General features: G+C 63.0%; 58 protein-coding genes, 1 tRNA gene and 1 pseudogene (2 of these 60 running past the window's edge). 33 read left to right on the top strand and 27 right to left on the bottom strand.

Going from position 1 to position 54,470, the window contains the following annotated elements; translation table 11 throughout:
* Window positions 1-184: the 3' end of an SRPBCC family protein gene (locus OOJ09_RS24790; protein ID WP_269907714.1), read on the top strand. It extends 281 nt beyond the left edge of the window; only the last 184 of its 465 coding nucleotides appear in the window; the start codon falls outside the window, past its left edge; the stop codon is at window positions 182-184.
* Between the two features lie 129 nt (window positions 185-313).
* On the opposite strand, the gene OOJ09_RS24785 is transcribed toward OOJ09_RS24790, so the two are convergent.
* From OOJ09_RS24785 to OOJ09_RS24775, 3 genes and pseudogenes are all read right to left on the bottom strand, one after another.
* Window positions 314-577 (bottom strand): ArsR/SmtB family transcription factor, encoded by a 264-nt coding sequence (locus OOJ09_RS24785; RefSeq protein WP_256752652.1) that lies wholly within the window; start codon window positions 575-577, stop codon window positions 314-316.
* A gap of 31 nt (window positions 578-608) precedes the next feature.
* Window positions 609-1,877, bottom strand: a pseudogene (locus OOJ09_RS24780) (MFS transporter); the annotation flags it as partial.
* Between the two features lie 68 nt (window positions 1,878-1,945).
* Complete coding sequence (locus OOJ09_RS24775) at window positions 1,946-2,140, bottom strand: DUF1192 domain-containing protein (RefSeq protein ID WP_269907712.1); 195 nt, start codon at window positions 2,138-2,140, stop codon at window positions 1,946-1,948.
* Between the two features lie 123 nt (window positions 2,141-2,263).
* On the opposite strand from OOJ09_RS24775, the gene OOJ09_RS24770 reads away from it, so the two are divergent.
* The 3 genes from OOJ09_RS24770 to OOJ09_RS24760 all read left to right on the top strand — a co-directional run bounded on the left by OOJ09_RS24770 (window position 2,264) and on the right by OOJ09_RS24760 (window position 4,860).
* Complete coding sequence (locus OOJ09_RS24770) at window positions 2,264-3,274, top strand: NAD(P)H-quinone oxidoreductase (protein WP_269907711.1); 1,011 nt, start codon at window positions 2,264-2,266, stop codon at window positions 3,272-3,274.
* Between the two features lie 291 nt (window positions 3,275-3,565).
* Window positions 3,566-3,706, top strand: a complete 141-nt coding sequence (locus tag OOJ09_RS24765) for a DUF1127 domain-containing protein (protein WP_091578925.1) — start codon at window positions 3,566-3,568, stop codon at window positions 3,704-3,706.
* Between the two features lie 458 nt (window positions 3,707-4,164).
* Entirely contained in the window at window positions 4,165-4,860 is a 696-nt protein-coding gene (locus OOJ09_RS24760) for a DUF1013 domain-containing protein (RefSeq protein WP_091578658.1), read from the top strand.
* 63 nt (window positions 4,861-4,923) lie between these two features.
* On the opposite strand, the gene OOJ09_RS24755 is transcribed toward OOJ09_RS24760, so the two are convergent.
* The 4 genes from OOJ09_RS24755 to OOJ09_RS24740 form a co-directional block, all read right to left on the bottom strand.
* Window positions 4,924-5,643 (bottom strand): helix-turn-helix transcriptional regulator, encoded by a 720-nt coding sequence (locus OOJ09_RS24755; protein ID WP_269907746.1) that lies wholly within the window; start codon window positions 5,641-5,643, stop codon window positions 4,924-4,926.
* 73 nt (window positions 5,644-5,716) lie between these two features.
* Window positions 5,717-6,124 (bottom strand): hypothetical protein, encoded by a 408-nt coding sequence (locus OOJ09_RS24750; RefSeq protein ID WP_269907710.1) that lies wholly within the window; start codon window positions 6,122-6,124, stop codon window positions 5,717-5,719.
* Between the two features lie 68 nt (window positions 6,125-6,192).
* Window positions 6,193-6,783 (bottom strand): DJ-1/PfpI family protein, encoded by a 591-nt coding sequence (locus OOJ09_RS24745; protein ID WP_269907709.1) that lies wholly within the window; start codon window positions 6,781-6,783, stop codon window positions 6,193-6,195.
* Window positions 6,784-6,866: 83 nt separating this feature from the next.
* A complete protein-coding gene (locus OOJ09_RS24740) occupies window positions 6,867-7,034 on the bottom strand; it encodes a hypothetical protein (RefSeq protein WP_269907708.1) in 168 nt (55 codons plus the stop codon).
* Between the two features lie 311 nt (window positions 7,035-7,345).
* Between OOJ09_RS24740 and OOJ09_RS24735 the strand changes: the two genes are divergently transcribed.
* From OOJ09_RS24735 to OOJ09_RS24725, 3 genes are all read left to right on the top strand, one after another.
* Window positions 7,346-8,299, top strand: coding sequence for a ring-cleaving dioxygenase (locus OOJ09_RS24735; protein ID WP_269907707.1), 954 nt, complete (start codon window positions 7,346-7,348; stop codon window positions 8,297-8,299).
* Between the two features lie 133 nt (window positions 8,300-8,432).
* Complete coding sequence (locus OOJ09_RS24730; RefSeq protein ID WP_269907706.1) at window positions 8,433-9,878, top strand: ArnT family glycosyltransferase; 1,446 nt, start codon at window positions 8,433-8,435, stop codon at window positions 9,876-9,878.
* Window positions 9,879-9,979: 101 nt separating this feature from the next.
* Window positions 9,980-10,141: a hypothetical protein gene (locus tag OOJ09_RS24725; RefSeq protein ID WP_269907705.1), complete on the top strand. Its 162-nt coding sequence runs from the start codon at window positions 9,980-9,982 to the stop codon at window positions 10,139-10,141.
* 31 nt (window positions 10,142-10,172) lie between these two features.
* On the opposite strand, the gene OOJ09_RS24720 is transcribed toward OOJ09_RS24725, so the two are convergent.
* The 7 genes from OOJ09_RS24720 to tkt all read right to left on the bottom strand — a co-directional run bounded on the left by OOJ09_RS24720 (window position 10,173) and on the right by tkt (window position 19,725).
* Window positions 10,173-10,898 (bottom strand): SGNH/GDSL hydrolase family protein, encoded by a 726-nt coding sequence (locus OOJ09_RS24720; protein ID WP_269907704.1) that lies wholly within the window; start codon window positions 10,896-10,898, stop codon window positions 10,173-10,175.
* A 62-nt stretch (window positions 10,899-10,960) separates the two neighbouring features.
* Window positions 10,961-11,701, bottom strand: a complete 741-nt coding sequence (locus tag OOJ09_RS24715; RefSeq protein WP_269907703.1) for a DUF899 domain-containing protein — start codon at window positions 11,699-11,701, stop codon at window positions 10,961-10,963.
* Between the two features lie 252 nt (window positions 11,702-11,953).
* Window positions 11,954-12,979 (bottom strand): class I fructose-bisphosphate aldolase, encoded by a 1,026-nt coding sequence (locus OOJ09_RS24710; protein WP_269907702.1) that lies wholly within the window; start codon window positions 12,977-12,979, stop codon window positions 11,954-11,956.
* Window positions 12,980-13,091: 112 nt separating this feature from the next.
* Window positions 13,092-14,288 carry a phosphoglycerate kinase gene (locus OOJ09_RS24705; protein ID WP_269907701.1) on the bottom strand — a complete coding sequence of 399 codons (1,197 nt, stop codon included), beginning with the start codon at window positions 14,286-14,288 and terminating at the stop codon, window positions 13,092-13,094.
* A gap of 113 nt (window positions 14,289-14,401) precedes the next feature.
* Entirely contained in the window at window positions 14,402-16,291 is a 1,890-nt protein-coding gene (locus OOJ09_RS24700) for a potassium/proton antiporter (RefSeq protein ID WP_269907700.1), read from the bottom strand.
* 219 nt (window positions 16,292-16,510) lie between these two features.
* Window positions 16,511-17,521 (bottom strand): type I glyceraldehyde-3-phosphate dehydrogenase, encoded by a 1,011-nt coding sequence (gap, locus tag OOJ09_RS24695; protein WP_269907699.1) that lies wholly within the window; start codon window positions 17,519-17,521, stop codon window positions 16,511-16,513.
* Between the two features lie 212 nt (window positions 17,522-17,733).
* Window positions 17,734-19,725, bottom strand: coding sequence for a transketolase (gene tkt, locus OOJ09_RS24690; protein ID WP_269907698.1), 1,992 nt, complete (start codon window positions 19,723-19,725; stop codon window positions 17,734-17,736).
* Window positions 19,726-19,986: 261 nt separating this feature from the next.
* Here tkt and OOJ09_RS24685 point away from each other — a divergent pair, with 261 nt between their 5' ends.
* From OOJ09_RS24685 to OOJ09_RS24670, 4 genes are all read left to right on the top strand, one after another.
* Window positions 19,987-20,259 (top strand): DUF4164 domain-containing protein, encoded by a 273-nt coding sequence (locus OOJ09_RS24685; protein ID WP_013529251.1) that lies wholly within the window; start codon window positions 19,987-19,989, stop codon window positions 20,257-20,259.
* Window positions 20,260-20,278: 19 nt separating this feature from the next.
* The gene (locus OOJ09_RS24680; protein WP_091578639.1) at window positions 20,279-20,641 is read left to right on the top strand and encodes a cell division protein ZapA; all 363 of its coding nucleotides are present in this window, start codon (window positions 20,279-20,281) and stop codon (window positions 20,639-20,641) included.
* A gap of 163 nt (window positions 20,642-20,804) precedes the next feature.
* Complete coding sequence (locus OOJ09_RS24675; RefSeq protein WP_269907697.1) at window positions 20,805-21,464, top strand: peroxiredoxin; 660 nt, start codon at window positions 20,805-20,807, stop codon at window positions 21,462-21,464.
* 243 nt (window positions 21,465-21,707) lie between these two features.
* Window positions 21,708-22,580, top strand: coding sequence for an MBL fold metallo-hydrolase (locus tag OOJ09_RS24670; RefSeq protein ID WP_420107542.1), 873 nt, complete (start codon window positions 21,708-21,710; stop codon window positions 22,578-22,580).
* Between the two features lie 114 nt (window positions 22,581-22,694).
* Here the strand turns inward: OOJ09_RS24670 and rpoH are convergent, their stop codons facing one another.
* Both rpoH and OOJ09_RS24660 read right to left on the bottom strand, forming a co-directional pair.
* On the bottom strand, window positions 22,695-23,606 hold the full coding sequence (gene rpoH / locus OOJ09_RS24665; RefSeq protein ID WP_091578635.1) for an RNA polymerase sigma factor RpoH: 912 nt from the start codon (window positions 23,604-23,606) through the stop codon (window positions 22,695-22,697).
* 211 nt (window positions 23,607-23,817) lie between these two features.
* Window positions 23,818-24,873 (bottom strand): RluA family pseudouridine synthase, encoded by a 1,056-nt coding sequence (locus OOJ09_RS24660; protein ID WP_269907695.1) that lies wholly within the window; start codon window positions 24,871-24,873, stop codon window positions 23,818-23,820.
* A gap of 27 nt (window positions 24,874-24,900) precedes the next feature.
* Between OOJ09_RS24660 and OOJ09_RS24655 the strand changes: the two genes are divergently transcribed.
* From OOJ09_RS24655 to OOJ09_RS24645, 3 genes are all read left to right on the top strand, one after another.
* Window positions 24,901-25,293 (top strand): fimbrial protein, encoded by a 393-nt coding sequence (locus OOJ09_RS24655; RefSeq protein ID WP_269907694.1) that lies wholly within the window; start codon window positions 24,901-24,903, stop codon window positions 25,291-25,293.
* A 31-nt stretch (window positions 25,294-25,324) separates the two neighbouring features.
* Entirely contained in the window at window positions 25,325-25,732 is a 408-nt protein-coding gene (locus OOJ09_RS24650) for a VOC family protein (RefSeq protein ID WP_269907693.1), read from the top strand.
* 90 nt (window positions 25,733-25,822) lie between these two features.
* Window positions 25,823-25,897: transfer RNA gene (locus OOJ09_RS24645), tRNA-Glu, on the top strand.
* Window positions 25,898-26,255: 358 nt separating this feature from the next.
* On the opposite strand, the gene OOJ09_RS24640 is transcribed toward OOJ09_RS24645, so the two are convergent.
* Entirely contained in the window at window positions 26,256-27,224 is a 969-nt protein-coding gene (locus tag OOJ09_RS24640; RefSeq protein WP_269907692.1) for an Lpg1974 family pore-forming outer membrane protein, read from the bottom strand.
* 152 nt (window positions 27,225-27,376) lie between these two features.
* Between OOJ09_RS24640 and OOJ09_RS24635 the strand changes: the two genes are divergently transcribed.
* The 4 genes from OOJ09_RS24635 (at window position 27,377) to OOJ09_RS24620 (ending at window position 30,767) form a co-directional block, all read left to right on the top strand.
* Complete coding sequence (locus tag OOJ09_RS24635) at window positions 27,377-28,228, top strand: sulfotransferase domain-containing protein (RefSeq protein WP_269907691.1); 852 nt, start codon at window positions 27,377-27,379, stop codon at window positions 28,226-28,228.
* 402 nt (window positions 28,229-28,630) lie between these two features.
* Window positions 28,631-29,212: a VOC family protein gene (locus tag OOJ09_RS24630; protein WP_269907690.1), complete on the top strand. Its 582-nt coding sequence runs from the start codon at window positions 28,631-28,633 to the stop codon at window positions 29,210-29,212.
* A 28-nt stretch (window positions 29,213-29,240) separates the two neighbouring features.
* Window positions 29,241-30,122, top strand: a complete 882-nt coding sequence (locus tag OOJ09_RS24625; RefSeq protein ID WP_269907689.1) for a glutathione S-transferase family protein — start codon at window positions 29,241-29,243, stop codon at window positions 30,120-30,122.
* A 276-nt stretch (window positions 30,123-30,398) separates the two neighbouring features.
* A complete protein-coding gene (locus OOJ09_RS24620; RefSeq protein WP_269907745.1) occupies window positions 30,399-30,767 on the top strand; it encodes a hypothetical protein in 369 nt (122 codons plus the stop codon).
* A gap of 71 nt (window positions 30,768-30,838) precedes the next feature.
* Here OOJ09_RS24620 and OOJ09_RS24615 read toward each other — a convergent pair whose 3' ends face one another.
* Window positions 30,839-31,054 (bottom strand): hypothetical protein, encoded by a 216-nt coding sequence (locus OOJ09_RS24615; RefSeq protein WP_091578622.1) that lies wholly within the window; start codon window positions 31,052-31,054, stop codon window positions 30,839-30,841.
* Between the two features lie 308 nt (window positions 31,055-31,362).
* Here OOJ09_RS24615 and OOJ09_RS24610 point away from each other — a divergent pair, with 308 nt between their 5' ends.
* Complete coding sequence (locus tag OOJ09_RS24610; protein WP_091578620.1) at window positions 31,363-31,599, top strand: hypothetical protein; 237 nt, start codon at window positions 31,363-31,365, stop codon at window positions 31,597-31,599.
* Window positions 31,600-31,631: 32 nt separating this feature from the next.
* Here OOJ09_RS24610 and OOJ09_RS24605 read toward each other — a convergent pair whose 3' ends face one another.
* A complete protein-coding gene (locus OOJ09_RS24605) occupies window positions 31,632-31,970 on the bottom strand; it encodes a hypothetical protein (RefSeq protein ID WP_269907688.1) in 339 nt (112 codons plus the stop codon).
* Window positions 31,971-32,169: 199 nt separating this feature from the next.
* Between OOJ09_RS24605 and OOJ09_RS24600 the strand changes: the two genes are divergently transcribed.
* The 7 genes from OOJ09_RS24600 (at window position 32,170) to phoB (ending at window position 42,454) form a co-directional block, all read left to right on the top strand.
* Entirely contained in the window at window positions 32,170-36,735 is a 4,566-nt protein-coding gene (locus OOJ09_RS24600) for a PAS domain-containing protein (RefSeq protein ID WP_269907687.1), read from the top strand.
* Between the two features lie 510 nt (window positions 36,736-37,245).
* Window positions 37,246-38,304 (top strand): phosphate ABC transporter substrate-binding protein PstS, encoded by a 1,059-nt coding sequence (gene pstS / locus OOJ09_RS24595; RefSeq protein ID WP_269907686.1) that lies wholly within the window; start codon window positions 37,246-37,248, stop codon window positions 38,302-38,304.
* Between the two features lie 65 nt (window positions 38,305-38,369).
* A complete protein-coding gene (pstC, locus tag OOJ09_RS24590; RefSeq protein WP_269907685.1) occupies window positions 38,370-39,359 on the top strand; it encodes a phosphate ABC transporter permease subunit PstC in 990 nt (329 codons plus the stop codon).
* Between the two features lie 3 nt (window positions 39,360-39,362).
* The gene (gene pstA, locus OOJ09_RS24585) at window positions 39,363-40,214 is read left to right on the top strand and encodes a phosphate ABC transporter permease PstA (protein ID WP_269907684.1); all 852 of its coding nucleotides are present in this window, start codon (window positions 39,363-39,365) and stop codon (window positions 40,212-40,214) included.
* Window positions 40,211-41,014 carry a phosphate ABC transporter ATP-binding protein PstB gene (gene pstB, locus OOJ09_RS24580; RefSeq protein WP_269907683.1) on the top strand — a complete coding sequence of 268 codons (804 nt, stop codon included), beginning with the start codon at window positions 40,211-40,213 and terminating at the stop codon, window positions 41,012-41,014. Before pstA ends, pstB begins: the two co-directional genes overlap by 4 nt.
* A 23-nt stretch (window positions 41,015-41,037) precedes the next feature.
* Window positions 41,038-41,745, top strand: a complete 708-nt coding sequence (gene phoU, locus OOJ09_RS24575) for a phosphate signaling complex protein PhoU (protein WP_269907682.1) — start codon at window positions 41,038-41,040, stop codon at window positions 41,743-41,745.
* 19 nt (window positions 41,746-41,764) lie between these two features.
* Complete coding sequence (phoB, locus tag OOJ09_RS24570; RefSeq protein ID WP_010911896.1) at window positions 41,765-42,454, top strand: phosphate regulon transcriptional regulator PhoB; 690 nt, start codon at window positions 41,765-41,767, stop codon at window positions 42,452-42,454.
* A gap of 16 nt (window positions 42,455-42,470) precedes the next feature.
* On the opposite strand, the gene OOJ09_RS24565 is transcribed toward phoB, so the two are convergent.
* Window positions 42,471-43,718: an ROK family protein gene (locus OOJ09_RS24565; RefSeq protein WP_269907681.1), complete on the bottom strand. Its 1,248-nt coding sequence runs from the start codon at window positions 43,716-43,718 to the stop codon at window positions 42,471-42,473.
* A gap of 350 nt (window positions 43,719-44,068) precedes the next feature.
* Between OOJ09_RS24565 and xylF the strand changes: the two genes are divergently transcribed.
* The 4 genes from xylF (at window position 44,069) to OOJ09_RS24545 (ending at window position 49,210) form a co-directional block, all read left to right on the top strand.
* A complete protein-coding gene (gene xylF / locus OOJ09_RS24560; protein WP_269907680.1) occupies window positions 44,069-45,109 on the top strand; it encodes a D-xylose ABC transporter substrate-binding protein in 1,041 nt (346 codons plus the stop codon).
* A 144-nt stretch (window positions 45,110-45,253) separates the two neighbouring features.
* Window positions 45,254-46,606, top strand: coding sequence for a sugar ABC transporter permease (locus OOJ09_RS24555; protein ID WP_269907679.1), 1,353 nt, complete (start codon window positions 45,254-45,256; stop codon window positions 46,604-46,606).
* A 15-nt stretch (window positions 46,607-46,621) separates the two neighbouring features.
* Window positions 46,622-47,419, top strand: coding sequence for an ATP-binding cassette domain-containing protein (locus tag OOJ09_RS24550; protein ID WP_269907678.1), 798 nt, complete (start codon window positions 46,622-46,624; stop codon window positions 47,417-47,419).
* Window positions 47,420-47,587: 168 nt separating this feature from the next.
* Window positions 47,588-49,210 (top strand): CHASE domain-containing protein, encoded by a 1,623-nt coding sequence (locus tag OOJ09_RS24545; protein ID WP_269907677.1) that lies wholly within the window; start codon window positions 47,588-47,590, stop codon window positions 49,208-49,210.
* A 98-nt stretch (window positions 49,211-49,308) separates the two neighbouring features.
* On the opposite strand, the gene OOJ09_RS24540 is transcribed toward OOJ09_RS24545, so the two are convergent.
* The 6 genes from OOJ09_RS24540 to OOJ09_RS24515 all read right to left on the bottom strand — a co-directional run bounded on the left by OOJ09_RS24540 (window position 49,309) and on the right by OOJ09_RS24515 (window position 52,821).
* A complete protein-coding gene (locus OOJ09_RS24540) occupies window positions 49,309-49,554 on the bottom strand; it encodes a YMGG-like glycine zipper-containing protein (RefSeq protein ID WP_256752614.1) in 246 nt (81 codons plus the stop codon).
* 83 nt (window positions 49,555-49,637) lie between these two features.
* Window positions 49,638-49,964, bottom strand: a complete 327-nt coding sequence (locus OOJ09_RS24535; RefSeq protein ID WP_269907676.1) for a hypothetical protein — start codon at window positions 49,962-49,964, stop codon at window positions 49,638-49,640.
* Between the two features lie 138 nt (window positions 49,965-50,102).
* On the bottom strand, window positions 50,103-50,282 hold the full coding sequence (locus OOJ09_RS24530; RefSeq protein WP_269907675.1) for a hypothetical protein: 180 nt from the start codon (window positions 50,280-50,282) through the stop codon (window positions 50,103-50,105).
* Between the two features lie 136 nt (window positions 50,283-50,418).
* Window positions 50,419-51,450, bottom strand: coding sequence for a sensor histidine kinase (locus OOJ09_RS24525; RefSeq protein ID WP_269907674.1), 1,032 nt, complete (start codon window positions 51,448-51,450; stop codon window positions 50,419-50,421).
* A 175-nt stretch (window positions 51,451-51,625) separates the two neighbouring features.
* Complete coding sequence (locus OOJ09_RS24520; protein ID WP_269907673.1) at window positions 51,626-51,793, bottom strand: DUF1328 domain-containing protein; 168 nt, start codon at window positions 51,791-51,793, stop codon at window positions 51,626-51,628.
* A 233-nt stretch (window positions 51,794-52,026) separates the two neighbouring features.
* Window positions 52,027-52,821, bottom strand: coding sequence for a response regulator (locus OOJ09_RS24515; RefSeq protein WP_269907672.1), 795 nt, complete (start codon window positions 52,819-52,821; stop codon window positions 52,027-52,029).
* A gap of 226 nt (window positions 52,822-53,047) precedes the next feature.
* Between OOJ09_RS24515 and OOJ09_RS24510 the strand changes: the two genes are divergently transcribed.
* Window positions 53,048-53,251, top strand: a complete 204-nt coding sequence (locus OOJ09_RS24510; protein ID WP_091578589.1) for a NepR family anti-sigma factor — start codon at window positions 53,048-53,050, stop codon at window positions 53,249-53,251.
* Between the two features lie 3 nt (window positions 53,252-53,254).
* Window positions 53,255-53,806 (top strand): sigma-70 family RNA polymerase sigma factor, encoded by a 552-nt coding sequence (locus OOJ09_RS24505; RefSeq protein WP_091578588.1) that lies wholly within the window; start codon window positions 53,255-53,257, stop codon window positions 53,804-53,806.
* Between the two features lie 21 nt (window positions 53,807-53,827).
* Here OOJ09_RS24505 and OOJ09_RS24500 read toward each other — a convergent pair whose 3' ends face one another.
* Window positions 53,828-54,208, bottom strand: coding sequence for a response regulator (locus tag OOJ09_RS24500; protein WP_269907671.1), 381 nt, complete (start codon window positions 54,206-54,208; stop codon window positions 53,828-53,830).
* Window positions 54,209-54,367: 159 nt separating this feature from the next.
* On the opposite strand from OOJ09_RS24500, the gene OOJ09_RS24495 reads away from it, so the two are divergent.
* Window positions 54,368-54,470, top strand: the start of a protein-coding gene (locus tag OOJ09_RS24495) for a Crp/Fnr family transcriptional regulator (RefSeq protein WP_269907670.1). The gene runs 659 nt beyond the window's last position; 103 of the gene's 762 nt are visible here — the first part of the coding sequence; the start codon lies at window positions 54,368-54,370; its stop codon lies beyond the right edge, outside the window.

Genomic DNA, 54,470 nt, shown 5'->3' with positions numbered 1-54,470 from the left:
TGGCGAAACCCGCGTCTCGGTGTCGCTGACAACGATCGAACTTGTTGCCGAGGGCAAAGGGACACGGCTCGTCATGACGGAACAGGGCGCCTTCCTCGACGGCCATGATATTTCGGCCACGCGCGAACATGGCACCGGTGAGCTGCTCGACGCGCTCGGCGCGTTTCTGAGTGCCGAAGCCTGACCGTGTGCCGCGGCTGGCCGGTCAATGCATGTCGCGCATGGCGCGCAGCGGTTTTGGGACGACGGCATGCACAAAAGACAAAGACTCAAAGCGCGCCGAGTGAACCTGCTTCAGAGCGACGCGCTTCAGTCAGGCTTCCCAGAACTGATCGAGCCAGATGTTGAGTTTGAGGAAGCCGGCGTTGCTGACCGCATAGACGCGCCTGGTTCCTTCCGGCCTGGCGTTGACCAGGCCGGCATCGAGCAGCACTTTCAGATGCTGCGACACGGCTGGACGCGAGACCGGCAGTCCGGCGGCCAATTCGTTGACGGTTTTAGGGCCGCGCCGAAGTTCTTCCAGAAGATGGCGCCGGTGGGGGTCGGCAATCGCCATGAAGGCGTCGGAAAAGATCATGGCTCATTTGTGAGGCAAAGCTTTTCGAATCTCAACCGCCTGCTTCTGCTTTTCTTCGCGGGTCAAGCCGCAATGCTTCCGGTGTCACCGAGCGATCGGCCGGTTGCGTCTTGAACGCGTCGCGATCTCCGACCGGCACCGGGGCACGGCGGCTGATGCGCAGCAGCGTATAACCCGCCAGGCACAGATGCGCGAAGGCGGTCGCCAGGAACAGGCCTTCCGGGCGCATCCAGCCCATCAGGGCCGCGGCCAGCAAGGGGCCGATCATCGTGCCGAAGCCATAGAGCAGCAGCAGGCCGCCCGATACCTTGACGAAATCCTCTGGGCGGGCGTGGTCGTTGGCATGCGCCACCGCGATCGAATAGAGCGTGTAGGCGAACGCGCCGTAGGCGGCGGTGAAGACGATGACAAAGACGCCGGAGCGCGGCTCGAAGAGGAAGATCGCCAGCGCGAACAAGGCGGCGCCGAAGGCAGCGCCGGCCAGCACGAAACGCCGGTCGGTCTTGTCGGAGAGGCGCCCGGCCGGAAGCTGCATGGCCGCACCGGCAACGACCACCAGGCTCATCATCAAGGCAATCTCGGCGGTGGAAATGCCGATGCGGGCGCCATAGACGGCGCCCAGCGTACCCCAGGCGCCGTTGGCGATGCCGATCAACACGCAAGCGACCGCCGAGACCGGCGAGTTCGCATAGAGCCCCCTGACGTCGAGCGAGACATCCTGCAGCGGCTTGGGGTGCGAGGCCGTCGAGACCGCGGTCGGAATGAGCGACAGGCAGAACAGGATGCCGGTGATCATGAACAGTGACGCCGATTTCACGTCGCCTCCGGCGACGATCATCTGCCCGCCCATGATCGAAGCGTAGGTGACCATCATGTAGAGGCCGAAGACGGTGCCGCGGTTCTCGTTGGTGGCCTTCTCGTTTAGCCAGCTTTCGATGACCATGAAGGCGCCGGCCATGGTGAAGCCAGTGAAAGCGCGCAGCAGGATCCAGACATATTCATCGATGATCAAGCCGGTGAGCAGCGCCACGATGGCGCCCGACGCGGCAAAGGCGCCGAAGGCCCGCACATGGCCGGCGCGGCGCACGATGCGCGGGGCGAAGAAGCAGCCGGTGACGAAGCCGCCGGCCCAGGCCGTGCCCATCAGGCCGAGCGATGCGGTCGAGAAGCCTTCCAGCTGACCGCGCAGCGGCAACAGCAGCCCGTGCAATCCAGACGCCGCGAGCAGGAAGGCGGTGCCGCGAAGCAGCGAGAGGATCGGTCTGTAGGTTGCGAACATTTTTTGATCCGGCTCGAGCTTGGCGGGGCGCTGGGTCTGAAGACAGTCGCATTCGGGCTTTTCGGCGGCAGGCCCTTCGGCCTGCGCGTCTATCCGCGGCGGAACAGTGCCTCAGCGGCCGATTTGGTGCTGTCCTTGGCCTTGAGTTCGCTTTCCAGCCGGGCGATCTCGTCGCGCAGGATGCCGATTCGCTCGGTCAATTCACCGACCGAAAGCAGCGACAGGTCCTGCCCGATCTCGTGCGGGCGCGCCTTCTTCTTGGGTTCGTCGTCGAAGATCGCCATCGTCGCTCCTCCCTCCGCTAAACCAGATTGGCCATTTGCCTGATTTGCCAATCAGCATACATAGGGCAGGGGCGTCGATGCAAACAGCCGATCGGACAACGGCGAGGAAAGACGGGAAACTTCATGGCGAGCGGACAGAGAATTCCGGCAAGGATGACGGCCATTGCGATCTCGGAACCCGGTGGTCCCCGGGTGCTGAAACCGGAGACGCGTGACGTGCCGCAGCCGGGACCCGGCGAGATCCTGATCAAGGTGCATGCGGCCGGCGTCAACCGGCCCGACGTGCAGCAGCGCAAGGGCGCCTACCCGCCGCCGCCCGGTGCGTCTGACCTGCCGGGCCTCGAAGTGTCGGGCGAAGTGGTTGCACTGGGCGACGACATATCGCGCTGGCGCATCGGCGACCGCGTCTGCGCGCTGACGCCGGGCGGCGGCTATGCCGAATATGTCAAGGTTCATGCCGGCAGTGTGCTGCCGTTGCCAGCCGGCTTTACCCACACCGAAGCGGCGGCGGTGCCGGAAAACTACTTCACGGTCTGGCACAATGTGTTCGAGCGCGGCGGCCTCAAGAGCGGCGAGACACTGCTCGTCCATGGCGGCTCGTCCGGCATCGGCACCACGGCGATCCAGCTGGCCTCGGCCTTCGGCGCCTATGTCATCACCACCGCCGGCAGCAAGGAAAAGTGCGACGCCTGCCTGAAGCTCGGCGCCGACCGGGCGATCAATTACCGCGAAGAGGATTTCGTTGCCGCGGTGAAGGAGGCAACCGGCGGCAAGGGCGCCAATGTCATCCTCGATATGGTCGGCGGCGACTATGTGGCGCGAAACTACGAGGCTGCGGCGATAGAAGGCCGTATCGTCCAGATCGCCGTGCAAGGCGGCGCGGTGGCCAGCGCCGACTTTTCGAAGATCATGGTCAAGCGGCTTACCCACACCGGGTCGACGCTGAGGCCGCGCACGGTCGAGTTCAAGGCGGCGATCGCGGCCGCGCTGGAAGCGCAGGTGTGGCCGTTACTCGGCACGCGCAAGGTAGCTCCCGTCATGGATATGATCCTCCCGCTCAGCGAGGCCTGGCGGGCGCACGAGCGGATGGAAGAAGGCGAGCATATCGGCAAGATCGTGCTCGACGTCGGCTAGGCCGTATCGATATTCAGGTGATGCCGGCCTGCAAATGACGGCTTCCTGCGCTTCCGGTGCTCACGTCCTTCAAGTACGCTCCGCTCGGTTCTCGGAAGCCACCATTTTCGACTCGGCCTGACCTGGATCTCGAGACGTCCCGGGCGTGCGCGTCCCTGCCTGCAAACTGAACAAAAGCTTAATGCTGCAATGCAGCATTTGCATCATTGCTATGCAAAATCGGTCATTCAAGTCCTGATCGATGATCACTATTTGTGCATCATCGAAACGAACAATCCTTGGAGGACTATCATGAACCCGATCCGCGCTTTCCGTAACTGGCGCATGTACACCGAGACCGTGCGCGAACTGAACCGCCTCAATGCGCGTCAGCTCAGCGATCTCGGCATCAACCGCGCCGACATCGAAAAGATCGCCCGCAAGGCCATCTGATTGTCGAGCATGGTCCGTTCCAAGAGCCGGACCATGCTGTAGAAGCAAGAGCCGAAGCAGGCGGTTTTGCCGTCGCCGGTTCCGAACCCGCTGGACCCCGTCCGGCGGGTTTTGTCTTTTTGGCGCTGGTGTCACGAAGCGGCACCGACGACCGCCTCAAGATGCCGACCCTGAAAAAAGGCCGCGCTCCCTCCGACATTACAAGACCACAAGGCCGGGCGTGCCCATCTCGGCCGGATTTTCGCCAGAGCGGCACCCGCCAGCAAGGCCAGCTTGTCGCACTGCCAAGGAGTGCGGAGCCGTTTCGATAGCCGCGGGGTCCACGGCTTCCGGCCGATTGCTTCCAAAAACATTGCGAAACGACCCGGGAGCAGTTATACAGGCCGCGAATTTCCCATTTTGGTGGCTCTAAACCACCGCCCGCGCGGGAACGCGGGCGAACGAGAAGGATTTTTGAAATGGCCAATACGCTGCTGATGCCCAAGGCGACCGCCGTCTGGCTGGTCGACAACACCGCACTCTCCTTCGAGCAGATCGCGCAGTTCTGCGGGCTGCATCCGCTCGAGGTCAAGGCGATCGCCGACGGCGAATCGGCGCAAGGCATCAAGGGCATGGATCCGATCATGACCGGCCAGTTGACCCGCGATGAAATCGCGCGTGCCGAAAAGGATCCGAACCAGCGTCTGAAGCTTTCGGATCCCAAGGTGCGGGTGCCGGAATCCAAGCGCAAGGGGCCGCGCTACACGCCGCTGTCGAAGCGCCAGGACCGGCCGAACGCAATCCTGTGGCTGGTGCGCAACCATCCCGAGCTCAAGGACGCGCAGATCTCGCGTCTGGTCGGCACCACCAAGTCGACGATCGAGCAGATTCGCGAGCGCAAGCACTGGAACTCGGCCAATCTGCAGCCGATGGACCCGGTGACGTTGGGCCTTTCCTCGCAGATCGACCTCGACATGGAAGTCAACCGCGCTTCGCGCGGCCGCGAACAGGCACAGCCGGTCGGCGACACGCTGCTGCCGGCGGCCTTGACCGAGCGGCTGGTGCCGGCTCCCGAGAAGCCGAAGGACGAGGATGCCGAACTCGACGCCAACGCCGTCTTCGCCAAGCTCTCGGCCTTGAAGTCGAAGAATACGGACAACGACGACGACCAGTGAGGTCTCTGACCACACAAGAAAAAGCCCGCTTCGAGCGGGCTTTTTTTGTGCGGTCCAGCAGTCTCAGGTCCGCGCCGCGCGATCCGGCGCCATGCCGTAGTCCTCGCTGCGCTCCACAGCCCGGTAGAAATCGGCAAGCTGCTTGCCGCGCTCCGGCTTGAAGATGCGGCCGGCGATGACCACCGAGGCGATGCGATCGATACGGAAGGCGCGAAAATCGTCGCGCATCTCGCACCAGGCGACAAGCGTCCACACCTTGCCCCAGAACCACAGGCCGAGCGGGCGGATATCACGCGCGGTGCCGCGCCCGGCCTCGTCGGAATAGTCGACGGTCAGCACCTGGCGCTTTTCGACCGCGCGCTCGATCAGGTCGATCGCTTCGCGGGCGGCGTCGCTGACCACCCACATCGGCGTGTGGATCTCGGTGCGGGCGATGCGGTCCTTTTCGGCGTCCGGCAGCACCGCACCGATCTTGACCAGCGCCTCGTCGGCGGCACGCGCCATGGCGGCGCCGCCAAAGGCGCGCACCATGCGGGCGCCGGCAACCAGCGCCACGATCTCGTCACGCGTGAACATCAGCGGCGGAAGGTCGAAACCTTCCCTCATCATGTAGCCGACGCCGGCTTCGCCGTCGATCGGCACCCCGGTCGACTGCAGGTCGGCGATGTCGCGGTAGATGGTTCGCTCGGAAACCTCGAGCCACGTGCCGAGCTTCTGTGCGGTGACCAGACGGCCGCCACGCAGATGCTGCACGATCTGGAAGAGCCTGTCGGCACGGCGCATCGTATGGTCCCTCGGTGTTGTTCTCATGCATGTCGTTGTCCCAAAACCGGTGCCCGTTCCTGGGCGACATGCACTATGGTTTCAGTCCTTCACGCTTGCGTTGCGCTGCTACGAATTCCGCGCCGAAGGACAATTTCCTCGTTGTCGGCGTCTTCGCGTCGAGCACACGCCAGAAGGGCGCTACGTCGCTCAATGCCATGCCACGTTCGAGATCCTCTTTGGCTGCCTCCGCAACGGTGCGCAAATGATAGCCGGTTGTGACCGGGCATGTCACTTCGGCGCCATGCTCGATGGCAAGTGCCGTGCGCAGTGCACGAACGTCCATCTCGACGCCCTCGGGTATAGAGCGGATGAAATCGTCGACCTGTCGCGGTGTCGGCACCAGCATCGGCTGACCCTCGATGACGTCTCCCATCGTGCGTGGTGTCGGCTTGACGCCATTGATGCCGGGCGTGTTCAGCCTGTCATTCCAGCTTTTCATCGATCGTCATCTCCACCGCCGGTGTGCAGCAGTCTGCACCATCGCACGCGGCTCCTGACAGCATTCTGTCAGGAGCCTTCAGCATATTCCTTGGCAAACAGCGTCCGCATCTGCGCGAGATCGCTGCCTCTTTCGGGATAGAGCGTCTTCAGAAAGGCAAGAGCAAAGGTGCCGGGCGCCGAACCCGGCGCGGAAACGACCGTGCCGTCGGCCACCGCGTGCGGCACGTCCTGATAGTTGCGGTCGCCGGCATAGCCCGCTTCGTGACGGTTGATCCAGTCGCGGCCATTGCTGGTATGCTTGGCCTTTTCGAACATACCGGCACGGGCCAGTGCCAGCGTCCCGGCGCAGATGCCGCCAACGACGCCGCCGCGCGATGCAACGGATTTGAGCAGTTCGGCGATATCCGGTGGCGCCTTGCCAAACCACTGGTCGGAGCCGATGACGGTGACGGCGTCGAGATCGGTATTCTCATCGGCGCCGGTCGAGCGGTCAGGCACCAGCTGAAAACCGCTAATCCCTGTCACCGGCTTGCCGTCCGGCGTCAACGATACGGCGCGGGCGCCGAACCATTCGACGGCCGATGCCGCCAGCAGCCCATACTCCCAGTCGGCAAAGCCCTGGATGAAAAGAAAGCCGATTGTCTTCTGCTCTGGCATAGCTCGCTCCATCCCACGCGCGCCGGACCTGTTATCTGGGCGTTGACGCGCCCACATCCAACCGCTGTGTCGAAAAATTCGTCTCAATTGCCGCGAGGGCGACGGTCGGCATACATGTCCGGCCAGCCGATATCCTTGCGAATGTCCGCCGGCAGCGAGTTCATGAACCATTGGGTGCGGATCTCGTTGCGCATCGTGCGTATCTTGCCGACATAGTGCTGCATGCCGCGCAGAATGGTAAAACTATTCATGGCTATTCTCCTCTCTTTGGCTGGAGGCACTATCGCATACCCCTCCTGACAGCAGTCTGTCAGGAGGATGGCAGGGCGCTCGACGATCGTTCCGACCGGCTCATTTCCCTGGGAAAGCATCGGTTTCGACTGATGGCGCCGTGTCCGCGCAGGCTGCGCAGGGCAGCCGATTGTTCACCAGGGGGAGCAATGGTTTGGCCGCAATTGTTCAGGGTTCGGCGACGGACCGTCGGGATATGAGGACTTCAGCGGCGTGGCCGCGGTTCTGATATGAAAGGAGAAAATTCTTCCCCAGAAACAGGGAGACGACCATGAGCCTGCAACTGACAGGAATCCACCATCTGACCGCCATCACCGCCAATGCGCCAGGTAATCTTCGCTTCTACACGAAGGTGCTGGGGCTGAGGCTGGTCAAGAAGACGGTCAACCAGGACGATACCTCGGCCTATCACCTCTTCTATGCCGATGGCGAAGCGACACCGGGCACCGACCTCACCTTCTTCGACTGGCCGGTTGGCCGCGAGCGGCGCGGCACCCACAGCATCGCGCGGACCAGCCTGAGGGTCGGCAGCCGGGAGAGCCTTGCCTGGTGGAAGCAGCACCTCGCCGGTGAAAACGTCGCGACAGGCGAGATTGCCGATATCGGCGGCTATCCGTCGCTGGATTTCGAGGATCCCGAAGGTCAGCGCCTGAGGCTGGTCAGCGATGGCGGCAAGGGCGACAGCCATGCCTGGGCGCAGAGCCCGGTGCCGGTCGAACACCAGATTCGCGGGCTTGGGCCGATCGTCATCAGTGTTCCCGACATCACCAACACCGAGGCGGTGCTGACCAGGGTGATGAACATGCGCAAGGTCCGCGACCATGCCTCGCCGGACGGCGAGGGCCATGTCCATGTCTTCGAAATGGGCGAGGGCGGGCCGGCGGCGGAGCTTCATGTCGCCGTGCAGCCTGGGCTGGCGCCCGCAAGACAAGGCGCCGGCGCGGTTCATCACGTTGCCTTCAGGGCCCCGGACCAGGAGACGCTGCATCAATGGACCGCCCGTCTGGCCGAGTTCCGGCTGCCGTCGAGCGGCGAGGTCGAGCGCTACTACTTCCGCTCGCTCTATTTCCGCGAGCCGAACGGCATCCTGTTCGAGATCGCCACCGACGGGCCGGGATTCACCGCCGACGAGCCGCTGGAAACACTGGGCGAAAGCCTTGCCTTGCCGCCGTTCCTCGAACCGAAGCGCGCCTCGATCGAGGCAGGTCTGAAGCCGCTGAGATAATAGGTCTCCTGGAGACGAGCGCGGGGAGCGCTTTGACAGCCGACCGTGATGCTGGTCAAAAAGACGGCATGTCGAAACTCCTTGCGCCCGTTATCGCCGGCCACCCCTTCAGCCGGCCGGCCGGGTCGGCCTGGTGAAGCGGGCCGATTCCCAGGTGCCGGCTATCCTGGTACTGATAACGATCTCGGCATCGCTCGCCTTCTACAACATCGACTTCCCGTTCGGGATCCAGCCGGACGAGCCGCTCAAAGTGGCGTTTGCCGCAGGACAGCACCACAATTACGCGCATCCGCCGTTGATGATCGTATTGGCCCGCTTTGCCGGATGGCTTTCCGGGGCGTCGAACGAACACGACTACTTGCTGGCCGGCCGGAGTGTCAGTGCCTTGGCCTGCGTCGCGGCAAGCGTCCTCTTCTATGTCGTCTTGCGACGCTACGCAGACGGCATCAATGCCTTCCTGTGGGCCTGTGTTTTCGCGGCGTCGCCAGCCATCGCGGTTCATGCGCATTATTTCAAGGAAGACGCTGTCCTGGTCTTCGCCATCTGTGTCGGGCTGCATGCACTGGTGCGGTTGAAAGAGCAGGTCACCACGGTCAATCTCGTCTATTTCGGATGTGCGCTCGGGCTTGCCGTTACGGCGAAATATGCGGGCGCCGGCAACAGCCTCGTTCTTTTCATAGCGGCGATCGTCTACTGCAGGCTCAGCATCAGACAAGGCATCATCGTTGCCGCCACGGACGCGCTCACGGTGGTCGCGATATTCGGCGTGTCGCTGTTGACCGAGACCGGAAGCGGACTTTCAACCGTCATCAAAGGCCTTGGCTCGGAACTGAAGCACGCTGAAACGGGCCACGATCTCAAGGAATGGTTCTGGGAGGGCTACGGGCTCACGCATTTCCGCTACCATCTGATTCCCAGCCTCACCGGCCCGACCGTGGCTATCGCCCTTGGGGCAATCGCCGTCGCCATCATCGCCGACCGCAACAGATATGTCGCCACCTACGCGGGTGCGGCTTTGCTTTGGCTCTTCCTGCTCGAGCTCTCGCCGCTCAAGCTGGTCGGCTTAATGCGTTACATCTTGCCGGTGGTCATCTATCTGCTGCTGGCCGCCGGCATCGCCTGCTCCAGGTCGATTGCGCCCCGAAACCGGCTGGTCGCCACCACACTTGGGCTCGTCGCCATGGTTGCGAGTGCGCATGCCGGCATGGCCTATGTCGCGAACCTGGACCGGGAAACCGATACCCGCTTTGCGGCGATGCGCTTCCTTGAAAGGCAAGGCATCATGCGTTTTGTGGTTGATTTTCCAATGGGAGAGCCGGCACCAGAAACCAATGACTACCGCGATCTTTCATCAGTCGATTACCTCGTATCGCTGAAATTTCAGCGATACCTGCGTGGCGGGGGGCTGAGCGAGCAAGACCCGAGAACATATGAGCTTGCCGGCATGTTCCGCTGCCTCGATGGTCATATCGCAGCGCAATTTTCGAAACCATATGGCGACTATGGCTACGTCGCGCCGACAGTCAGGATCTATGACCTGCGCGATGCGCGCGCCTGCGTCCCCAAGAACGGACAGTAGGCGACCGGAATCAGTTCATATGGAGACATTGAGCTTCTGGCTGCGACCTGCTTTTTGGAAGCAGGTTTTGACAGCCGGCCGCGTTGCTGGTCAAAGGCGGCATGTCGAAACTCCTCGCGCTCGTCATTGTTGGCATCATGGCCATCCAGCTGATCAAGCCGCTCGGCTGGCCGGGGCTGAAACGGCGCAGTGACTTCTGGAAGCTCGCGCTGCTGGCGATGGCTGCGATTTCGATCACGGCGGTGCTGGGGCATTGGGCATAGCGGGGTGGCGACGGGTGTTTGCCTGTCGCCGCTACACCGGGCGTTGCTCGCCCAGCACCAGGCCGACCAGATGTTCCGCCCAGGCCCGGTAGCCGGCCTCCGAGGCATGAAAACCGTCGGAAGCAAAACCGGCTTCAGGGTTGGTGATCGGCAGGCGCGGCGCCGGCACCGCGCCGCGTTCGAGGCAAAGGCGTTCGCCCATCCGGTTCATCTCGGTGGCGCGGATCTCGAGGATCTTGCCGAGCAGCGCCGGCATGGCCGGCGCGCGGGTGAACTCCAGCACCGGCGACCAGACCACGCGCGCTTCCGGCCATTTGGCGCGCAGCGCGTAGAGCAGGCCACCAAACTCCTTCTTGAAGCGCGGCACGGAATGAAAATTCTTGGTGTCGTTGGTGCCGATGGCCAGCACGATGTGCGTCCACGGATCCGCCGACAGATTGGGCAGGACATGGTCGCGGATCTGGCCTGATGTCGCGGAATTGAAGCCGGCCGCGCGCCAGCGCACGGCGCGGCCGGTGCCCTGCGAAATCAGAACGGCGAGTTGCGCGGCAAGTCCGTCCTCGGAATTGCCGATGCCGACCGAGGCAGCCGAGGAATCACCAAGCACCAGAAGCGAGATCGCCGGCGCCTTGCCCGCGAGATCGTGCATGACCGGCCCCTGCGCCGGCAGCATGCGCGTCGTGCGGCGGCGCACGCCAAGGCCTTGCCAGACGTAGATCGGGAAGGCGAGCCAGGTGAGAAGGGCCGGGAAGCGCATGGCAATACCGTGGAATGATCTGCGGCACCTTTAACGCATGTTTCGCCGGAGATGAACGCTCTTCAATCGCAGCAACTTGGCGGCGCTACCAGCCTGTCCTGATATTCGTCGTGCAGCCGCACCCAATCCATCAGGCCGTTATAGGGGCCAGTTTCGTTGCGGCCCTTCGGTGTCATGTCGAGGTAATCATAGGTGCCGATCAACGCCTCGCCGCCGCGGGCGCGCGACATGAAGGTGAGGAAGATGTCGCCATTTTCATCCCGGTAGAAAACACTGGTGCCGGGAAGTTCCTTTGACGTCCGGGGACGGGTCTCGAAATTGTAGGTGGTGTCACCGGCGGCGATCTGCTTGTCGGTGAAGGAGACCTGCATATCGAAGTTGAAATCCGAGGCGTAGGACGACACCCAGTCGAACTTCCAGCCCATGCGTTGTTTGTAGGGCAAAAGCTCAGCCAGCGGCGCGCGCGAGACTACAATCAGCGACACGTCGTGGTGCCTCAGATGCTGGTTGGCGCCGTCGATATGGTCGGCAAGGAACGAGCAACCCTCGCAATGATGCGTGCACCCCGGTCCGAACATGAAGTGATAGACGATCAGCTGGCTGTTGGCGCCAAACAGGTCGGCCAGTTTCTTTGGCCCTTGCTCGGTCTCGAAGACATAGTCCTTCCTGATCTTCAGCCAGGGCAGTTCACGCCGTTCAGCCGCGATGCGTTCGCGAAGTCGCGTCAGTTCCTTCTCACGCGCCAGATGCGCCTTGTGCGCCTGGTACCAGTCTTCGCGCGAAACCACTCTGTTGCGATGCATGTGCCTCTCCCTGTCTGTCATCCCAAGGACGTTCGGGATGGGCACAAACCGACATCGCCGATTGTTTGTTTGAGCATGATCTCTGGACAAACGGGCTCCCGTTTGTCCGAGAAAACCGGATTCCACTTTTCGGGATCATGCTCAGCGCCGAATGGGAAATAAGGATGCAGACGCTGCATCCCAAGCGGACAAGCCACAAACAAAAACCCGGGCGCATCGGCCCGGGTTTGCGGGGAGACGGAAGAGCTGCGATCAGGCGGCCTGTTCCAGGCTTGCCTTCCATTTTCCAAGCGCGGCCAGGTAATTCATGTGGGCGCGGTGGGTAAAGGCGGCCTGGCCGGCGGCGATATTCGACGCCTTGCCGCTCCATGCTTTCTGCGGCGCGGCCTGCAGCGCGCGGCCATAGGAAAAGGTCAGCTTCCAGGGATGCGGCCCGATGGCATTGATGGCGTTGAGATTGGCGGTTGCTTCCTCGTCCTCCTGGCCGCCGGAGAGGAAGGCGATGCCCGGCACCGCCGCCGGTACGGTCTCGCGGAACAGTTTTATGGTCTTCTCCGCGACTTCTTGCGGGCTGCTCGCCTTGCCCGATTTCTTGCCGGCCAGCACCATGTTGGGCTTCAGGATCGTGCCTTCGAGGACGACGCGCGCCGCGTAAAGCTCGTCATAGAGTTTCGTCAGCGTCGCCTTCGAGACCTCATAACAAGTGTCGATGTCGTGCGCGCCATCCATCAGCACTTCCGGCTCGACGATCGGCACGATGCCGGCTTCCTGGCAAAGTGCGGCATAGCGGGCGAGCGCATGGGCGTTGGAGCCGATCGAGGTGGCCGATGGCACGCCCTTGGTCGTGTCGATGTCGATCACCGCGCGCCATTTGGCGAAGCGGGCGCCGAGCTTGTGGTAGTCGGCAAGGCGCTCGCGCAAGCCGTCCAGACCCTCGGTGATGGTGTCGCCGGGAAAGCCGGCCAGAGGCTTGGCGCCGGCGTCGACCTTGATGCCGGGAATGGCACCGGCGGCCTTGATGATGTCGACCAGCGGCGTGCCGTCGGCGGCTTTCTGGCGGATGGTCTCGTCATAGAGAATGACGCCGGAGATGTACTTCGTCATCGCGTCGGAGGCGCGGAACATCATCTCACGATAGTCGCGGCGGCTGTCCGCGGTCGATTCGACGCCGATGACATCGAAGCGCTTCTTGATGGTGCCGGAGCTTTCATCGGCCGCCAGCAGGCCCTTGCCACCGGCCACGATCGCGGCGGCAATGTCTTCGAGACGTTCGCTCATCATGCTTCTCCTGAAGGGTTTGTTCCGCGCTTAACGGAAGTCTACCGCCAAAGGAATGGCATCGGAAAGCTCGAATCGATTGAAAGTCTCCGGCGCCCCCGCTCGCTCTCCTTCAGCGCTTCAGCACGTCGACGCCGGGCAGCGGCTTGCCTTCCATCCATTCCAGGAAAGCGCCGCCGGCGGTCGAGACATAGGTGAAGTCGTCGGCCACGCCAGCATGGTTGAGCGCCGCCACGGTATCGCCGCCGCCGGCAACGGAGACCAGCTTGCCTTCCCTGGTGCGCGCCGCGGCGTGCGTTGCCGCCGCCACGGTGGCGTGGTCGAATGGCTCGATCTCGAAGGCGCCGAGCGGGCCGTTCCAGACTAGCGTCGCGGCGCGGTCGATCCATTCGCCGACGGCTTTCACCGTCTTGGCGCCGACATCGAGGATCATGCCATCGGCTGGCACGTCCGAGATGGCGACGGTCTCGCAGGCCGCGCCTGCCTTGAATTCCCTGGCGACGACGCCGTCGACCGGCAGGATGATGGCGCAGCCGGACTCGGCCGCCTCGATCATGATCTGCTTGGCGGTCGAGGCCAGGTCATGCTCGCACAGCGACTTGCCGACGTCGGTGCCGCGCGCGGCGAGGAAGGTGTTGGCCATGCCGCCACCGATGACCAGGGCGTCGACCTTCTTCACCAGGTTCATCAGCAGATCGATCTTGGTCGAGACCTTGGCGCCACCGACGATGGCGACGACCGGACGGACCGGATTTCCCAGCCCCTTCTCCAGCGCTTCGAGTTCGGCCTGCATGGTGCGGCCGGCGAAGGCCGGCAAGAGATGCGCCAGCCCCTCCGTCGAGGAGTGGGCGCGATGCGCGGCGGAGAAGGCGTCGTTGACGAAGATGTCGCCGTTGGCGGCGAGCTTTTCGGTGAAAGCCGGATCATTCTTCTCCTCGGCCTTGTAGAAGCGGGTGTTTTCGAGCAGCAGCACGTCGCCCTTGTTCATGGCGGCGACGGCGCTCGCCGCCGTGTCGCCGACGCAATCGCCGGCAAAGCCAACGGGACGGCCGAGCACGTCAGCCGTGGCCCTGGCGATCGGCTCCAGCGAGAATTCAGGCGAGGGGCCATCCTTGGGCCGGCCGAAATGGGCGAGCAGGATAACCTTGGCGCCCTTGCCGGACAGCTCCGCGATGGTCGGAGCGATGCGTTCGATGCGGGTGGCGTCGGTGACCTTGCCGCCGGCGACGGGAACATTGAGGTCGACACGCACCAGAACGCGCTTGCCGCTGACGTTGCCGATATCGTCCAGGGTCTTGAAGGCGGCCATGCTGGTTCCTTTCGCGGAAAAATCGCCGGGACCATACCCCGCGCCAACGATGATGCAAGCCTCCAGACGCGAGCCGCGCGGAAAAATGATCCAGTCCGTTATGTCTGGCGCGGTCAGCCTTCGGTTGTCGCCTTTTGTGTCTCAGGCGCGGGGGGCGGCGCCACTTCGGCCTGCGTCTCCGCCAACTGCGTTTCAGTCGGCTTGCGCCAGTTGCGGACAAAGGCGGAGACACGGTCGCCGATTTCGCCGGCGCTCAGGAAAACCGGCACCCGCGCCACCGGTGCGGTAGGCTCGAAGGAAAGGCCGAGGCCGGTGATCCTGCCCTTGTCGTCGACGTCGCGGACGATCAGCTCGATCGGACCGAGCAGCACGCGGTCGGCATATTCGGCATGGCCGCCGAGCCGTGCCGTGACCAGGGCGCCGACGGTGAGCTTTTGTTCCGCTTCGGTCAGCCCCGGCGCGTAAGCCGCTTCCAGTTCAGCGGCGGCGCGCGCCGGGTCCACCGCGAAGGCGCCGAAGAAATCGGCATCTTCGGGATCGACCACCGCGCGACTGGCGAACAGCTTGTCGAGCAGGCGCGGATAGCGGTCCGGCACGAAGATGTAGACCTGATCGCCGGCGGCGAGCCGGCCCATATCCTGGAAGCGCATCGAGCGGCCGTCGCGCAGCACCAGCGAGGGCCGCGCCCAGCGCGGTATGCGCTCGCCTCGCGCCACCGGGCTGCCGGGCGCCACGCGGTAGGCAAGGAGCTCGTGATGGGCGGAGCCCGGCAGTTCGAGCTCGACCTTGTCCAGCGGTCCGAGCCGCGCCGGTACGATGAGGCCGAGGCGACGGGCCAGCGGCCCGACCGTCCAGCCCTGGATGACCAGCGACACCAGCACGATGATGAAGGCGGTGTTGAAGATGAGGCGGCCGTTTTCCAGCCCGCCGAGCAGCGGCGTGATGGCAAGCAGGATCGAGACCGCGCCGCGCAGCCCAACCCAGGAGACGAAGGCGACCTCGGGGCGCGGCAAGCGAAACGGGATCAGGCAGACCCAGACCGCGATCGGCCTGGCGACGAACATCAGGAACAGGCCGAGCAGAACCGCCGGCACCAGGATCGCCGGAAATTGCGAGGGCGTCGCGAACAGGCCCAGGATCAGGAACATGATGATCTGCGCCAGCCATGACATGCCGTCCTGGAAGCGCTTGAGGATGGTAACGGCGCGGATGTCGGAATTGCCGGCGACCAGGCCGGCAAGATAGACCGCCAGGAAACCCGAGCCGCCGATGGCGCCGGCGGCGGCAAAGACCATCAGCGACAGCGTGAGCACGAAGATCGGCAGCAGGCCGTGGTCGAGATTGAGCCGGTCGACGAGGCGCACGATGGCGAGGCCGCCGAGCACGCCGACGACGGCGCCGAGGCCCATGTTGAGGAGGAAGCCGAGGACCAGGCTGGTGACCAGGACATTGGTCTCGGGGTTGGCGTGAGCGGCTATGATCTCGACCAGCGTGATGGTCAGGAAGATGGCGATCGGATCGTTGGTGCCGGATTCGACCTCGAGCGTCGAGCGCACGCGTTCGCGCAGATTGATCTCGCCGGCGCGCAGCAGGAAAAACACCGCCGCGGCATCGGTGGAGGCGACGGCGGCGCCGAGCAGGAAGGATTCCAGCCAGGTGAGGTCGAGCAGGTAATAGGCGGCGGCGCCGAACAGGCCGGTGGTCAGCAGCACGCCGAAGGTCGCCAGCGACAGCGCCGGGCCCGCCGCCTGCCGCAAGGCGTTGAGCGGCGTGCCGAAACCGGAATCGAACAGGATGACAGCCAGCGCCAGTGAGCCGGCAAAATAGGCGATGCGGGCATTGTCGAACTGGATGCCGAGGCCGTCCGTTCCGGTGGCGAGCCCAATGCAGAGAAACAGGAGCAGAAGAGGGGCGCCGAAGCGGAAGGCGATCAGGCTCGAAAACGCGGCGGCGACGACAAGCGCGGTGCCGATCAGCGTCACGACATAGATCGCATGCTCCATCCGAAAATCAGCCCCTCAAATTCGTCGCTCTCCTGGTTTAAGGGTGAGTGGGGCGAAGACGTGACCAGTGCAAGGCGGTGGGGTGGCTTTTTGACCTATGCCGCTGATTTTCGGGCGTTTTGGCGCTCGGGACACAAATCGGGAAAGTGTCCCTCACTCTCATGAAAAACGCCCGGACAAAGCCGGGCGTTCGAGGTCTCGAAAAGGAAAGTTCCGCGATCAGGCGATGGTCTTGCCGAAGGCGACTGCGGTATCGCCCATGCGGTTGGAGAAACCCCATTCATTGTCGTACCAGGACAGCACCGATACGAAGTTGCCGTCCATCACCTTGGTCTGGTCGAGCGCCATGATCGAGGAACGCGGATCGTGGTTGAAGTCGATCGACACGTTCGGGTGATGGGTGACGCCGAGAATGCCCTTGAGCTTGCCGTTGGAAGCGGCGATCACCGCGTCGTTGATCTCCTGGACGGTGGTCGACCGCTTGGCGATGAACTTGAGGTCGACGACCGAGACATTCGGGGTCGGCACGCGGATCGAGATGCCGTCGAGCTTGCCCTTGAGATCGGGCAGGACCAGGCCGATCGCCTTGGCCGCACCGGTCGAGGTCGGGATCTGCGACAGGGCAGCGGCGCGGGCGCGGTAGAGATCCTTGTGCATGGTGTCCAGCGTCGGCTGGTCGCCGGTGTAGGAATGGATCGTCGTCATCATGCCCTTTTCGATGCCGACCGTCTCGTGCAGCACGGCGGCCAGCGGCGCCAGGCAGTTGGTGGTGCAGGAGGCATTCGAGATGACGATGTGGTCCCTGGTCAGCTTGTCGTGGTTGATGCCGTAGACGACGGTGAGGTCGGCGCCGTCCGATGGAGCCGAGACAAGCACGCGCTTGGCGCCGGCGGTCAGGTGCGCGGCGGCCTTGTCTCGGGCGGTGAAGATGCCGGTGCATTCAAGCGCGATGTCGACGCCCAGTTCCTTCCACGGCAGCTGCGTGGGATCCTTGATGGCGGTGACCTTGAACTTCTCCTTGCCGACGGTGATCTGGTCGCCGGAAACCGAAACCTCGTGCGGGAAGCGGCCGTGCACGCTGTCGTAGCGCAAGAGGTGGGCGTTGGTCTCGACCGGGCCGAGATCGTTGACGGCGACGACGTCGATGTCCTTGCGGCCGGATTCATGGATGGCGCGCAGGATGTTGCGGCCGATACGGCCGAATCCGTTGATGGCAACTCTGACGGTCATTTTTCTCTCCCTGGGAGCTGGAAGGCAGATGATTGGTCCGCAGCTTCATAGCGGCGGACGGGCAAAGAATCCAGCCGCCGCGACATGGATTTAAATCGATTAGGTTGGGCCAGTCCCGCGAAACCGCTGTGCGCGGTTTCGCGGGAGCATTCTTGTTCGTGCATGTCGTTGTCCCAAAACCGCGATACGCTTTTGGGCGACATGCATAGGCCTTACTTGCCGTGCAGGCGGGCTTCCGCCGCCTTGGCCGCCGCATCGGCGGTGATGCCGAAATGCGGATAGAGCTGTTCGATGGTGCCCGAGGCGCCGAAGCCGGTCATGCCGACGAAGATGCCGTCGGAGCCGATGAGATGATCCCAGCCCTGGCGGATGCCGGCTTCGATCGCCATCTTCACCGGCGCGTTGCCGATCGTCTTCCTGCGGTAGTCGTCGCTCTGCTGGTCGAACAGTTCGAAGCAGGGCACCGACACGACACGGGTCGGATGGCCGTGCTTTTCCAGCAGCTCGCGGGCAGCAAGCGCGATCTCGACCTCCGAGCCGGTGGCGAAGATCGTCACCGCCGCCTCGCCGCTGGCGGCGGCCAGCTCATAGGCGCCCTGGCTGCTCAGGTTCCTGGCCGAGAATTCGGTGCGCACCGTCGGCAGGTTCTGGCGGGTCAGCGCCAGCGTCGACGGGGTCTTTTCCGACTCGAGCGCGATCTGCCAGCATTCGGCGGTCTCGACCGCGTCGGCCGGACGGAAGACATTGTGGTTCGGGATGGCGCGCAGAGCCGCCAGGTGCTCGACCGGCTGGTGGGTCGGGCCGTCTTCGCCCAGGCCAATGGAATCATGGGTCATGACGAAGATCGAGCGGATGCCCATCAGCGAGGCCAACCGCATCGACGGACGGGCATAGTCGGAGAAGCACATGAAGGTGCCGCCATAGGCGATGAGGCCGCCATGCAGTGTCAGGCCGTTGAGCGCGGCGGCCATGCCATGCTCGCGGATGCCGTAGTGGACATAGCGCTGGCCATAGTCGTCTGATGTGATGTTCTTGGTCTGGCTGGTCTTGGTGTTGTTGGAGCCGGTCAGGTCGGCGGAGCCGCCGATGGTCTCGGGCACGGCGCCGTTGATGACTTCCAGCGCCATCTCGGACGATTTGCGGGTGGCGACCTTCGGCTTGTCGGCCGAGAGCTTCTTCTTGTAGTCGGCGATGACGGCATCGAAATTGGACGGCAGCTTGCCGGCGAGGCGACGCTCGAATTCAGCCTTCAGCTTCGCGTCGGCCTTGGCGAGGCGGCCTTCCCAGTCGGTGCGCGCCTTGACGCCGGCCTTGCCGGCGGTGCGCCAGGCGTCGAGGATGTCGGCCGGAATTTCGAAAGGCGGCGAATCCCAGTTGAAGAACTTGCGCGCACCGGCGATCTCGTCGGCGCCGAGCGGTGAACCGTGCGCCTTGTTGGTGCCGGCCTTGGTCGGCGCGCCGAAGCCGATGGTGGTCTTGCAGGCGATCATCGTCGGCTTGTCGGAGTGGCGGGCGGCTTCGATGGCATAGGCGATCGCTTCCGGATCGGTACCGTCGATATGGCTGGCGTTCCAGCCGGAGGCCTGGAAGCGGGCAACCTGGTCGGTATTGTCGGCAAGCGAGACCGGGCCGTCGATCGAGATGTTGTTGTTGTCCCAGAAGACGATCAGCTTGTTGAGCTTGAGGTGACCGGCAAGCGCGATGGCTTCCTGTGAGACGCCTTCCATCAGGCAGCCGTCGCCGGCCAGCACGTAGGTGTAGTGATCGACGAGGTCGTTGCCGAAGGCGGCGTTCATGATGCGCTCGCCGAGCGCGAAGCCGACCGAATTGGCGAGACCCTGGCCGAGCGGGCCGGTCGTCGTCTCGATGCCCGTGGCATGGCCGTATTCGGGGTGGCCGGCGGTCTTCGAGCCCAACTGGCGGAAGTGCTTGATCTGGTCGAGGGTCATGTCCTCGTAGCCGGTCAGATGCAGCAGCGAATAGAGCAGCATCGAACCATGGCCGGCCGACAGGATGAAGCGGTCGCGGTCGGCCCAGTGCGGGGCCTTGGGATCATATTTCAGGAAGCGCGTGAACAGCACCGTGGCGATGTCGGCGCAGCCCATGGGCAGACCGGGATGGCCGGAATTTGCCTTCTCGACAGCGTCCATGGAGAGAAAGCGGATCGCATTGGCCATCCGGTCATGTTGTTCACGCGACGTCATGGTACCTCCGGGGTGGGGGTTTGGGGCCTTGGGAGAGGCCTTGAAAGGGGTGCGCGACACATAGCAGGCGCGGGCTTTTAGTCAACAAACCGGTGCGCATTTGCCGGCCTTGCGATGCCGCTGGCGGGTCTACATTAGCGTTAGCGGGGGACAGTCGCGAGAGCTTTGTTGACGTTGCCTTCACCCGGTGCCTAATGTTTCTGACATAACGCGTTCTGAACGCGAACGATTCGGTGATGGGCAGGGCACAGGACGAAGGCCATGACCGGGGAAGCCACGCTGAAGGAAGTGATCGCCAGGCTGGGTAAAGCCATCGAGGGGCTGGAAAATGCCGTCGCGGCCAAGCTCGAGCACGAACGCGACTACTCGGAAGCCGAGGCCGAGGTGCAGCGGATGAATGCCGACCGCTCCCGGCTGGCACAGGAACTCGACAATTCCGAAGCGCGCGCAGAGCGGCTGGAAGACGCCAACAAGGAAGTGTCGCGACGGCTGGTGACCGCCATGGAAACCATCCGCGCCGTGTTGGACAGATAGGGGCTGGACAGGTAGGCCAATGGCACAGGTCACGGTTTCAATCGACGGCAAGCAGTATCGGATGGCCTGCGACGAAGGCCAGGAAGAGCACCTGATCGACCTCGCCGAACGCTTCGACCGCTACGTCTCGCATCTAAAGGACTCTTTTGGCGAGATCGGCGACCAGCGGCTGACGGTGATGGCCGGCATCATGGTGATGGACGAACTCTCCGAGCTCCAGAAGCGCGTCAAGGGCATGGAAAGCGAAGTGCTGACACTGCGCAAGACGCGCGACGACGCGCTGACCAAGGCCGACAAGAACGACAGCGTGCTGACCAATGCGCTCGGCGCGCTGGCGCAGCGGATGGAAGACCTGACGACGACGCTGGCCGTGAAGTCCTAGGCTTCATCGCTGCCGGCAGGTAAATTTCAGCATTCTCAAGCAAAAGGCGAAAATTTTTCGCGGCCCGCGTCGCTGCCGGCGGCCTCGGCGTTTGAAGGTCGCCGCCGGAGTGGTAAAAGGGTCCGAACCCGCCAGCCGGCGGCATTTGACAGGGGTAGGGACCATGAGCCTTCGTATCAACGACATCGCACCGGATTTCACCGCCGAGACCACGCAAGGGACGATCAAGTTCCACGAATGGATCGGCGACGGCTGGGCGATACTGTTCAGCCACCCGAAGAACTTCACGCCGGTCTGCACGACCGAGCTTGGCACGATGGCCGGGCTGGAAGGCGAGTTCAAGAAGCGCAACGTCAAGATCATCGGCATTTCCGTCGATCCGGTTGCGAGCCACGACAAGTGGCAGGCCGACATCAAGACGGCGACCGGCCATTCGGTGCACTATCCGCTGATCGGCGACAAGGACCTCAAGGTCGCGAAGCTCTATGACATGCTGCCCGCCGGTGCCGGCGAGACTTCGGAAGGCCGCACGCCCGCCGACAATGCCACCGTGCGCTCGGTCTACGTCATCGGGCCGGACAAGAAGATCAAGCTGGTGCTGACCTACCCGATGACCACGGGCCGCAACTTCGACGAGATCCTGCGCGCGGTCGATTCCATGCAGCTGACCGCCAAGCACCAGGTGGCGACGCCGGCAAACTGGAAGCAGGGCGAGGACGTCATCATCACCGCCGCCGTTTCCAACGAGGACGCCATCAAGCGTTTCGGCGCCTTTGAAACCATCCTGCCCTATCTCAGGAAGACCAAGCAGCCGTCCGCCTGAGTGCTTCGGAACGGTTTTTGCCTTTCTTGCCCTTGCGAGCCAAGGGATGCTTGACTGAGCCACCCGAGTGGACAACCATGCTCCTCTCGGGTGCCGCCAGAGAAAATCATTCCTGTCGGCTGGAGCGGGTCATCGTTTCATGGAAACGTGGGACCACTCTAACCCGTTGTTTCGAAGCAATTCCGGACGGAAAACCGTGTCGCGCTTTTCCGGGAAATGCTTCAGGGGTTTGGGGAGCCGACATTGGACGTAGCTTTGGCCAGGCCGCGGGTCAGCGGTTTCTATGACAAGCCGACCGGGGCCATCCAGTATGTCGTCGCCGACCAGGCGACGAAGCGATGCGCCATCATCGATCCGATCCTCGACTTCGACGAGAAGTCCGGTGCGACCGGTACGAACAACGCAGACGCCTTGCTCGATTTCATTAGGGACAACGGGCTCGAGCTCGAGTGGATCCTCGACACCCATCCGCATGCGGATCATTTCTCGGCGGCGCACTACCTGAAGCAGAAGACCGGGGCACCCACCGCCATCGGCGACAGGGTCGTCGAAGTCCAGAAACTATGGAAGGCGATCTACAACTGGCCGGATTTTCCCGCCGACGGCTCGCAATGGGACAGGCTGTTGGGGGAAGGCGAGACGTTCCGGATCGGAACCGTTCCAGTCAAGGTGCTTTTCTCACCCGGGCACACGCTGGCCTCGATCACCTATGTGGTCGGTGATGCCGCCTTCGTCCACGATACGCTGTTCATGCCCGACAGCGGCACGGCGAGAGCTGACTTTCCCGGCGGAAGTGCCGCGCGGCTCTGGCACTCGATCCAGGGCATCCTGGCGTTGCCGGACGAGACGCGCGTCTTCGTCGGCCACGACTATCAGGCCGGTGGGCGCGAACCCTTGTGGGAAAGCACGATCGCGATGCAAAAGGCCACCAACATCCACCTCGTTGCCGCGCGTGCCGAGGCCGATTTCGTCGCCCTGCGCGAAGCCCGCGACAGGACGCTGCCGATGCCGAGGCTGATCCTGCATGCGCTGCAGGTCAACATGAATGGCGGCCGGCTGCCGGAGCCGGAAGCCAATGGCCGGCGATACCTGAAGTTCCCGCTGGATTCGCTTTGAGCTTGCAGTGCTGAGCCGGCAGTGAGCTTTCCTGTCAGCTGCGTAGGGTCACAAAAGGAAACGGCGGCGCCAGTTTCCTGGCGCCGCCGTTCCGTTTCGTTGCCGAAGCTGGCTTCAAGCCGCCGGCTGTGCCTCGATGGTGCGCAGCGCCTGGGTCTGGCGCTTGGCCGCGGCCTTGACCGCATCCTGCACCTTCTCGAAGGCGCGCACCTCGATCTGGCGCACGCGCTCGCGGCTGATGTCGAACTCGGCCGACAGTTCTTCCAGTGTCAGCGGCTCTTCGGCGAGGCGACGGGCCTCGAAGATGCGCCGCTCGCGCTCGTTGAGCACGGCAAGAGCGCCTGACAGCATGCCGCGCCGGTTTTCCAGCTCGTCCTGCTCGATCAGCATATCTTCCTGGCTTTCATGGTCGTCGACCAGCCAGTCCTGCCATTCGCCGGACTCGCCTTCGCTCGCCCGGATCGGCGCGTTGAGCGAGGCGTCGCCCGACAGGCGGCGGTTCATCGACACCACTTCGGCTTCGGACACGTTGAGGCGGGTGGCGATCTCGGTGATCTGGTCGGGCTTCAGATCGCCATCGTCGAGCGCCTGGATCTTGCCCTTGACCTTGCGCAGGTTGAAGAACAGACGCTTCTGGTTGGCGGTCGTGCCCATCTTGACCAGGCTCCACGAGCGCAGGATGTACTCCTGGATCGAGGCCTTGATCCACCACATGGCATAGGTCGCGAGGCGGAAGCCGCGCTCGGGTTCGAATTTCTTGACGGCCTGCATCAGGCCGACATTGCCTTCCGAGATCACCTCACCGATCGGCAGGCCATAGCCGCGATAGCCCATGGCGATCTTGGCGACGAGCCTGAGGTGGCTGGTGACGAGCTTGTGCGCTGCGGTGGTGTCTTCATGCTCGGCGTAACGCTTGGCGAGCATGTACTCTTCCTGCGGCTGCAGCATGGGAAAGCGGCGGATTTCTTCCAGGTAGCGGCTGAGGCCGCCTTCGCCGGAAACGATACTGGGTAATGACTGGGCCATGATAGCGCCCCCTCTCTATTGGAGTGATGCCCCCGAAACGCGGCGGGCATATGACACGAGCACCAAAAGGCTCGCTCGCGACGTCAGGTGTTATACAGGAACAAAACCAGAAAAGACAGGCGTTTGTTCAACACGAAACAGTGTGTCACGTTGAAGTGAACATTGCCGGTCAGGTTTTTGAAGGCTAGCTTGAAGGGTGTTGGTGACGGGGTCAGAGTTTGCGGAAGCCGCCGACGAGTTCCTCCATATCCCCCGGCAACGGCGCCTCGAACCTCATCGTTAGATGGGTAGCCGGGTGACGAAATGCAAGGAGCCAGGCATGCAAAGCTTGCCGGGAAAATGCCTTGACCTGGCTTTTCAGCGGTTCAGGCAGCCGGTTGGCCTTGGTGCGGAACGCCTGGCCGTAGTCGGGGTCGCCGATCACCGGATGGCCGATATGCGCCATGTGGACGCGGATCTGGTGGGTGCGGCCTGTCTCCAGCCGGCATTCGACCAGGCTTGCCGTGGCGAATTCCTGCTGTTTCTCGCCGAAACGCTCCTGCACGGCAAAGTGGGTGACGGCATGGCGGGCATCGTCGCGCCCTTCCGGCACCACGGCGCGGCGCACCCGGTCGGCGGCGCGGCCGAGCGGCGCGTCGACCGTTCCCGTCGGCCGCTGCGGGATGCCCCAGACGAGCGCCAGATAGGCGCGCTCGAGATCGCCGGTCAGTCCGTGATCGGCGAAGGCTTCGGACAGCGACTTGTGGGCGCGGTCGGTCTTGGCGACCACCATGACGCCGCTGGTCTCCTTGTCGAGGCGATGGACGATGCCCGGCCGCCGCACGCCGCCGATACCCGACAGGCTGTCGCCGCAGTGATGGATCAGCGCGTTGACCAGAGTGCCGGTCCAGTTGCCGGCGCCCGGGTGCACGACAAGCCCGGCCGGCTTGTTGACGACGATCAGTTCGTCGTCCTCATAGAGCACATCGAGCGGGATGTTTTCGCCTTGCGGCTCGGCCGGCTCCGGCTCCGGCATGGCGACCGACACGCTTTCGCCCGCGGTCATCTTGCGCTTGGTCTCGTCGACAGGCTTGCCGTCGATCCTGACCGCGCCCTGCCTGATCAGCATCTGCACGCGGCTGCGCGACATGTCCGGACCGAGGCTGGCCGCCAGCCACTGGTCGAGGCGCTGGCCGGCCGCATCCGCGCCCGCGACCAGCACGGTGGGGGCTGCCGCCATGAATTGGTCCTCTATCAATTCGGGGGCCTCTTCGCTATGAGCGCTCATCGAAAAACCGTTCCGGAATATTTTGCCATGGCCATCGCCGAGGAAGACCCAGTAGTCGAAGGCCGGGAGAAGCCGCTCGACCCGGAGGTCGAAAAGGTGCGCAGGAAACTCGTCCGCTTCGTCGGGATCAATCTCGGCCTGCTGTTTCTTGCCCTTATGGTGGTGATCGGGGCCGTTGTCTACAAAGCGCGCAACGCACCGCCCGCGACCCCGCCGCTGGCCGGCGACATCCAGGCGCCCGCCGGCGAGCCTGTCAGCGGCGACATCGTGCTGCCGGTCGGCGCCAAGGTGGTTAGCCAGTCGCTGTCCGGCAACCGTGTCTCGATCGACGCCGAGCTTGCCGACGGCAGCCGCACGATCTTCGTCTATGATATCGCCGAGCGCCGCCTGATCGGCCGTTTCGCGATCCGCAACAAATGAGCCGGCCGCAACAAATGCGTAGGCCTCGGGCGTGACCGGGTTCGCCGAACATCGTCGCGTCGCGACCGTCGCGCTGGTCGTCGCGAATTATGACGAGGCGATTGCCTGGTATGTCGACCGGCTCGGCTTTCTGCTCGTCGAGGACGTCGATCTCGGCGGCGGCAAGCGCTGGGTGACGGTGGCGCCGGCCAACGGGCAGGGCGCCAGGCTGCTCCTGGCCGAGGCTTCCGACGAGGCACAAACGAAGAGCATCGGTAACCAGACCGGCGGCCGGGTGTTTCTGTTCCTCGAGACCGACGACTTTGCCCGCGACCATGCGGCGATGCTGGAAAAGGGCGTCGAATTCCGCGAGACACCGCGCTTCGAGCCCTATGGCACGGTGGCGGTTTTCGCCGATCTGCATGGCAATCTCTGGGACCTGATCGAGCCGAAACGATAAGCCTGCTGCCGACTTTTCCCCGATAAGGGAAAGCCGCCGAACCCCAGTTGCTTTTTCCCAGCCGTCAGCCTATATCGCCGGTTCTTGAACGCGCCCATCGTCTAGCGGTCAGGACACCGCCCTCTCACGGCGGGAACAGGGGTTCGATTCCCCTTGGGCGTACCAGGAAATCGCGCGTAACATAGGCAGGTTGCAGCAAATTGGCTGCATGACGCAATTGGCCTTGGCCCTCCTTGTCCGCATCTCCCGGTTGCCCGGTGCACCCAGTCGTTCTTTACGAACAAGAAGATCACAGCACCATTCGAACATTCGAATGTGGCGACAGTTGCCGTCTGGCCATTGTCAACCGCAAGTGGGCCGAGCAAGTCACCCTATGTTTAGCGGTATAGCGCCAGAGCCAGATGACAACGCGTTCCAGCAGCGCGCAAAAAAGCCCGTCGACCGGAGCCGGCGGGCTGTTGCTGCGACTATCTGATCGGCTTAACGACCGGACGGCCTTTGTCCGTTCACGAGCAATTGCCCGTCAGAAACTGCTTGTCAGTCTCAAGAACGCCCCGTGGTAAATGCGTGTACTGTCAGATTTTCCGCCAGATGTCGCGAAATCGATCCCGGGCAGCGCATTGAAGTAGACATCGGCGCGGTAGCCCAGAGCCACCTTGGTGGTGTCGGTAAAGTTGTAAGTCACGGCCAGGGACGCGTCGGTGTTGAAGACACCTTTCTTGTCCGACTGCCTGACTTGTGTACCGTCTTCCAGAGCGAAGGTCTTGTCCCTGGTGATGGCAAAGAGGTAAGCGGCGCCAACCCCGTAATCCAGGCCAAATTGACCGGCCAAAGGTATGCTTCCCTCGACGGCGACGCGCGGACCGAGGCCGCGGAAACGGCTTTTCAGATAGGCGTTGTCAGTCGATGTCAGCGACCCCAAGTCCGTGCCAGTGTAGGCTACACCCGGGCCGCTGATCCTTGCGCTCAGATCCGCATAGCGAAGGCCAAGCTTGACTTGGGCAGGTCCGCTGCCAATTCCAAGATCTCGTCCAACCGCGAAGTCAGCAACCGCGTGGGCCTCGCGCACATGGACCGTACCAGCCCGCGCCCCAGTCTGGTCCACGGAGCCGTTGCTCCCTGCGGTGCCGTCACCCGCCGGTCTCGCAAAGGTTACACTCTCGGTCGTACCATGATCCCTGTTACGATTGTTCCAGCCATATCTGAAACTTGCGCTGACGTGCCAAGTATTATCGATCCGATAGTCCAGCCCGGCAGCCACTTCACCGCCGACTCCCGCGAAAGGCGAGAAAAAGTCCGCGAGAGGCGTGTTGGGATACAAACGGTCGCCGCTGCTCCAGCCGACGCCACCTTCAATAAAGGCCGTCAGCTTCGGAAGCGAAGCTGCAAGTGGCACAGAAGAATCCGAGAGGTCGGCAGCGCGCGCAGCCAGCGACATCGCTGAAATGGCGATCGACGAAACACCAAGAAGTAGTAATCTTTGCAAGCGCATAGCCCAAACCCCTAATTTAGCCCAGTCGCGATATACGCCGGCAAGTGTTGAGGACTCAATGTGCGTTCAGACACCGAAAAAAAGTTTCTGTTAGTGTTGCAAAATTATCGAAACCGATATCTGCAGGGCGGACACTCTGCAGGGGGGCGCGATTGTCTCACCAATCCGGAATAGTTTGGCTGGCGTCGTATCCCAAGTCGGGAAACACCTGGACGCGCCATTTTCTGCATAGCCTGTTGAAGGTCTTGCACGGCGAGGGCGGAACCCAGTCGATCAACGACATCGGGCGATTCTCCAGTGGCGAGGCCGGAAGATGGCGATACACCAAATTCGCAGGCAAGGAGATCACAGCCGAGGATTATGATTCCATCCCAACCCTTCGCCCCAAGGTGCAAGTCGCTTTAGCGGACGAAGTGGATGGCGTTGCGTTCATCAAGACACACAATGCCCTGCTGATGGACAAAGGCCAGCCAATCATCAACCCTGCCGCCACGGCTGGCGCGGTCTACATCGTGCGAAATCCTCTCGATGTCGTGATTTCCTTGTCGCATCACCGCGGCAAATCTGTCGACGACACCATCGACTTCATGGCTTCAGAAGGTATGCGTACGGAGATCAGCGACAAGCAGGTGTATGAAATCTGGGGCTCGTGGAGTGAGCACGTGCATAGCTGGACGCGCGTTCAACATCCGGCCATCTATGTCATGCGCTATGAGGATATGCTTTCGGAGCCGGCGAAGACCTTTGGAGGACTGGCGCGGCACCTGAAAATGAACCCGTCGCCCGCCGAGCTTGCGACCGCCCTGAGCATGTCGTCATTCGAAAATCTTCAGGCTGAGGAGAAGAGTTCCGGCTTCCGAGAACGTCCGGAAGCCGCGACCGCAGGTTTCTTCAGAGCTGGGAAAGCCGAGCAATGGCGTGAGGTTCTGACCCCGGCTCAGGTCGATGGAATAGTGACCGGTCACCGACTGCAGATGGAAAAGTTTGGGTATTTGCCGTTGTAGAGCGAAGAATTGCAGACCGTCACATGCGTCGACTGTGGCCGGCCTGGATCGGATTCTCGACTGGCATGCTGTCACCGCACGCTTACCAAGATTTCGCTCACCAATCGCCTATCTACCGGCGGCTATTCGCTTTCGGCGCGCGACCACGGATGTACCGGTGCAAATGTCGAAATGAAAAGGTCGGCTCAATACCGGCCCTTTGCTTTTTGGCGTGCTGCGCCTTGGGCGTACCTCTCTCAGAGCTCTCCACAAATCGTCCAACCTAGGCCGCATTCGCCGCTTCTGGCGCAGCGGGGCCGATTGGATTAGCATCGCGTGATGGATCCCCGGCTAGAGCGGCGCGCAGAACGCCGTTGCCCGGGCAGATCCGGACGGGCAGTCGATGCCCCGGGAGGGAGACCAATGCAGAAACTGCAAACGCAAGGCGTGCATCATATCACGCTTGTCGGCGCCGGGCGCCAGACCTCGATCGATTTCTGGGAAGGCGTGCTCGGCATGCCGTTTGTCTTCGAGCAGCCCAACCTCGACAAGGCGAGCGAAAGCCACCTCTATTTCGATCCTGGCGACGGCCGGCTGATCACGGTCTTCACCGACGAGAGCCGCACGCCGCAGAAGCGGCGCACGCCGACCGATCCGGGGTGCGTCCATCACATCGCTTTTTCGGTGTCGCGCGTCACTTTCCTGCAGGCGGTCGCCCGGCTCGACGAGCGCGGCATCAAGCACAGCGGCGTCAAGGATCGCGGCTTCATGGATTCGATCTATTTCGAGGATCCGCTCGGCCTGCTGATCGAACTCGCATCCTACCGCTTCGAGCCGCCGGCGGGCTTCACCCATGCCGACGTGCTGATGGCAGCGCACAAACTGCGGGTCGCGCGCGGCGACTACAACATCGCGGAGGTGCATCTCGCCGATGCGATCCAAGCGCTCGTCGAGCGTTCCCGCGCAACCTTGTCGGACGACCGGACGCCGAAGAACCCATACTAACACCAGCAAAAACAGAGGGAGGACCACAATGGCAAAGACTGTGACCAAGAGCGCAAGAAAACCGGCGGCCAAGGCAGCCGCAAAGCCGGCAGGGAAGGCTGCGAAGCCAGCAGCCAAGCCAGCGCCAAAAGCTGCCGCGAAGGCGGCGGCAAAGCCTGCAGCCAAGGTTTCCACCAAGACGTCCGCACCGAAGGCCAAGGCGAAGTCGGCGAAGAAGCCGGCGCTGAAGCTCAGCATGCTGAAACCGAGCGTCAACAACATGACCGTTCGGGTGTTTGCGAGAGCGGCCGGGTTCGACGCTGCCGAGACCGACGCCTGGGGCAGCACGCGCTCGCCCGAATATATGGCGCGCAACCCGGCGCATCTGACGCCGATGATCGAGGACAAGGGCCTGCCACGCGGCGTTCTGTGGGAAAGCTGCGCCATCATGCAGTATCTTGCCAACAAGCATGGGCTGGAGAAGTTCTATCCGAAGGCGCCGGCCAAGCGGGCCATGATCGACAGCGCCATGTTCTATCTGACCGGAACGCTCTACCCCTATGTCGCACGCGCCACCTATCCGGCGCTCGGCTTCCCGCAATATGCCGGCGAGGTCGGCCATAGCGACGCCCACCCCGACAAGAAGTCCGAAGCCCAGAAGGCCGCCATGGCCGCCATCGCCGAACCGCTGGAGGTCTTTCACAGCTTCTTCAGGGACGGCAAGCCGTTCATCGGCGGCACGAGCCCTTCGATCGCCGACATCCGCCTGGCGGCGACGCTCGAATTCCTGGCCGTCATCGACTACCCCTTGCCCAAATGGGCGACGGAATATGTGGAGGCGATCGAGAAGAAGCTCGGCAAGGCCTACGCCGAGCCGGCCGCCGACGTGCGCGGCTACATCGCCTATGTGCGGTCACAGCCCAGGGCCTGAGGTTAAGGACTCGTTAACCAAAACCCTGTCTACTGCCGGTAATTCACCCCGCGACCACGGATGTACTGGCGCCGAGTGAAAGGAAAGGTCGGCGCAATGCCGGCCTTTTTTGCTTTTTCGAACGCTATCGCCGGCGGTGAGGTGAGCAGGTGGTGCGAGCGTTTTTCGGCATCAACTTTTTACCGAGAGATATTGTCATTGCCGACGTTGGCCTTACCATCCATTTCGGCGGTCCGGCAGCGATTGTCGGTTGAGGGTGAAGACGTGGGGATTGCGATGAAAAGCGTGGTCAAACTCGCGATTGCAGGCGTGATGTCGGCAGGCATCGCCTGCCCGTCGTTTGCCGCGCCGCTCAACACCATGAACGAAGTGAGGGCCGCGATCAAGGCATGCTGGACGCCGCCGGCTGGCGCCGGAAATGCCAGCGTCACATTGAGCTTCAGCTTCAAGCGCGACGGCACGCTGATCGGTCCACCGAGGCCGACTGCGATCAAGGTGGACGGCGATGCCAAGGCGAAGAAATCATTCGTCGATGCCGCCACCACGGCCTTGCAGAATTGCCTGCCCCTGACCTTTTCGCCGACGCTGGCGCAAGGCATGGCAGGCAACGTGTTCACGTTGCAATTCGCTTCTCCCAAGAAGTAGGCCGAAGCAGGCGTGCCACGGGGGGCGTGCACGCCCCCTGACCCTTCGGGCTGCGTGATGACTACGCGGGCTCAGTGATGGCTGCGCCTGGCATCTGCATGGCGCGCAAGATCAGGTGTCTCGAAGACGTAGTCATTCCAGGCCGATTCCGGAATCTGGCCGGCCAGATAGCATTCCAGCAGCAGCTTCTGCTCGGGGCTCAGAGGCCTTGGCGCGCGTTCGTGATCCAGCCCAAGCGAGTGAAACAGGTTTCTTGTCAGGTCCGAGACCGTGAAATGGATCGACATCTGCGTTCTCCTTCGGCCATTAACGCCGAAGGCCGGGCAAAGGTTTCAGGCGGGCGGCCGGTAACGATGGTTTGATCGTGGCTTCGTCGCCCTGCCAGCCACCGGCGATGCGGGGCCGCCCAGCACCGGTCGATCGAAGCCAGCAAGCGGCCGGTGCGCATGGTCGGCCCGGCCTTCCGGACGATTGACCGTTCCGAATTCGACGGGCGACCCGGTTGCGGCGAGCCTGCCGGAATCGGGCAACACGATCCACCTGGAACGGAGGGGCGCTCACGGCGTTGTCATCGACATCAGCCAGGAGAAACGCCATGGCCACATTCAGGGAAATGCGGGTGCTGGAGATCGTCGAAGACGACGCCCTGACCTCCGAGCAGAAGATCGCCGGGCTACGCGAGATCGAGTCCGAGGCGCGGGGATTGCAGCGGGCCGCGTCGGAAAGCCCGATGAACGACGATGACGGCTGGCAGGACGATTTGCGCCAGGTTCGGCTTGCGCTCGACAAGCTCGGTGCGACAGAGCCCAAAAAGGGTGCGGCCTCGCTGTAAGGCAACTCCCTTGAAAGGACTTTTCCGGGGCGTCAGTCGCAGACCATGCGAATTCTCTTGCCGGGTTCGCTGACATTCCTGCATGCCAGCGGTTTCTCCGGGGAAGACGGGGAGGGCGGCGTCGAGACCCGCGTATTGTGCCGTCTCGGCGCGGTGCTCTCGGAAAAGCGTCTCGGCGGCTGCGGCGCCACCGGAAAGGTGCTGTTTTCGGCCTGCGACTGTCCGTATTCGACATTTGGCGGCGGCCGATCCCAGAAACGCCGGACATCGAGCGGCCTCGGGATGACGACGGTGCCATCATAGGTGCGCGAGCAGCCACTGCCAGAAAGCAGCGACACGCCCACGAAGAAAGGCAAAATCCGTCCGAACATCAGCAACACCCCTAGGCGCTTATATAGCGGCTACGAGCTCGCCGACAACCGGGCGGAATAACGCAGGCCAAGTCTGCCCGGGCTACGTCCGCCCATGTGTCTAACGGGCCGTTAAGGTTAGCGGATCGTTAATGCTTCTCGGGCACATTCCGCCGGCGAACCGCAGGGGGAGGGTTCGGCCTTGGTTTTCGGGGACGGCATGGCGGAAGCGGACGAAACAATCGGCGCGCGCGGCAAACGTGGGCCTGGCAAATCGACATCGCATGGCGACGACGCAGGATCGAGCGCCGCGGACATGAATTCGGCCGACGCGCTTCGCCAACTGGTCGAGGCCGGTTCGGACTGGGTCTGGGAGACCGATGCCGAGCTGCGGTTCTCCTGGCTGTCGCAAAACTACCAGGCGGCCACCGGCATCGATCCAGCTTACGTGCTTGGCCGGTTCCGCTTCGATTTCCTCAAGCAGGTCCTGAATGGCGACCGCAGTGCCGCGACGCATCTGGAGGATCTGCAGGCGCACCGGCCGTTTCGTGACTTCGTCTATGAACTGAAAGGTGGCCGCGCCGATTGCCGTTGGGTCTTGACATCAGGCTTTCCGAGGTTTGATGACGAGGGAAGATTCATCGGCTACCGCGGCATCGGCCGCAACGTAACGGCGCTCGCCGGCGCCTTCGGGACGCTGGGGCAGGGACCGTCGGCGAGCGGCGAGCCGGCCCAGTATCTTGCCGATCTCGAGCGGACGATGGACGCCATGCGCATGGGGGTCGTGCTGCTTGACGCCAGGCTCGACACGCTCATCATCAACAAGGCCTACAGGGACATCTCCAAGATGTCGGAAGGCGACGTGGCGGTCGGCGCCCCCTTCAGCCAGCTGATGGAGATCAACCGCCGCAACGGCATCTATGGCGATATCGGCGAGCAGGAGTGGGAGCACTATCTTGCCACAAGGCTCGACGAGATCCGCGCCGGCAGCGTCGCGGCGCGTCAGTTCCGCCACGCCGACGGCAAGACGATGCTGTTTTCCGTTACCGCGCTGTCGGGCGGAAAGCGTCTCCTGACCTACTATGACGTCACCGAACTGAAACTGCGCGATGCCGAGATCGAGATCGCCAACGCCAGGACGGCCGAAACCTTCGCCAACCTTCGCACCATGGTCGATCAGATGCCGATCGGTGTCCTCGTCGTCGATGCCGACATGCGCGCCGAAGTCATCAACCGTGCCTTCTACGATTTCTGGCAGATCGACGCCCGGCGCGCCGGGATCGGCTGCAGCTTCCGCGATCTGATGGACGCCAGCCGCGACATCGACCCGTATGGCTCCGACGACGCGACATGGCAGCGGCATATCGCCGAGCGCGAGGCGGAAATCAGGGCCGGCACGGCAGGATCGCGGCAGTTCCCGCGCAATGACGGCCGCACGCTGATCTCGTCGATGGCGCCGCTGGCCGGGGGCAGGCGGCTGATCTCCTATGTCGACGTCACCGACATGAAGAGCCGCGAAGCCGAACTTGCCGACGCGCTGGAGAAAGCGCGGCTGGCGGAAGCGGTCATCAACGCCGTCAAGGATCCGATCTTCGTCAAGGACGACAATCTGCGCTTCGTGTTCGTCAACGAGGCGTTCGCCTCCTTGTTCGGCCAGACGCCTCGGGCCATGCTCGGCAGGCCCGGCGGCGATTTCCTCACGCTGAACGATGTCGCGCTTTTCGAACAGAGCGAACGGGACGTGCTTGCCACCGGACGGCCCTACGAAGTGGAAGAAAATTTCGACGCCGATGGCGCCATCCGCTCGCGTATCGTCAGGAAGAGCCGCGTCGGCATGGCAAGCGGCCGCAAGTATGTCGCCGGCTTCATCTTCGACATTTCCGACATGAAGCGCCGGGAGACGGAAGCCGAGGACGCACGCAAGAATCTCGCGACCGTGCTGGAATCGCTGCCGGCCGCCGTCATCATCTACGACCGTGACGACAAGTTCGTCTTCGCCAACCGCAAGCTGCAGGACACGCTGCCTGAACTGAAGCCCGCATGGCAGGCAGGCCGCACCTTCCGCGAGGCTTTGGCGCTTGGCCATTCGGTCGGCTATTTCCGCCTCAGTGGCGACCCTGAAATCGACAAACTGTACGACGGCGATCCCGAGCGCTGGCTCGACGGCATTCTCGCCCGCTACCGTTTGCCCAACTCGTCCTACGAGCGTCTCAATCCCGATGGCCGCTGGTATCAGGTCTACGACATGCGGACCGACGATGGCACCTTCATCGGCGTGCGCGTCGATATCTCCGAGATCAAGAGCCGCGAAAAGGCGCTGCAGGATAGCATGCGCCAGATCGATCTGTTCCGGCACGTCATGGACGAGCTGCCGGTGGCCGCCTTCATCAAGGCGCAGGATCTGAGCATCGAATTCGTCAACAAGGCCTGGTGCGCGCTGACCGGCATTGCCAAGGAAGACGTCATCGGCCGCACCGACCGCCAGCTGTTCGGCGCCGATGACGCGGAAAGCTACAGCCACGACGACACCGAGGTCGTCGTCACCGGCCGCGTCAGGGAGATTGAAGAGCCGGTCACCCATCGCGACGGCACGCTGCGGCAGTTGATGACGCGCAAGAGCCGCCTGGTGGCGCTAGACGGATCGGTGCACCTGGTCGGTTCGAGCACGGACATCACCGAGGTCAAGACGCGCGAGCGTGCGCTGGAAGAGAGCATGCGCGAGAACGAGGTGTTCCGCAGCCTGATCGACAACGTGCCTGTCTCGATCTACGCCAAGCGCTCGGATCTCAGGCAGTTCTACGTCAACAAGGGCTGGTGCGATCTCACCGGTCTCAGCAGGGAAGATGCGCTCGGCAAGACCGACATCGAGATTTTCGGACAGGATGGCGAAGCCTTCGTCAACAGCGATCTCGCCGTGCTGCGCAGCGGCGAAACGCAGGAGGTCGAGGAAACCGTGACGCTTGCCGACGGCAGCGTGCGCCACCAGTTCGCCCGCAAGGGGGCGATGATCGCGTCCGACGGCTCGCTCTACCTGATCGGGTCGACCACCGACATCACCGAGTTGAAGATGCGCGAGGCCGAACTGCGCGAGGCGCGTCAGCGCGCCGTGCTCGCCGACCGGGCCAAGTCGGAATTCCTCGCCAATATGAGCCACGAAATCCGCACACCGATGAACGGCGTGCTCGGCATGGCCGAACTGCTGGCCAAATCGAACCTCGACCCGAAGCAGAAGACGTTCACCGACATCATCGTGAAATCGGGCAACGCCCTGCTCACCATCATCAACGACATCCTGGATTTCTCCAAGATCGATGCCGGCCAGCTGGTGCTCGATCCGGCGCCCTTCAACCTTGCCGAGGCGATCGAGGATGTGGCGACGCTGGTCTCGACCCGCGCCAAGGAGAAGGACCTCGAGCTCATCGTGCGCGTCGAGCCTCGCCTCGAAAGCATGTTCATCGGCGATGTCGGCCGCATCAGGCAGATCGTCACCAATCTTGTCGGCAACGCGGTGAAATTCACCGACGAAGGCCATGTGCTGGTCGACGTCACCGGCGAACGGGTTCCGGCGGGAACGAAACTGACGATCTCGGTTACCGACACCGGCATCGGTATCCCCGAGGAAAAGCTGAAACTCGTCTTTGAAAAGTTCAGCCAGGTCGACACCTCCTCGACAAGACGGCACGAGGGAACCGGCCTCGGCCTCGCCATCACCTCGCGGCTCGTCGATCTGATGGGCGGCGACATCGGTGTCGAGAGCGCCGAGGGCAAGGGCTCGACCTTCTGGTTCACGGTCACGTTGCCAAGGGCCGGGCAGCAGGACGGGCAACGCATCATGCCCGTGGACGTGACCGGCGCGCGCGTGCTGATCGTCGACGACAATGCCGTGAACCGCGCCATACTGACCGAGCAAATGACATCGTGGACCTTCGATTCCTGCGCGGCCGAAAGCGGCGCCGAGGGCCTCAAGGTGCTGTTCGCCGCCGCCGCCTATGACGTGCCGGTCGACTGTGTCGTGCTCGACTATCAGATGCCGGGCATGAGCGGCGCCGAAATGGCGCGGATCGTGCGCAACACCGCCGGCCTTGCCGACACGCCGATCATCATGCTGACCTCGGTCGACCAGTCGCTCGCCAACACCAGCTATCGCGATCTCGGCATAGATGCCCAGCTGATCAAGCCGGCGCGGTCGTCGGTGCTGCTGGAAACGCTGGTCGCCACCATCCAGCGCCATCGCCACGCGACCGGCAGCGGGGCCGAGCCGCTCGCCACCGATGGTCTTCGAAGCGACGTTCCGCGGCCGCCGCCGTCGACGCCATCGGCACAACGGGCGCTGCTGCAGCCGCCGGCGGTTCGCCCCCGGCTGCCGGCGACCGGCGGTGGCGGGAACAGGCTGGATATCCTGGTGGCCGAGGACAATGAGGTGAACCAGATGGTCTTTACCCAGATCCTGGGCGAGACCGGTTATGGTTTCGAGATCGTCGGCAATGGCCGCAAGGCGCTCGACGCCTTCGGCAGGCTCAATCCATGCATGATCCTGATGGATGTCTCGATGCCGGAAATGAACGGGCTGGAGGCGACCGCCGCCATTCGCCGGCTGGAGGAAGAAACCGGCACGCATGTGCCGATCGTCGGCGTCACCGCGCATGCGCTGAAGGGCGATCGTGAACGCTGCCTGGGGGCCGGCATGGACGACTATCTGCCCAAGCCGATCAGCCCCAGGGCCATGCTCGAGAAGGTCGAGCGCTGGATCGGCGCGGGTCGCCAGGGTCAACGCAACGCCGGATAGCATCGCATCCGCCCGTTCGCGGGGGGAATCAACCAAGAATCGCCGCTACCCCCGCGGGCAAAACTATGGCGCGATCGCACCATAGCAAAGGCGGCGCCCAGTCGAGACAATGACCATATTCGAATTCCGCTCTTCCAGTTACGGGCGGGAGCAGCGACCGCCGGCATGAAACAGCGTCAATCTACCCCAACGGACCTGTTTTCGGCGATGGCCCGGCCATGACATCCTCTGGCCGAGAGCAACGCGCTCCCGTCCGGATTTTCTTTACCAGGGAAGCCACACGAAAACGGCAGGCCGGTCCTGGTCCGAAACGGTGCAAGTGCCTGATTCCGGGAGCAAAGCCAGGCTCCGTGGCGAGCGCTCGTTGGCTGGCGCCTTCCCGTCCCCAGTGACGCGTTACCGGGGTGACATCAAACTGTCATGCGACTGTAATAATCGAAGGCTATTGGCCTCAGCGGGCGCCGAGAGGAATGGCGCCAAGAGACCATCTTCCGAACAGGAGCAGGCCACATGAGACATTTCATCCGCTCGGCGGCCGTTGCGATTGCAATGGCTACGGCGTCTACCGTCACCCTTTCCGCGGCAATGGCAGCTGACATCTCCGGCGCTGGCGCCACCTTCCCCTATCCGATCTATGCGAAGTGGGCAGACGCCTACAAGAAGGAGACCGGTATCGGTCTGAACTACCAGTCCATCGGCTCTGGCGGCGGCATCAAGCAGATCAAGGCCAAGACCGTGACCTTCGGCGCTTCCGACGCACCGCTGAAGGGCGAGGATCTCAAGTCCACCGGGCTCGCGCAGTTCCCGATGGTGATGGGCGGCATCGTTCCGGTCGTCAATCTGGAAGGCGTCAAGCCGGGCGAACTGGTTCTCGACGGCCCGACGCTGGCCGATATCTTCGCCGGCAAGATCACCAACTGGAATGACGCGGCGATCAAGAAGCTCAATCCCGACGTCAAGTTGCCCGATCAGGCGATCGCGGTTGTCCATCGTTCCGATGGTTCGGGCACCACGTTCAATTTCAGCTACTATCTGGCCGACGTAAGCGCCGACTGGAAGTCGAAGGTCGGCGTCAACACCGCGCTCGAGTGGCCAGTGGGCATCGGCGCCAAGGGTAATGAAGGCGTTGCCAACAATGTCTCGCAGACCGGCGGCGCGATCGGCTATGTCGAATATGCCTACGCCAAGCAGAACAAGCTGACCTACGCCGACATGGTCAACAAGGACGGCAAGAAGGTCGAGCCGACGGCGGCGGCGTTCTCGGCCGCGGCGGCCAACGCCGACTGGAACTCGCAGCCGGGTTACGGCGTCATCCTGGCCAACCAGCCGGGCGCCGAATCCTGGCCGATGACATCGGCGACTTGGATCCTCGTCTACAAAAAGCCCAGCGATGCCGTGGCGACGGGTGAAGCGCTCAAGTTCTTCGCGTGGTCCTACGCCAAGGGCGACGATATGGCCGGTCAGCTGGACTATGTTCCGATCCCCGACGCGGTCGTCAAGAGCGTCGAGGACATGTGGGCCAAGGACATCGTCGGCGAAGACGGCAAGCCGCTCTATTCCGCCATGTAATTTGTCCTGAATGAGGAGGGCGCCTCCGGCGCCCTCCCTATTCTCTTTTGAAACGCGAGGGCCAGATGACTGTCGTTTCCGAAGCCATGCCATCGGCGGCCACAATGCGGGCCAGGGAAGCGACGGTGCGGCGCTTCGCTCTCACCGATACGATCTTCCTGGCGGCCACGCGCCTTTCCGCCATCCTCGTCCTGCTCATTCTTGGCGGCGTCGCTATTTCGTTGTTTGCCGGCTCATGGCAGGCGTTGTCGACCTTCGGTCTATCCTTCCTGACGACCGAGTCCTGGAATCCGGTCACCGAGAATTTCGGGGCGCTGGCTCCGATCTATGGAACCATCGTCACCGCCGCCGTCGCCATCTTGATCGCTGTTCCCATCGGTATCGGCATCGCTATCTTCCTTACCGAACTCTGCCCGCGCCCGCTCAGGCGCCCCATCGGCATCGCCGTCGAACTGCTCGCGGGCATCCCCTCGATCATCTACGGCATCTGGGGCCTGTTCGTGTTCGCGCCATTCCTGCAGACGACGGTGCAGCCCTTCTTCATCAATCTTTTCCATGACGTGCCCGGGCTCTCCAGCCTGTTCGCCGGTCCGCCCTACGGTATCGGCCTGCTGACTTCGGCGTTGATCCTTGCCATCATGGTTCTGCCGTTCATCACCTCGATCACCAAGGACGTGTTCGACACGGTGCCGGCGGTGCTGAAGGAATCGGCCTATGGCATCGGTTGCACGACCTGGGAGGTGACCCGTCGCGTGGTCATTCCCTATACCCGTGTCGGCATCATGGGCGGCGTCATGCTCGGCCTTGGCCGCGCGCTTGGTGAAACCATGGCGGTGACCTTCGTCATCGGCAATGCCCACCGCATCAGCGCCTCGCTGTTTGCTCCCGGCACGACGATCTCGGCGACCATCGCCAATGAATTCACCGAGGCCGATGGCGATCTCTATACGTCTTCGCTGGTGGCGCTTGGCCTGATCCTGTTCGTCATCACCTTCCTCATCCTTGCCGCCGCCCGCTATATGCTGATGCGGATCGACGCTCGTACGGGAGCCTGAACGATGTCGACATCCTTGTCGCTGCATGGTCGCCGCAAGACCAGGAATTCCGTGATGATGACATTGTGCGTCGTCGCGGCGGGAATTGGCCTTGCATGGTTGGCGCTGATCCTCGGCGCCCTGGTTTACAAGGGCGTCGCGGGCCTCTCTCTTTCGGTGTTCACCGAGATGACGCCGCCGCCCGGCGAGGCCGGCGGCCTGCTCAACGCCATCGCCGGCAGCATTGCAATGACGATCATTGCAATTGCCGTCGGCACACCCATCGGTGTGCTCGCCGGCACCTACATGGCCGAATACGGGCGCTTTTCGAAGCTCACCACGGTGGTGCGTTTCATCAACGACATCCTGCTCTCGGCGCCGTCGATCATCGTGGGCCTTTTCGTCTACGAGCTGCTCGTGAGGCCGATGGGGCATTTCTCGGCGATTGCCGGCGCGTTCGCGCTCGCCATCCTGGTCATCCCGGTCGTCGTGCGCACCACCGAGGACATGCTCAACCTGGTGCCGAACGCCTTGCGTGAGGCCGGCACCGCGATCGGCGCGCCACGCTGGGTGGTGATCAAGTCGGTGGCTTACCGCGCCGCCCTTTCCGGTATCGTCACCGGCATATTGCTGGCGATCGCCCGCATTTCGGGCGAGACGGCACCCCTGCTCTTCACGGCGCTCAACAACCAGTTCTGGTCGAGCAATCTCAACGCGCCGATGGCCAGCCTGCCGGTGACCATCTTCCAGTTCGCTCTCAGCCCTTACGAGGAATGGCAGCAACTGGCCTGGACCGGCGCACTCATAATCACATTGACGGTTCTCGCGCTCAGCATCGTCGCGCGCAGCCTGACCGGACGCAGAGAGGACAAATGAGCCAGATGTTGTCTCCAGACATGACGATCGCCGCCGAGGCAGCCGTCAAGGCCAAGATCGAGGTCAAGAACCTCAATTTCTACTACGGCCAGAGCAAGGCGCTGAAGGACATCACGCTGTCGTTGCCGGAGCGCAGCGTCACCGCCTTCATCGGACCATCGGGCTGCGGAAAGTCGACGCTGCTGCGCGTCTTCAACCGCATCTACGAGCTCTATCCCAAGCAGACCGCCGAGGGCCAGGTGCTGCTCGACGGCCACAACGTTCTCGACCGCTCGCAGGATCTCAACCTGCTGCGGACCAAGATCGGCATGGTGTTCCAGAAACCGACGCCATTTCCGATGTCGATCTATGAAAACATCGCTTTCGGCGTCAGGCTCTATGAGAAGCTCAGCAAGTCCGAGATGGACGGTCGTGTCGAGCAGGCGCTGAAGCGCGCCGCGCTGTGGACCGAGGTCAAGGACAAGCTCAACGCCAGCGGCCTCAGCCTGTCGGGCGGCCAGCAGCAACGGCTCTGCATCGCCCGCACCGTGGCGGTGAAGCCGGAAGTCATCCTGCTCGACGAGCCGGCATCGGCGCTCGATCCGCTGTCGACGGCCAAGATCGAGGAGCTGATCGACGAGTTGCAGGCCGACTACACGATCGTCATCGTCACCCACAACATGCAGCAGGCGGCGCGCGTGTCGAAGCAGACCGCCTTCATGTACCTGGGCGAGCTGGTCGAGTTCGACCGCACCGAGAAGATCTTCACGTCGCCCCGCGAGAAGCGCACGCAGGATTACATCACTGGCCGCTTCGGCTGAGCTCAGACACACGAGGACTAATCATGGGCGAACATACAGTCGCTTCTTTCGACGAGGATCTCGGACAGATCAGCAAGCTGATCGGCGACATGGGCGACCTCGCCGGCTCGATGGTCGGCGGTGCGACCAAGGCGCTGCTGAATTCCGACCAAGCGCTCGCCCAACGCGTCGTTTCCGACGACGCCATCATGGACGCGCGCCAGCGCGAACTCGACGACCGCGCCATCACACTGATCGCCAAGCGGCAACCGATGGCCGACGATCTGCGCCATGTCGTCGGTTCGATCCGCATGGCCGGCGACCTCGAACGCATCGGCGATCTTGCCAAGAACATCGCCAAGCGCGTCGGCACCGTTGGCCTCAGCGTCACGCCTCGCGACCTTTCGCACTCGATCGATGCGATGGCGCAGCTGGTGCTGATCCAGGTGCAGGGCGTGATCGAGGAATACGCCGCCGCCGACGCGGCGGCGCTGGCCAAGCTCAGGAACGACGACGAACGCATCGACGTCAAGTACACGTCCGTGTTCCGCGAACTCCTCACCTACATGATGGAGGATCCGCGCAACATCACCGCGTGCACGCATCTGTTGTTCTGCGCCAAGAACCTCGAACGCATCGGCGATCACGTGACCAACATCGCCGAAAATGCGTATTATGTCTTGACCGGCACACAGCTGCCCGCCAATCGCCCGAAGCAGGACGAGACGGCAATGTCCGCGCCGGCGGCATGACGACAGGGGTGAGCAGCTGATGATCGCGCCACGCATCATGGTGGTGGAGGATGAGGAGCCGCTGGGTGTGCTGCTCCGCTACAATCTGGAGTCCGAGGGTTACCAGGTCGAGGTGGTGACGCGCGGCGACGAGGCTGAGATCCGGCTGCAAGAGAACGTCCCCGACCTTCTGGTGCTGGACTGGATGGTGCCGGCGGTCTCAGGAATCGAACTCTGCCGCCGGCTGAGAATGCGCCCCGAGACCGAGCGGCTGCCGATCATCATGCTGACCGCGCGTGGCGAGGAGAGCGACCGCGTGCGCGGCCTTTCCACAGGCGCCGACGATTATCTGGTCAAGCCGTTCTCGACACCGGAGTTCATGGCCAGGGTCAAGGCGCTGCTGCGCCGCGCCAAACCGGAAGTGCTGTCCAGCGTGCTCAAGGTCGGCGATATCGTGCTCGATCGTGAGTCGCACCGGGTCTATCGCAAGAAAAGCGAGATCCGGCTCGGACCGACCGAATTCCGCCTGCTCGAATTCATGATGCGCCATCCTGGCCGCGTCTTCTCGCGCAGCCAGCTGCTCGACAATGTCTGGGGCGAGACGATCTATATCGACGAGCGCACGGTGGACGTGCATGTCGGCCGGTTGCGCAAGGCGGTCAACAACGGCCGCATGCCCGACGTCATCCGCACGATCCGTGGGGCGGGATACGCGATCAGGGAAGACTGAACTCCCCTGGTTGGACTCATGCCACGTTCTTGCGGACGAGGCCGGATTTCGCCTGCGCGCCCGGCGCGAAAATCTCCTGGTCGACGAAGGTCAGCGCGCGCATGGCGCAGCCTTCGCGGATCAGCGGCAGTTCGTTCGGCTCGGTGTCGAAGGAAATCGACTCCGAATGCTGGCCGCCAGCGGTCTGGGCGATGGCCTCACGCAATGCCGGCTCGATCAGATCGAACGCGGCGGCGCTGACGCCGACCATGGCGACGGGCGCGGGATCGATCAGAGCGAACAGGCTGCCGAGCCCGTAACCCAGTGCCTCGCCGGCCTTGCGATAGGCTTCACGCTCGGGCCCGTCGCTGTCGCGGGCCGCGGCTGCCAGCGCGCGCATGTCCGCGTCGCTGACATCGGCAACCGGCTTGGTGTCCTCGCCAAGCTGCCTTGCGTTGCGCCAGATGGCGTAGTTGCCGGCATAGGCCTCGACGCAGCCGCGTCGCCCACAGCGGCAGAGCGCGCCCCTCGGCTGGTGGATCATGTGACCGAACTCGCCGCCCGAGGAATGGGTGCCGGTGAACAGCTGACCCTTCAGCACCAGGCCCATGCCGATGCCGTGCGAGAGCAGGATGGCGATGAAGTCGTCACGGTAGCGCTGCGGATCGCGCCAGCGCAACGCCACCGCCATCATGTTGCAGTCGTTCTCCATGGTGGCGGGGATGCCGAACTCGTCCTCGAGGATGTCGGCGAAGGCGATGTCGGTGTGCGGCGTGATCGGCGACCACAGCATGGCGCGAGCACGGGTGTCGGTAATGCCCTGGATCGCCAGCGCAATGCGGGCGACGCTGCGAACATCGAGATCGGGGTCTTCGAGACGGCGACGCACGATGGCGACGCATTCACCGATCAGCGCGTCGCGCGACATCGTCAGCGTGTCCAGCCGGCGCTGTTCCTCTGATATCACCTGGCCGGCATAGTCGATGACGGCGACGGACAGGAAGTTCAGCGACAGCACCACGGTCATCACCGCCGCGGCTTCCGGATTGAGGCTGAGGCCGACCTGTGGCCGGCCGCGTTTCAGCGAACCGGCCTCGCTCGGCTTGCTTTCGGCCAGGATGCCTTCGCCGATCAGGTCGGAGGAAATCGCCGATATGGTCGAGTGGCTGAGGCCCGTGGTCGCGGCGATCTCGGTGCGCGACGGCTGTCCGGCCCGGCGCACGGCGGCAATCACCATTGCCCGGTTGCGCCGGCGCAAATCGTCGTGGCGGATTCCGACCGACATGCTTTCTCACATCCTCCCGGTCGCCGCAGCCTTTCGTGCCCTCCGAAGGCCGTCGGCGAAGCCTGAAGCGCGTCGCGCCCCGGGCCGTCATTTCCGCGTGTCGTTGTCCCGAAACCGCTGCCCACCTTTGGGCGACACGCGCCTGCCAAATACTGGCAGAAGCGAATTATCCTGTCATTATTTATTCCGGGGCTCGAAAAAAATTCAGAGAGACATCAAAATCCATCAGAATCGATGTTGACAGCGTTCCGGTGTTGGATCAGTGTTTTTTCGAGGCTCGAAAAAAAGAGCCTTGTGTGCCGGCCTTCGGGTCAGTTTGGTCGCGCCATACGCGGCGCAGGGAGGATAACATGAAGAGATTCACAGCCGCCATCCTGGCGGGTGTCGCCATGTCGCTGACGCTCGCGTCGGTCGCGCAGGCGAAGGACAAGGTCATCGGCGTTTCGTGGTCCAACTTCCAGGAAGAGCGCTGGAAGACGGACGAGGCCGCCATGAAGGCGGCGATCGCGGCCGCCGGCGACAAGTACATCTCCGCCGACGCGCAGTCCAATCCCGGCAAGCAGCTTACCGATGTCGAGAGCCTGATCTCGCAGGGCGCCAACTCGCTGATCATCCTGGCGCAGGATGCCTCGGCCATCGGCCCGGCGGTGCAGAAGGCACTGGACGAAGGCATTCCGGTCGTCGGCTATGACCGTCTGATCGAGAACAAGGATGTCTTCTACCTGACCTTCGACAACAAGGAAGTTGGCCGCATGCAGGCCCGCGAAGTGTTCAAGGTCAAGCCGGAAGGCAACTATGTCTTCATCAAGGGCTCCGGTGCCGATCCGAACGCCGACTTCCTGTTCTCGGGCTCGATGGAAGTGCTCAAGGAAGCCATAGACAGCGGCAAGATCAAGAATGTCGGCGAGGCTTATACGGACGGCTGGCTGCCCGCCAACGCCCAGAAGAACATGGAACAGTTCCTCACCGCCAACGACAACAAGGTCGATGCCGTGGTCGCGGCCAATGACGGCACCGCCGGCGGCGTCGTCGCGGCGCTGACGGCGCAGGGTCTGGCCGGCACCGTGCCGGTGTCAGGCCAGGATGGCGACCATGCCGCGCTGAACCGCATCGCGCTCGGCACCCAGACCGTGTCGGTCTGGAAGGACGCGCGCGAGCTCGGCAAGAATGCCGCCGAGATCGCATCGCAACTGGCCGACGGCAAGAAGATGACCGACATCGCCGGTGTGAAGGATTTCACGACGCCGGGCGGCAACACCGTCAAGTCGCTGTTCCTGACCCCGGTTGCCATCACCAAGGACAATCTCAACGTCGTCATCGACGCCGGCTGGATCAAGAAGGATGAGGTCTGCGCGGGCGTTGCTGCCGGCACCGTCGCTGCCTGCAACTAAGCCGGGCCAGTTCCTGCTCGATATCAACGCCGCGGCCCAAAGCCGCGGCGTTTTCTCAAAAAGATTTGTGTTTCCGCATCGTGCGGATAGCTTCTAGGCTGGTCACGGCATCCGCGTCAGACGGCCAGCCGGTGGGAGGAAATCATGACCGACACGACGTCCAACCCGCAGGCCGACATCGCGCGTGCGTCGGAGCTCGGCGTGGTCGCCCGGTTCCTCAAGGCAACCGAGATCGACACCCGCATGCTCGGCATGATCGGCGCCCTGCTGCTGATCTGGACCGGGCTGCATGTCATTTCCAGTCTGCGCCTCGGCGTCAATCCGCTCGATTTCGACAGCCGTACCTTTCTCACGCCGCGCAATCTGTGGAACCTGTCGGTGCAGACATCGGCGGTCGCCATCATGGCCTGCGGCATGGTGCTGGTCATCGTCATGCGCAACATCGACCTGTCGGTCGGCTCCGCGGAGGGTCTGATCGGCATGGTGATGGGCTTTGCGCAGGTGCATTTCCTAGTGCGGTTTGTCGGGCTCGAACTCGGCAATCCCTGGATATGGGTCCTGGCGCTGGTCATCGGCCTGGCGCTCGGCCTGCTGATCGGGGCCTTCCAGGGCTTCATAATCGCCTATCTCGAAGTGCCGGCCTTCATCGTCACGCTGGGCGGCCTGCTGGTCTGGCGCGGTGCCGCCTGGTGGGTCACCAGCGGCCAGACGGTGGCGCCGCTTGACGCCACCTTCCAGCTGATGGGCGGCGGTCCGGCGGGATCGATCGGCGCGACCTGGAGCTGGGTCGTCGGTATCGTCGCGTGCCTTGCCGTGGTGTTTGCGCTGTTCAACGGGCGAGTGCAGCGCAAGCGGTTTCGTTTTCCGCTGCGTCCGATCTGGGCCGAAACACTGCTTGGCGTGGTCACCTGCGCCGTCATCATGGGCGCCGTGTGGCTCGCAAATTCCTATCCCTGGCCGATCGGCATCGTGAACAGATACGCGGCCGCCAACAACATCACCGTTCCCGAAGGCGGCCTGTTCATCGCCCATGGCATCGCCATACCGGTGCTGATGGCGATCGCCGTCGGCCTGATCATGACCTTCATCACCAACCGCACCCGTTTCGGCCGCTATGTCTTTGCCATCGGCGGCAATCCGGAGGCCGCCAACCTCGCCGGCATCAACACGCGCTGGATCACCATGAAGGTGTTCATGATCATGGGGGTGCTGGCGACGGTTGCCGCGGCGATCTCCTCGGCGCGACAGAATTCATCGACCAACGTGCTCGGCACGCTCGACGAACTGCTGGTCATCGCCGCCGCCGTCATCGGCGGCACGTCGCTTGCCGGCGGTTCGGGAACGATCATCGGCGCCATGCTCGGCGCGCTGCTGATGCAGTCGCTGCAGTCCGGCATGGTGTTGCTTGGCGTCGACTCGCCGTTGCAGAGCATCGTCGTCGGCGCCGTGCTGGTCATCGCCGTCTGGCTCGACACCGTCTATCGCAAACGCGTCTAGGGAGGAGAAGCGACCATGGACAAGACCGCTCCCACCGGTGCGCCGCTGATCGATATGCGCAACATCTCGATCGCCTTTGGTGGCATTCGCGCCGTCGACGACGCCTCGATCGATCTTTTCCCCGGCGAGGTCGTGGCGTTGCTCGGCCACAACGGCGCCGGCAAGTCGACATTGATCAAGATCCTGTCCGGCGCCTACAAGCGCGACTCAGGGCATATCTTCGTCAACGGCGAGGAGGCATCGATCTCCAACCCGCGCGACGCCAAGAGATACGGCATCGAGACGATCTACCAGACGCTGGCGCTGGCCGACAATGTCGACGCCGCCGCCAATCTGTTCCTTGGCCGCGAGCTGATGACCGCCTGGGGCACGCTCGACGACGTTGCCATGGAAGCCGAGGCGCGCAAGGTGATGGGCCGGCTCAATCCCCGCTTCCAGCGCTTCAAGGAGCCGGTCATCAAGCTGTCGGGCGGACAGCGGCAGTCGGTGGCGATCGCGCGCGCGATCCTGTTCAATGCGCGCATCCTGATCATGGATGAGCCGACGGCGGCACTTGGTCCGCAGGAAACCGCCCAGGTCGGCGAACTGGTCAAGCAGCTCAAGTCCGACGGCATCGGCATCTTCCTGATCAGTCACGACATCCACGATGTGTTCGACCTTGCCGACCGGGTCTGTGTCATGAAGAACGGCCAGGTTGTCGGCACCGCCCGCACCACCGACGTGACCCAGGACGAGGTACTTGGCATGATCATTCTGGGCAAATGCCCTCCCGGCGCCATTCCCGGACCGGGCGCCTTGAAGATCGCCGCCTAGAGCTGGAGCCGGTTCCGTCCCGATAGAATCGGGATGGGCTCTGTCCCGGTTTGAGCTGGTTGCCACTCACCTGATGTGCCAGCCGTCAGGATGGCTTGGCCTTGCCATTGTGTTGGCACGGCGACTTGCCCATAAAGGTCCGATATTGCTCAGGGACCGCGTCATCCGTTGAAGAAGCTTTTCCCAATCGTCGCGTTCATCACCGTTGCGCTGATCAGCATGACGATGGCGGGGTTTGCCTATTTCGCGACGCAGGAGGCCGCCCGCATCAAGTTCGAAGCGGCGGCCGACGACGCACTCAACCGGATTGAGAGCCGCATCGACCTGCACCTGTCGCTGCTGCGGTCGACGCAGGCCCTGTTCGACGCCCGCAATGGCGACATCTCGCAGAACGAGTTCAAGGCATTCTTCAACGCGCTGGATGTCGACAACAATTTCGCCGGTTTGCGTGGCATCGGCTTTCTCAGACTGGCCAAGGCGGGCGACGAGGCGGCGATCGAACGCGACATCCTGCACGACCATGGCGGCAGCCATCCGGTCTATCCGGACACGACACAGCCCTGGCGCGCGCCCATCGTGCTTTTCGAGCCGCTGGATCCGTCCAACCAGACCAGTATCGGCTACGACATGTTCACCGAACCGGTGCGGCGCGAAGCGATCGAAAAGGCAATGTCCGATGATCAGCAGCACGCGAGCGGGCTGGTGCAACTGGGCCAGGGCACGGGCGCCGCGCAGACCTTCACCGGCTTTCTCGTCTTCGTGCGGCTCAATGTCGAAACCGCACCCGATGTCATCAATGCGTCGAGATCCTCCACGGCCGGCTTTCTCTATGCGGCGTTTCGGGCTCGGGACCTGTTCCAGATCGCGCTCAGCCGCTCGCCGCTGCTGCCGGTCAATACCGAAATCTATGACGGTGCGGCGGATGGCGATAATCTCTTGTTCCGTTCGGAGACGCCGCCGGCTTCATCCTTCGGCGACAGGCTTCTGGTCACCCGCAAGATCATGGTGGCCGGACGGCCGTGGACCGTCCTGTTCCGGCCGACAAGCGCCTTCTCGCAGCCGTCGTCGCGTGCCATTCCGGTGATGCTGGGACTGTTCGGCCTGCTGCTGGCGAGCGCCATCGCGCTTGTGGCGCGCTATCAGGAGCGGGCCTATGAGGCGGCCTCGCGCCTGCACGAAACGACCGAAAAGAGCCTGATCGAAAAAGACCTGATGCTGCAGGAGATGAAGCATCGCATCAAGAATTCGATCACTCGGGTGCTGGCGATCGCGCGCCAGACGGCCTCGCGGGCCACCGACGTCAACGAGTTCTCATCATCCTTCTCGGCCAGGCTGCAGGCGATGGCGGCGTCCCAGGACATGCTGACGCGCTCGCGCTGGCAGAAGGCCGATCTCGGCGATCTCCTGCGCATCGAACTTGGTCAGGTGTTCGGCAAGGAGCTGCCCGAAGGGATGCTGTCGGGGCCGGAGGTGCTGCTCGACGAAACCACGACGCAGGCGCTCGGCCTCACGTTCCACGAACTTGCGACGAATGCGCTGAAATATGGCGAAGCCGGCAATTCGGTTGGGGCGCTCAAGGTCGACTGGTCACTCGAAGGGCGCGGAAGCGAGAGGACACTTGTTCTCAACTGGCGGGAAACCGGGCAGAAGAAACTCGAAGCGCCGGCCAATACCGGCTTCGGCACCAAGCTGATCGACCTCAATGTCACGCGTGAGTTGCGCGGCACGATCAAGCGCGATTTTCAAGCCAATGGACTGAACGTGGAAATAAGAATTCCGCTAACGAGTTGAAAAACCTGTTAGCCGGCATCGACGACCATAGCGTCCGGCCGTCAAAACCCGGAGATGGCAAGGCCGATCCCCGGGTCGACGTTTCGATTATCGCTGAACTAGTTGCAGCGGGCCGTGTAGATCCGGCCGCGATGATCACGATACTGGCAATAGCCGTTCTGCAGCCTGCGAACCAGCAGGCCGGACCCGGCACCGACAGCCGCACCAATCAGCGCGCCCTTGCCGCCGCCGACCAGGCCGCCGATACCGGCGCCTATCAAGGTGCCGCCAGCCACATCCTGCTCGGTGCTTGTGCAGCCGCTGACGGCAACCACCGCAACCATGGCAATAATCATCTTCCGCATAGAGTCACTCCTCACTTTGTGTCCTCACTTTAGCAAGCGCCAGCCGCCATTTAGCACGAAATATCGGCTTTTGCTGCTGGAATTTATTGTTGGTGAAGATAGTCTTTTTCTGGGCGCGCTGCGTTCGATGCCATCACGAGGTTGGAAATTGCCAGGGAAGCGTCGAGCGTGCCATCCGGACGCACGTTCCAGACGATCCGATCGTAGTCGTCTTCCAGCGCCGGATCGACGGCAAGGCATTTGGCAATGATGTGCTCAGCCTGCCCTTGCACGTCGCCCATGGCGAACGGCCGCTCGGCAACGCATTGGTCGGCTGTTGCGAAAACGCTTACAGGCACCGGCAATTCATGGCAGTCGGCCATCGCGTTCGAGCAACCGATGACCAGCAACAATGCAGCGATGTGTTCCATGGCGACACGTCCTCTCGCCATAGTAACGGTCCATGGTCGCCAAAGTTCCTGTACTGTCGGGCAGTCCAGCGAATTAGGAATTAAGAGCCGCGCCGGGCCGCCGGGCGCCGGCGCCACGACAGGGTGGCGGATCGGGCTTCAGTAGGCCAGCGGGAGGAGGACGACCGCGACGATCACCGCGGCCAGACCCAAGGCGACAAGTCGCAGCGAGACGGGAGCAGCAGGAGCCAGCGGCGGCGCGGATGCCTCGGAGTCCTGAAACTCGCCCATCGATACACGAGCGGCCTGCTCCAGTCTGTTCATGTCGGCAACCGTCAAGACATTCCTCCCACACCGTGCTGCAAGTCCTGCCGCGGAAATGTTCGGCGATGCTGCAGGTTCCAGCGGTCCCTGGGAAAAACAGCATCCGCTTTCATGGTGAACAGCCGGTTAAGGATCTGGCGGGCGCGGGCGCTCATTCCGTCTCGAAATTGCCGTGTGGAACGACAAGGCGGTATTCGAGGCGGCCGGGCGCTATCTCAAGGGTCGCCGTTCCGTTCAGGGACGCGGGCACGACACGCTCGAGCGCGACGCTGCCGAAGCGCTTCTGGTTGCGCTCGGTGTCGTTGGCTCCTATCGCTTCGGCCCATGTCAACGCCAGCGCGGTGCCGTCGGGCGCGGCCGTCAGATCGGCCGTCACTTCGACGAATCCGTCTGCCCGCGACAGGGCGCCATAACTGACCGAATTGACGGCGAGCTCATGCATGGCAAGGCCGATATGGAGAGCGGCGTTGGGATTGAGATAGGGATTTGCCCCGCGGAAGCGCAGGCCGTGCGACGGATCCACTCCGTTCCGGCCGACCTGGCCCGACACCAGTTCGTGAAGTGCCGCGCCTCGCCAGTTGGAGGAGGTTACCAGATCCTGGGACGAGGCCAGCGATTGCAGCCGGCCGCGAAAGCGTGTCAGGAAATCAGTGATGCCATCGGAGTAGCGCCCGGTCTGGGTGGCTATGCTCTGAATGATCGCCAACAGGTTCTTCGAACGATGGCTGACTTCGCGCAGCAGCGTCGTCAGGGTCTGCTCACGGCGCTTCTGCTCGGTTGTTTCGACCATGGTGGTGACGACCCCTTGCACCGAGCCGCCATCGCCATGGTCGGCGTCGACCCACACCTGAAACCAGCGAAAGCCGTCTTCGGCGGGAACGCTGATTTCGAGGCGTTGTGGGTTGCCGGATGCGATGACATCGCGCTTGGCCGCGCCGATGCGGTCGGCCTGGGCCGCCGGCAGGACGCCGCTGCCGTCGGTGGTGTCGGAAACCCAGGGTGCGCGCATGTTGCGCGCCCATACCGTTTTCATCTCGCGATCCTGATAGAGAACGGAAATGCCGGCATTGTGCAACGCGTGGAGCAGAGCCCGGCCAAGCTGCATGCCAGTCTCGGCGGGATGCAGGGCGATGACTTCATTGCCCTGCGCGTCGTCTTTCATGTCTCCGGTCTTGGAATGCATCGGTCAACCTGTCCACCCAGTTCAGGCTGAACGGCTCACGGTCAAATGGGTTCCCAAAAGAGGTTTCTCGACAGCCAGCCCGCAAAAAGCGGTCCGCCGGACGGTGTCCTTTGCAGGATACCGCCCGGCGGTGGCTGGAAACCGTTTGAGGGGTGCGGCTTCCAGTGTTCGGTCGTTACGACGCCCGTTTGACCAGGCCGGCGACAAGCGAGATGACCAGGAAGGCCAGAAAGATGAAGAACAGTATCTGGGCTATGCCGGCCGACGTGCCGGCTATGCCGCCGAAACCAAGCGCGCCGGCGATGATCGCCACGACGAGAAATACGAGCGCCCAGTAGAGCATGATCCATCTCCTTCGAATGGTGCGATGAAAACGTGGGTGGAAGCGGTTTGTTCCACCATTTGCCGAAAAAGACGACCCCCGCCGGGCCGTGGAGCCGAGATAAAGATCATGCGCGGGTCGCACGACCACGCCGCCGCCCGTTGCTTGCCTCGGCTTGCGTGGTTCGCTCTACGGGTTGTTCGGCAAACGGGGGCGTTGCCGCGGGCAACGCCCCTTGCGCTATGCGGCGGGCGCTATGCGGCGGCTTTAGCCTGGCGATCGAAGAAAAGCGCCTGGCTGATCAGCGCCTTGACCATATCGGGATTGAACGGCTTAGTGACCAGAAAGGCCGGTTCGGGGCGTTCACCGGTCAAGAGACGTTCGGGAAACGCGGTGATGAAGATGACCGGCACCGATGTCGACGACAGGATTTCGTTCACAGCCTCGATGCCCGAACTGCCGTCGGCGAGCTGGATGTCGGCCAGCACCATCTTCGGCCGCATCTTGCCGAACATCGTCACCGCCTCGGAATGGGTGCGCGCCGTTCCGACGACGCGATGGCCGAGGCTCTCGACCATCTCTTCTATGTCCATGGCGATCAGCGGTTCATCCTCGATGATCAGCACGTCGGTTGCCACCTGACGGGAAATCTCGTTGCTTGCCTGGGCAAGCAGCTCTGAAAACTCCTGGTCGCCGACATCGAGGATCTCGGCTGCCTCGTCCTCCGTGAAACCCTCGACGGCAACGAGCAGGAAGGCCTGGCGGGGACGCGGCGCAAGCGCATTCAGATTGGCCGCGGCGCGCTGTTCCCATGCCGATTGCGCCTGCTCCTGCGGAACGCGGATGGCCACCGATGTGAAGAGCTTGGCAAAAACCTTGTATAGCGCGATGCGGTCGTTCGATGCCTCGGGAAAGATATCGACATCGGCGATGATGGCTTCGAGCATCGCGGCGACCAGCGCGTCACCACTCTCCTGGGATCCGGAAACAGCCCGCGAGAAGCGGCGCAGGAACGGCAGGTGTGGTGCGATGGTGGCGGATAAGCTCATGGTAAGACGTCTCCCTCAGAATGACGTGGTTGCATAGATTGCAGGTCAAGCTGATTGCAAGCCCCGATCAAAGAACGCGGGTTGCGCGAGAAAGTTCCGGCCTTGCATGGAACTAATGCGCCGGGACGGCGTTTTGAGTTCGGGATGGGCGACCAGACGATGATGCCGCTGGCGTTTTGTTGAGTGATTATGTGAGCGGCTTGGGTGCTGGGAATACAAGGGCGAAATGAAGGATATGACGAAAGATATTCTGGCTGGCGTCGCGGGTAGACGCCGGGATGGTTCCGGTGACCCGCTTGGGCCGAATTCCGAAATCGGACGTAAACTCAAACAATATTACGACGAGCTGGTCTCCGACGATGTGCCGGATCGCTTCGCCCAGTTGCTTAGCCAGCTGGAACAGGCCGAACCCGCACAGAAGAAGGACTGAGGCATGGCAGCGGTCTCCCAGGGCTTCAAGACCGATCTGCTTGGGGCAATCCCGAGCTTGCGCGCCTTTGCCGTCTCGCTGGCGCAGAATGCCGACAAGGCCGACGACCTGGTCCAGGAAACGCTGGTCAAGGCCTGGGACAAGCATGAGAGCTTCCAGCCCGGCACCAATATCAAGGCATGGCTTTTCACCATCCTGCGCAATGAATTCTATTCGCAAATGCGCAAGCGCGGACGCGAGGTGCAGGACAGCGACGGCATCATGACGGCCAGGCTTGCCGTTCATCCGGCCCAGCACGGTCAGCTCGACCTGAAGGATTTTCGCGGCGCCCTCGAACAATTGCCGGAGGACCAGCGCGAAGCCATCATCCTCATCGGAGCGTCGGGCTTCTCCTACGAGGAGGCGGCCGAAATCTGCGGTTGCGCGGTCGGGACGATCAAGAGCCGTGTCAGCCGGGCCCGCACGCGATTGCAGGAGATCCTGAAGATCTCCGGGGAGGACGAGTATGGTCCGGATGCGATTTCGGCCCAGGTAACGGGATCGCCGGCACACTGACCCGGGAGGCGGGATCGGGTTTCAATCAGCCGAACCGAGCCCGCAGGCAGTCGCGACCGCTTGCACGAGGTCTTCACCCGAATAGGGTTTGCCGACCAGCCTGATGCCCGGAAAGGATGCCTTGATTTCATCGGCATCCGAATAACCCGAAGCAAACACGAACGGGACGCCCGCCGCGCGCAGGCTCGAGGCGAAATCGAGTGTCGAGGCGCCGCCCAGCATGAGGTCGACAATGGCCGCGTCGAATTGCGTGGCGACTTGCCGGTCATCGATCTCGGCCAGATCGCGGGCGATCACCACCTCGCCCGCGCCATGGTCGCGGCAAAGCTGCTCGACATCCATGGCAATGAGAAACTCATCCTCCAGGACCAGAATCCGCAGTCCGTCAAGCAAAAGGGGCACAGGCAAGGACTCCTTGAAACACACGGAGTCATGATCGTTATTTGACGAGCTGTCATTTAAAAAAGACATGTTGTCGAGAGCGGAACCTCGATCCTTGCGACGCGTTTGAAATCCAGCCCTTCTCTCTTCCAAGGAGCGGGCTTTCGAAGAGGGGTCGAAATGTCGAGCCAGAACGGTCGCGCTGTCTCCAGCCGCCAGTATCCGTGCGAGAACTGCCCGTTGCGGCCATTGCCGGTTTTCCGCGAGTTCGAAAAACAGGAAC

This window comes from Mesorhizobium qingshengii (genome assembly GCF_027563465.1).
Classification (GTDB): Bacteria; Pseudomonadota; Alphaproteobacteria; order Rhizobiales; family Rhizobiaceae; genus Mesorhizobium; species Mesorhizobium qingshengii_A.
This window is presented reverse-complemented; position numbering and strand designations above follow the sequence as displayed.

What these genes read in the sequence shown, in the direction of transcription:
- OOJ09_RS24785 (WP_256752652.1), bottom strand. Translation starts at nt 577, where the DNA reads ATGATCTTTTCCGACGCCTTCATGGCGATTGCCGACCCCCACCGGCGC.
- OOJ09_RS24775 (WP_269907712.1), bottom strand. Translation starts at nt 2,140, where the DNA reads ATGGCGATCTTCGACGACGAACCCAAGAAGAAGGCGCGCCCGCACGAG.
- OOJ09_RS24770 (WP_269907711.1), top strand. Translation starts at nt 2,264, where the DNA reads ATGGCGAGCGGACAGAGAATTCCGGCAAGGATGACGGCCATTGCGATC.
- OOJ09_RS24765 (WP_091578925.1), top strand. Translation starts at nt 3,566, where the DNA reads ATGAACCCGATCCGCGCTTTCCGTAACTGGCGCATGTACACCGAGACC.
- OOJ09_RS24760 (WP_091578658.1), top strand. Translation starts at nt 4,165, where the DNA reads ATGGCCAATACGCTGCTGATGCCCAAGGCGACCGCCGTCTGGCTGGTC.
- OOJ09_RS24755 (WP_269907746.1), bottom strand. Translation starts at nt 5,643, where the DNA reads ATGCGCCGTGCCGACAGGCTCTTCCAGATCGTGCAGCATCTGCGTGGC.
- OOJ09_RS24750 (WP_269907710.1), bottom strand. Translation starts at nt 6,124, where the DNA reads ATGAAAAGCTGGAATGACAGGCTGAACACGCCCGGCATCAATGGCGTC.
- OOJ09_RS24745 (WP_269907709.1), bottom strand. Translation starts at nt 6,783, where the DNA reads ATGCCAGAGCAGAAGACAATCGGCTTTCTTTTCATCCAGGGCTTTGCC.
- OOJ09_RS24740 (WP_269907708.1), bottom strand. Translation starts at nt 7,034, where the DNA reads ATGAATAGTTTTACCATTCTGCGCGGCATGCAGCACTATGTCGGCAAG.
- OOJ09_RS24735 (WP_269907707.1), top strand. Translation starts at nt 7,346, where the DNA reads ATGAGCCTGCAACTGACAGGAATCCACCATCTGACCGCCATCACCGCC.
- OOJ09_RS24725 (WP_269907705.1), top strand. Translation starts at nt 9,980, where the DNA reads ATGTCGAAACTCCTCGCGCTCGTCATTGTTGGCATCATGGCCATCCAG.
- OOJ09_RS24720 (WP_269907704.1), bottom strand. Translation starts at nt 10,898, where the DNA reads ATGCGCTTCCCGGCCCTTCTCACCTGGCTCGCCTTCCCGATCTACGTC.
- OOJ09_RS24715 (WP_269907703.1), bottom strand. Translation starts at nt 11,701, where the DNA reads ATGCATCGCAACAGAGTGGTTTCGCGCGAAGACTGGTACCAGGCGCAC.
- OOJ09_RS24710 (WP_269907702.1), bottom strand. Translation starts at nt 12,979, where the DNA reads ATGAGCGAACGTCTCGAAGACATTGCCGCCGCGATCGTGGCCGGTGGC.
- OOJ09_RS24705 (WP_269907701.1), bottom strand. Translation starts at nt 14,288, where the DNA reads ATGGCCGCCTTCAAGACCCTGGACGATATCGGCAACGTCAGCGGCAAG.
- OOJ09_RS24700 (WP_269907700.1), bottom strand. Translation starts at nt 16,291, where the DNA reads ATGGAGCATGCGATCTATGTCGTGACGCTGATCGGCACCGCGCTTGTC.
- gap (WP_269907699.1), bottom strand. Translation starts at nt 17,521, where the DNA reads ATGACCGTCAGAGTTGCCATCAACGGATTCGGCCGTATCGGCCGCAAC.
- tkt (WP_269907698.1), bottom strand. Translation starts at nt 19,725, where the DNA reads ATGACGTCGCGTGAACAACATGACCGGATGGCCAATGCGATCCGCTTT.
- OOJ09_RS24685 (WP_013529251.1), top strand. Translation starts at nt 19,987, where the DNA reads ATGACCGGGGAAGCCACGCTGAAGGAAGTGATCGCCAGGCTGGGTAAA.
- OOJ09_RS24680 (WP_091578639.1), top strand. Translation starts at nt 20,279, where the DNA reads ATGGCACAGGTCACGGTTTCAATCGACGGCAAGCAGTATCGGATGGCC.
- OOJ09_RS24675 (WP_269907697.1), top strand. Translation starts at nt 20,805, where the DNA reads ATGAGCCTTCGTATCAACGACATCGCACCGGATTTCACCGCCGAGACC.
- rpoH (WP_091578635.1), bottom strand. Translation starts at nt 23,606, where the DNA reads ATGGCCCAGTCATTACCCAGTATCGTTTCCGGCGAAGGCGGCCTCAGC.
- OOJ09_RS24660 (WP_269907695.1), bottom strand. Translation starts at nt 24,873, where the DNA reads ATGAGCGCTCATAGCGAAGAGGCCCCCGAATTGATAGAGGACCAATTC.
- OOJ09_RS24655 (WP_269907694.1), top strand. Translation starts at nt 24,901, where the DNA reads ATGGCCATCGCCGAGGAAGACCCAGTAGTCGAAGGCCGGGAGAAGCCG.
- OOJ09_RS24640 (WP_269907692.1), bottom strand. Translation starts at nt 27,224, where the DNA reads ATGCGCTTGCAAAGATTACTACTTCTTGGTGTTTCGTCGATCGCCATT.
- OOJ09_RS24630 (WP_269907690.1), top strand. Translation starts at nt 28,631, where the DNA reads ATGCAGAAACTGCAAACGCAAGGCGTGCATCATATCACGCTTGTCGGC.
- OOJ09_RS24625 (WP_269907689.1), top strand. Translation starts at nt 29,241, where the DNA reads ATGGCAAAGACTGTGACCAAGAGCGCAAGAAAACCGGCGGCCAAGGCA.
- OOJ09_RS24620 (WP_269907745.1), top strand. Translation starts at nt 30,399, where the DNA reads ATGAAAAGCGTGGTCAAACTCGCGATTGCAGGCGTGATGTCGGCAGGC.
- OOJ09_RS24615 (WP_091578622.1), bottom strand. Translation starts at nt 31,054, where the DNA reads ATGTCGATCCATTTCACGGTCTCGGACCTGACAAGAAACCTGTTTCAC.
- OOJ09_RS24610 (WP_091578620.1), top strand. Translation starts at nt 31,363, where the DNA reads ATGGCCACATTCAGGGAAATGCGGGTGCTGGAGATCGTCGAAGACGAC.
- OOJ09_RS24605 (WP_269907688.1), bottom strand. Translation starts at nt 31,970, where the DNA reads ATGTTCGGACGGATTTTGCCTTTCTTCGTGGGCGTGTCGCTGCTTTCT.
- OOJ09_RS24600 (WP_269907687.1), top strand. Translation starts at nt 32,170, where the DNA reads ATGGCGGAAGCGGACGAAACAATCGGCGCGCGCGGCAAACGTGGGCCT.
- pstS (WP_269907686.1), top strand. Translation starts at nt 37,246, where the DNA reads ATGAGACATTTCATCCGCTCGGCGGCCGTTGCGATTGCAATGGCTACG.
- pstC (WP_269907685.1), top strand. Translation starts at nt 38,370, where the DNA reads ATGACTGTCGTTTCCGAAGCCATGCCATCGGCGGCCACAATGCGGGCC.
- pstA (WP_269907684.1), top strand. Translation starts at nt 39,363, where the DNA reads ATGTCGACATCCTTGTCGCTGCATGGTCGCCGCAAGACCAGGAATTCC.
- pstB (WP_269907683.1), top strand. Translation starts at nt 40,211, where the DNA reads ATGAGCCAGATGTTGTCTCCAGACATGACGATCGCCGCCGAGGCAGCC.
- phoU (WP_269907682.1), top strand. Translation starts at nt 41,038, where the DNA reads ATGGGCGAACATACAGTCGCTTCTTTCGACGAGGATCTCGGACAGATC.
- phoB (WP_010911896.1), top strand. Translation starts at nt 41,765, where the DNA reads ATGATCGCGCCACGCATCATGGTGGTGGAGGATGAGGAGCCGCTGGGT.
- OOJ09_RS24565 (WP_269907681.1), bottom strand. Translation starts at nt 43,718, where the DNA reads ATGTCGGTCGGAATCCGCCACGACGATTTGCGCCGGCGCAACCGGGCA.
- xylF (WP_269907680.1), top strand. Translation starts at nt 44,069, where the DNA reads ATGAAGAGATTCACAGCCGCCATCCTGGCGGGTGTCGCCATGTCGCTG.
- OOJ09_RS24555 (WP_269907679.1), top strand. Translation starts at nt 45,254, where the DNA reads ATGACCGACACGACGTCCAACCCGCAGGCCGACATCGCGCGTGCGTCG.
- OOJ09_RS24550 (WP_269907678.1), top strand. Translation starts at nt 46,622, where the DNA reads ATGGACAAGACCGCTCCCACCGGTGCGCCGCTGATCGATATGCGCAAC.
- OOJ09_RS24540 (WP_256752614.1), bottom strand. Translation starts at nt 49,554, where the DNA reads ATGCGGAAGATGATTATTGCCATGGTTGCGGTGGTTGCCGTCAGCGGC.
- OOJ09_RS24535 (WP_269907676.1), bottom strand. Translation starts at nt 49,964, where the DNA reads ATGGAACACATCGCTGCATTGTTGCTGGTCATCGGTTGCTCGAACGCG.
- OOJ09_RS24525 (WP_269907674.1), bottom strand. Translation starts at nt 51,450, where the DNA reads ATGCATTCCAAGACCGGAGACATGAAAGACGACGCGCAGGGCAATGAA.
- OOJ09_RS24520 (WP_269907673.1), bottom strand. Translation starts at nt 51,793, where the DNA reads ATGCTCTACTGGGCGCTCGTATTTCTCGTCGTGGCGATCATCGCCGGC.
- OOJ09_RS24515 (WP_269907672.1), bottom strand. Translation starts at nt 52,821, where the DNA reads ATGAGCTTATCCGCCACCATCGCACCACACCTGCCGTTCCTGCGCCGC.
- OOJ09_RS24510 (WP_091578589.1), top strand. Translation starts at nt 53,048, where the DNA reads ATGAAGGATATGACGAAAGATATTCTGGCTGGCGTCGCGGGTAGACGC.
- OOJ09_RS24505 (WP_091578588.1), top strand. Translation starts at nt 53,255, where the DNA reads ATGGCAGCGGTCTCCCAGGGCTTCAAGACCGATCTGCTTGGGGCAATC.